The following is a 49767-nucleotide window of genomic DNA, read 5'->3' on the forward strand; positions in this document are numbered from 1 at the left end:
TAAAAGCGAAGATGATAATGATGTAGCTCCCTACTTTAACCCGGTTGAAGTTAAATGGATTAAATTAGAATTAAATAAAGAGCTTAAAGAAATAAAAGAAGCAATTGATGCCACTTTGAAAGTCAGACTTGATACCCTAAAGAGAATGGGAATTATCAAATCCGTTAATATCGGGAAAAGAGAAGTCCTTAAAATTAAAGGTGCCGCCCAAAACAGGATTGCAAGAAGCACCCATCCCCCTAAAAAATGTTATTACGCTGTTTCAGTGCTTACAGCAGTTATAAATATTCAGCATTCCCTGGAGCTCCTGGAAACTCAGGGAATCAGCACCTTGAATAAATACTTTGAAAGGCTCAGGAAAAAGAAAACCAAGGCTGCAAAGAGCCTTCTTGTGGATGAAAACTTTAAAAAAGCGATCAGCCTTACAAAAATAGCCTATGAAAAAGGAATTGAGCACCCTAAACTTGATAAATTAGCTAAAGTATTAAAAAAAGAGCTTAAAGAAAATAAGGATTCTCGAATAATTGTTTTCACCCAGTTTAGAGATACCGTTGACAGAATATATGAAAAATGCGAGGAAGAAGGCATAAACGCGGTTAAATTCTTTGGCCAGGCAGCAAAAGAGGGTGAAAAGGGTTTAACCCAGAAAAAGCAGAAGGAAGTAATTAAAGCGTTTAAAATGGGCATTTATGATGTTTTAATATCTACAAGCGTGGCTGAAGAGGGTATAGACATCCCTGCAGTTGACCTTGTGGTTCTCTATGAGCCCGTACCATCAGAAATAAGAATGATACAACGTCGGGGCAGGACTGGAAGGAAAAATAAAGGTAAAATGTATATATTAATCACTAAAGGAACACGTGATGAAGCTTATTACTGGACGAGCATCAACAAAGAGAAAAGAATGAAATCACAGCTTTCAAAGAGGGTTAAAAGGAACATAGCGCCAAAAGAAATAGTAAAAGTCATTCCAAGGGAAGGCGAAGATGGGGAACTTAGACCAGTAATCTTTGCAGATTCCAGAGAAGGTAATTCAAGGGTTTTAAGGGAACTTGATAAGCTGAATGTTGAAATTAAAACAATGAGTCTCCCTGTGGCTGATTATCAGGTTAGCGACGAAGTAGGGATCGAAAGGAAATCTACAAAGGATTTTATAAGTTCAATAATTGATAAAAGACTTTACAAGCAGGCGCGGGAACTCGTTGAAAACTTCAGAAAGCCAGTAATAATACTGGAAGGAGAAGACCTTTATTCATCCCTTATTCATCCAAATGCTGTTAGAGGAGCGCTTGCATCCCTTGCAGTGGACTTCGGTATCCCTGTAATTCCAACAAGGAGTGAAGAAGATACTGCAGCCATGTTAATACGAATTGCTATAAGAGAGCAGCTAAAAGATAGATCTGAAATTCAGGTTAGAACGGAGAAGAAACCATTGACTTTGTACGAGCAGCAGCTATTTATTGTGGAATCACTGCCTAATGTGGGGCCTGTTACTGCTAAAAAGCTTCTTGAAGAATTTGGTTCAGTTAAAAATGTTATAAATGCTTCAGAAGGCGAACTTAAAAAGGTTGAAGGGATTGGAGATAAAATCGCCAAGAAAATAGTAGACGTTTTAGGTTCAAACTTCAGAAAACTTGGTGATGTGAAAATTAAAAAGCTTACAGAAATGGATGAAAAGGGCAAATAATTAAGAACTCAATTATTTTAAACAATTGATGTAAATAATAATAAATAGAAGAAAAAATTTATTACTAATCAACAGATGAATGAAAATTATAAAAGAAAACGTTGCAAATAAGATTGAAAAGCTAATTTTTTGATAAATTTATTCGGGAAACTCTACAGTATTAAATAAGAAGACCTTTAATAGAATGGGAGACGTGATTGAAATAGTTAGAATCGATTGGGGAGAAATAACCCAAAGAGAACTGAAACTCATTATAAAGGACCTGGAAGATGATTTAGCTCATTGTAGAGAAAAAATAGTAGAGCTTCAGAATGAAGTATTAGAAGAACAGACTCATGAAAAACGGTTATTACAGAGATTAAGAGAATTAAGGAAACATCAGCATGAACAAAATAGAAATCTGTAAAGAAATAGCAAGAAATGGCAGTTTAATTATTTTTAAAGATATTTTAATCAGGAGTGAAGATATTGCGTATTTTAATGGATGAAAGGGGCAAAAAATACATTGCCCGTGATGAAGAGTTTCACACTAACTTCGGTTTTATAAAAAAAGAGGATATGGAAAACTGCAAGCCTGGAGATGTACTGCAAACACATATGGGGCATAATTTCAAGGTTTTAAAGGCCAATATCAATGATTATATTGATTTAATGGAGAGGAAATGCTCAATAATACTACCAAAGGACATTGGAATCATCATCGCAAATACAGGAATCGGTTGTGGTGATCGGGTGGTTGATGCTGGAACAGGGGCTGGGGCCACTGCACTGCACTTTGGAAATGTTGTGGGAGAAAAAGGCGCTGTTTACTCTTATGAGATAAGAGAAGACTTCAGTGAAATTGCAAAGCGAAATATTGAAGGATTTGGCCTTACAAATGTACATATAAAGTGTAAAGACATACTAGATGGAATAGAAGAGGAAGACATTGATCTGGTATTTTTAGATCTTCCCAAACCATGGGATGTTATAGAAAATGCTAAATCTGCCCTTAAAATCAGTGGCTACGTTGCAACTTACACACCGTATATTGAACAGGTCCAGATACTTCATAAGGTCCTTAAAAAATATGAATTCTCTAATTTAACCACAATTGAATGTATTTCACGCGAAATTGAAGTTAAAAATAAGGGTACAAGGCCAAAAACCAGGGCCGTGGGGCATACTGGATATTTAACATTTGCAAGAAATTTATAAAATACCCCTAAATTTAATATAATAAACTCAGATAAAAATAAAATGGAAATTATAACAATTATAATTTAATGGTGTATTTATGGCCTTCAATCAACAAAATATCATTTCAATACGGGATTTCGATAAAAAAGATATAGAATATATCTTAAAAATCGCTACAAAGATGGAACCCATCGCCAGATCAAAACAGAAGTCGGATATTCTGTTTGGAAAACTGTTGGGAATGCTTTTCTATGAGCCATCAACAAGGACGCGCCTCTCTTTTGAAGCCGCCATGAAACGCCTTGGAGGTAGTACCATTGGCTTTGCAGAAGCGGGCACAAGTTCGGCTACCAAAGGAGAGAATTTAACAGATACTGCCAGAATAGTGGGTGAATATTCTGATGCGCTGGTCATAAGACATAATAAGGAAGGTACAGCGCGATTTGTAGCTGATATAGTTGATGTTCCCGTGATTAATGCAGGAGATGGGGCTGGTCAGCACCCAACACAGACCCTTCTGGATCTCTTTACAATGAAACGGATCTTTGGAAAAATCGATGATCTTCATATCTCACTTGTAGGAGACCTTAAATATGGCCGAACTGTCCATTCACTTGCATACGCACTTGCAATGTTTAATGTGGATGTTAGTTTTGTATCTCCAAAAGAACTGAAGATGCCTCATGAAATTCTCCATGATCTTGGAAAGAGTGGAGTGGAAGTATATGAGACTGAAGATATCCATGACATACTGGATAAAACAGACATTCTCTATGTTACCAGGATTCAAAAGGAAAGATTCCCTGATCCGCAAGAATATTCAAAGATAAAGGGAGCTTATACAATCGATTCCAACCTTCTTGAAGGTAGTAATGCTGTTGTAATGCATCCACTTCCAAGGGTTGATGAAATATCCCATGATGTTGATAATACCAGATATGAAAAATATTTTGAGCAGGCATTTTATGGTGTACCTGTTAGAATGGCCCTTCTAAAATCACTGATAAAATAAATACACATAGATAAATCATTGTACTAAATTTTTATTTAAAATAAGCTCAGTACTCAATTACAGGCTCAACTAAGTTTTTAAATACAAAATAAAAGAGGTCAATTTCAAGTGTAAAAACAAGCAAAATTTAAAAATTTTGCAGCCGCGAATCGTAGATGCGCCTGCTCAAACACAAAATGTTTGTAAGCTACGATTTTTGAGTGTAATTAAAAAATTTAAAGATTTTTTTTATGCGCTCCACATTGCATCTTCAAGAAGGCCTATTTCACACTGCAGATCGATAATATTTGTTCTACCTTTTCCACGTCCCCTTGAAATTGTTTTGGTTGAGATTAAACCCAGCATCTCCAGTTCGTTTATAAAGTCAAATATCCTCCTGTAAGAGACTGAATCTCCCTTTGAAAACTCTTTATAAACTTCATAAAGCCTTCCTGATGTTATTTCCTCTTTTCGCTTTGTAAGATAGAGTAAAGACTCTAAAACTTTCTGCTGCTGACTTGGTAATGTCATTATAATGTCTGTAACTTTATTATGTTCAATATAATCCTTAGCTTCTCTTACATATTCCTCATAGACAATATCTGAGCTTTTTTCATCTGCAAGTTCCCCTGAGGTTCTCAGGAGGTCCAGAGCATATCTTGCGTCGCCTTCTTCCTTAGCTGCAAGAGCTGCGCAGAGTGGAATAACATCATCATCCAGGGCATTCTCCCTGAAAGATAACTCAGCACGTTCTTTTAGAATATCTACAAGTTGTTGAGCATTATATGGTGGAAAAACAATTTCTCGATCCCGTAAACTACTTTTTACACGTGGTTTTATGAACTTTTTAAATTCAACATAGTTACTTATTGACGCTATTGCAACGTTATCAGTTCTTGTAAGAGTGTAAAGAAGACCATCACCATCATTTTTTAACAATATATCAATTTCATCAAGAAGAATAATCAAAATAAGGTCTTTTCCAAACACATTCTTTTTAAACAAATTTCTGAATGACTGAATCACTTCAGCCTTGGTCCAACCCCTGTATGGGACATTTTGACCTAACTGCTGGCACAAATGAGCTATAACCTGATATTCAGTCGTATAATCAGTGCATCTAACATATTCAACCCGTACATTAACATTTTTTTCCTTTGCAACCTGTAATAGTTGTTTCTTTGCAAGTTTTGCCACAGCTGTTTTTCCTGTACCGGTCTTACCATAGATGGTAACATCTGGTGGAGTTACATTTCTCAATGCCTCAATCCAGTATTTTGCCACAGATCTGATCTGTTCTTCCCTGTGAGGTAATTTATCAGGTAAGAACCGATGATCCAGATATTTTTTATATTTAAAAACAGTATTTTTCTCACCAAGTTCCTCGAAAATATTCATTTATACCACTCATTAAGTTAAAAAGAAGCTGAAATTAATAATTCATTAAGCTTCAGAATTTTTAGAGTTTAGATTTTTACACTTGAAATCTTTCTCTATTCTATTAAATTGTCTTTCAACAATATAAATGTTCAAACAGAGAGGTGCATTTCCACTGTAAAATAATACCTTTTATTTTTTAATTATTACTTTCAAAGGGAAATAGACATATGTTTCAAGTGTAATCATTTCTGGTTGAACTATCTTTTGCTATTTTTTTAATGAGACATGTATTTCAAGTGTAAAGAAAAAATAAAATATCTAAATTGATATCTCTTATTACGAAACCATTGCCAAATCAGAATTATATGATAAAAAATGAATAAAAGCTCTTTAATATACAAAAATAGACGTTAAAATATATATTATGGTAAATTACTGTTGTATAGGCACTTTATATAAAAAAAATATACTTGTTTTTAAATTATTATAATTTGATAATGTTTTCTGATAAAGATATCGAGACATATGTTTCAAGTGTATTATGAAGACGTTCAATATTAGAAGGTGAATTTCAAGTGTAAATAAATAAAAATAAATGTTTTGTGAGTGTTAACATTCATCCACAGGTAATTAAGATTTTATTTTTGATTTTGACATATGTTTCAAGTGTAAAATTGGAATTATTAAACAATATGTAAAAATAAGTCAGTAATTACTATAAAGATAGATGGTATGACGTCCATTTCAAGTGTAAAATTCAAACATCCCATGAAAAATGAATATATATCCATGATCTCAAAACTTTGGAATATTACTTTAAAGAGCATGTTTTTAATCTAAATCAATAGAAATGGATTAAAAAGTATCATACGAAATTATATAACTTTAATTTACATATAACACAACTATAGTTGAGATCCTTTATCTTATTAGGGCATTTCATAAACTCTGTCTTTCATATCATCCTAGATTCACTTTAACATTATTACGCTTTTCCAGGATTATATTTCTTCTATTTCAAGATTTTATATGAATAATTCGTATCTATAAGATTTGTTTATGTTAAAAATTGAATTGGCGGGTAAATTATTATTTTTTTGTAAAGAGTTATTAGATCCTGATAAAAGTTAAAAATTAGATTTAAAATGTTCAATATGTCATAAATAAAGCTTTTTAAATGTAAATTAAGTGTTGTAAAATACCAATAACAATATTTTTTTTAATTTTTAAGGTAGTTATAAGATTGAACACTTACAAATAGGAGTGAATATCTATTTATTCCAATTTGAAGCAATATTATGGCTTTGATTTGTTATTTAATAATATATTTCTTATATAAAACTTAATACAGTTCCTCTGGCTGAATATTTATTTAATATAGAATATTAAACAGGACCTTTCCCTCTTAAAGTTATAAACTTAAATTATTATTTTAAACAAAACAAATTCCTGAAAAAATATAAAGATCCTGTTAGATTTGTGTTTTTTTAGTCAAAAAAATAATGAAAAGCTTATACTGGTTATATAAATGAATTGTCTATTTTATCTCTCAAATGGGCTTTATTTTTTGTTCTTTATTTTGTTATACATTAAGTATAAGGATAATTTCATTAAATGATTTTTCTAAGAGCGTATTAGCAGTCCTTAAAAGGTTTTAAATATTCATATTTTAATATACTACATACTTTTGCAACTCCTAACGAGAATTATTTCCAGTGTAAAAGAATATTAAAATATTTTTATGATTTAATGGCTACTGATTATTTTTTAAAGTAAATAAGAGCGAATATCAGTTCTAATTGTTTTATACCTGTATTTCATAGAAATAAATAGTATTACTTGCTGAAACACTTATTAACAGTAAATTACAGTAAAATATTTAATCTTATGAACATGGGCTAAAACAAGGTGAATTTAATTGACTAAATTATTTCGGTGATAATATTGAGTTTCTAAAAAGTGTTTAATTAATATCATTAAAATTAGAGATAAAAACAGAATTAAATGTGTTCTATCAAATTTTATCCATCCAATTATTATGTCTATTATTCAGAGAAAAAATAATTTCAATTCTCTTATTCATTCAATACGTTAGATCCATTATCTAGAAAAAAATTGAGTTTTAGACTATTTCTTTAATCCCCTGATCAAAGTCAATTAGATTAACTTTTAATTTATCTACTTGTTTAAATTCTTATTTTCTTGAATAAAGTTTCTAACAAACTTTTTTATGTTTTATGATTCAAGCATAACAATTAGCTTATTTTAATATTGACACATGATTTCCATAAAAAGATTGAAAAGGTTTATTTTATTAAATTCCTATTAGAATCAGGTTAGTTCGTTCATTAATAACTTATAAACATATAAAAATATGAAAAACTAGATTTAGTTGGTTTTAAGTTAAACAAAGTATTTAGAAAGGAAATAGAATATTGGGAAAAAATAAATTCTATAATTCAATTTTATTATTTACACTTGAAATGGATGTCTAAACCTAAAAGACTTGATTTATGAAAATATTTTTTTTACACTTGAAATGCATCTCTCAATTACTAAAAAATGTTTAAAAAACAAGGATTATAATAAATTTAAATGATTAAATAAGAATAAAAATAGATCTAAAATGGAATCACATATAATATAGATTATAATTTAAAATAAAGAGCTTAAACGTACATATTATCTTGTTGAACGTTTTTCTGCTCTTCATCAATTATTCCAAATTTTTTCTGTATTTTCCAGATCCCCTGTAGTTTTGCTCTGAAAATTTTTTTTACAGTTGAAATCAATCTGTCCTTGCTCAGACCATCTTCGTAAATTTCTTCTGTAATCACAAAACTCTGCAAAACGTTATTTGGATGCTCCAGCTGGAAATCAACAAACTGACCGTTTAGCAGGAATCTGAAATCCCAGATAAATTTTTCTTTTTTATCATCAGTTAGTGCATTAATCTTAGAAACATGTTCAGGACTTACATTAGTTGCACAACCTATGACAATTAAATCATCTTTTCCCTTTGGCTGTATAACATCCAGAACATGGCCTTCAGGGTAATTTATTATGAAATGGAAATTTGTGTTATCATCTGGTACTTTCTGCCTGAAAAGACCCTCATCAGAGAGCCATTTTTGAACTTTATTTTCGATTTTTGACATTTTTAACACCCAGTTAAATTTCAAGTGTATAATTTTTGATTTATTGTCATCTACAGTTAATATATTTACTTATATTAGATTAAATAAATTTTATTGGATAAATTTTGAATTAACTAAAATAAAAGTGAATTTCATGGACCCTCGACTGAACATTATAATCATAATTTTTATTGCAGTAATACTGGATCTCATATTAGGCGAACCACCGGCAAAAATACATCCTGTAGTCTGGATGGGAAAATTAATTGACTACTTCAGGAACTATTTAATAAAATATAGGAATAAATTATCTGGGATACTATTAACATTGATTATTGCACTGATTTTTACACTTGCAACTTATGTCTTACTCAATTGGTTGACATTTAATTATATTATTTATATCTTGGTTTCTGCTGTAGTTTTATCCATCACATTTGCCATTAAAGCTTTATATAATGCTGCTGAAGGTATTGAAAATGATTTAAATGTTGATATAGTGAGAGCAAGGAAGTCTATGTCATATCTTGTTAGTAGAAATACAGATGAGCTTTCACAGAGCGAAATAGTATCTGCTGCTATTGAAACCCTCACAGAAAACATCACAGACTCTGTAATTGCTCCCCTTTTCTATGCATTCATATTTTCAGTTCCAGGTGCGGTTGTTTACAGAGCTATTAACACGCTTGATGCTATGGTGGGCTATAAGACTCCTGAAAACATTGAAATAGGCTGGTTTCCGGCAAAGACGGATGATGTTTTGAATTATATTCCTGCAAGAATAACGGGGATACTGGTTGTAATTGCAGCAGCTCTTTTAAGGATGGACTGGAGGAATGCATACAGGATTATGATGCGTGATGCAAGGAATCCTGAAAGCCCTAATTCAGGGTATCCTATGGCCGCTGCAGCAGGTGCACTCGGAATAAAACTAAAGAAAATAGGTTATTATGAAATAGGGGACGAGATAGACGTTTTAAGCCCCGATAAAGTTGCTAAAGCTGTATCACTTTCAAAAATGACCATAACGCTGTTTTTATTATCAGCAGCTATCCTTTATTTGTTAATTTTATTTATCTTTCTTTAAATTTAAATTAGAACAGTTAAACAGCATAATCTATATTATATAAAAAATATATTTACTGATATAATGAAAATAGCCATAATTACAATAACTGATGATGCACAGGTACTTGCATTCAGGCTTGCGGTCCGTTTAGAAGATGATCCTACTGTTATAACTGTAAGTATATTCCATAAAAACGTTAAAAATGCTTTAGAGGTAGCTTTCAGAGAATATGATTGTATAATTTGTATTATGGCTGCAGGAATTGTTGTCAGGAATATATGTGGTTTGATCAAGAATAAAATGGAGGATCCGGCAGTAATTGTAATGGATGATGCTGGAAAACATGTTATAAGTCTTCTTTCAGGTCATTTTGGCGGTGCAAATAGCATTGCATTGAAGACTGCAGAAATTATTGGTGCAAAGCCGGTTATAACAACTGCTACAGATGTCCATGGTAAAATTGGGATAGATACAATTGCAGGTAAATATTTCCTTGATATCGATGATCCTGGAAGGATAAAAGGGATAAACAATGCTCTTTTAGAGGATAAAACCCCTGATCTCTATATTCCAGAACGATTTAATTTTATTTTTGATGATCCTTTAATCACTAGCTCTTATAATGAATATAAATCTGTAGATGATCATTTAAAAGCCGTTTTTGAAGATAATGAAATAATTTTAAAACCAAAAAAGCTTGTTGCTGGGATAGGTGCACGGAAGGGTGTTTCGCAGGCTATGGTTCAGAAAGCCATTGAGGGCATGATATACCAGCTTGATCTATTTGTTGAGAGGATTGATGCAATTTCAACGGCTGAAATTAAGCAGCATGAATCAGGAATCATTGAAACAGCATTGAAACTTGATTTACCTCTGGAAATTGTTTCCATGGATAAAATTAAAAATTTTAATGATCCGCAGTGCTCAAAATCTGATTTTGTGAAGGATAAATTCGGTGTTTATGGAATATCAGAGCCATCAGCACTGATAGCAGCAGGTAAAGGTTCAAAGTTAATATTCCGAAAAACAGCGTTTAATGGGGTTACAGTAGCATTAGCAGTGTCGTCTAATTGATATTCATGATTAAAATTAATAGATAATTATTTATCACATATTCCTAAAAAGAGGATAACATAACTATTAAAACCAAAATGTTTTTTATTTATCAAATATAAAGAATAATAGTTAGACTATTTTATAAATTATTTTATTAGTAGTTATGGAGGCTATATTATGAGTGAAGATGCATTTGATCGTGTTAATCAAATATTACATCATATAATGGAAGATACAAGTGTCCCAAGGAATATTAGAAGGGCAGCGGAAGAATCTAAAGATATTTTGGCTAAGGATGATGAAGATCCTACTGTGCGTGCAAGTACGGTGATTTCAATACTTGATGAAATCAGTAATGACCCTAACATCCCTATTCATGCAAGAACGCTTATTTGGAATATTTTAAGCGAATTAGAGTCTATTTAAGACTAATTTAATTTAAATATTCATTAATTTCACTAATTTTTTGATTATAATATATCGTAAAAAGCTATCATGTCATATTTTATCGTATTTTTTTAAATTTTCCTAAAAGCCAGCTAATCTCATATATGAGATGGATGGAATAAGTCCAAGTTCTAATTTATTTTAACTGATTGAATTTAAGGCATTGGCTATAAACTGAGTTTTAGCTATATCTTCTATAAATTCAGCGAGAATGGCAGCTTCATCCAGATCGACACCTGCTGCAACAAGTCCATGATTTTTTAAAATTACCACATCCTCATTTTTCATTATTTGTGCTGTATCTTTTGCCAGTTCATCGCTTCCAGGCTTAGAGTACTTTACAAAAGGAATAACAGGATTTTTAATTACACCAAAACCCTCTAATCGTTTTAATGGCTTATCAGACATTGAAAAGCCTGTTGCATAAGGTGGATGCCCATGGACAATCCCCATTATGTCATCTCTATTTTTATAAATACCGAGATGTAAAAATGTCTCTGAAGAAGGTTTTTTATCCCCTTCCAACACATTTCCATCCAGATCAATGATTATGATATCGTTCTGGGTTACATTTTTTTTAGCAATACCGCTTCTCGTAATTGCCACTTTTTGAACACCATTTTCATCAAATCTGGCACTTATATTCCCTGATTTACCCGGTACAAGATGTTTTTTGTAAATATAATGAGATACTCTAATAATTTCCTTTATAATTCCATCTTTATCCATTTTAATCCCCTGAATCAGAAAAAAAATTTAGTTTGTAAATTTTAAAAGTTTTAAAACCCCTTTATTAAGAACGGGAACTTCACCGCATGTGGGCATAATGTTGTAGATCTTCTGGAACTCTGTCTGAGACTGGAATGTCCCTGAGTTAATCATGTGAATGCCTTTATGCTTCTTATAAGCGTTAATATGCACATGACCTGTATGGAAAACGTCAGGAATTTCTTCGATGACCAAATGATCTTCATATTCAGATGCAAGAGGGGTTCGTTCACCATAAATTGGGGCTAAATGCCTTTTTTCAAGTAATTCTTTCATAATCAGGTCTGATTCCTGGTGAGAAAGCCCCTTAATTGTCATGGCAAGATCATCAAAGCTTCTTCCATGATATATTAGTGTATTAATTCCATCAAGGCTCACAATCCCTGGATTACTTACAAATTCCACATTTTTAAGCTCACATAAAGATTTAGCATATTCTTCAGATATTGAGGGCTGTGGTTCAGCTAAACGTGTTGCATCGTGGTTTCCTGGGGCTATCACTATTTTTATGTCATTTCTAATTTCTCCAAACAGTCTTGCAGCTTCTTCATACTGTTGATAAATGTCTTTGATAGTGAGTTCTTTTTCCTGATGAGGATAAACTCCAATTCCATCCACCACATCTCCAGCTACAACTAAATATTTGACATTTTCAGCGATTTTAACCTGTTCATTATCTCCAAAGTCTGTATTTATCCATTTAATGAATTTATTGAAAGCATCTCCTAGGAAAGTGGAGCTTCCAATATGTACATCGCTGATAAAAACGGCTGAAAAGTCCATTGGTTTTTCGTCAATCCGGGGAACACCAGGATGAACGAGATCTGATGCTATTACAAAATTTCCCTTTTTACTACCTATAACCCCAATAACTTCGTCCTTTACTATGAGTTCGGACTTTTCAAAGAGCTTATGATTCTCGTTATGAATTAATATGTTAATATTTCCAGTTTCATCTTCCAATTCAATGATTTTATGGTTATTCTTAGTGTTTATAACATCATTTACCATTCCTATTATCTTAACTACATCTTCGGTGTTTCTAATTCTATTTATAGGGCGGTGATCCTTTAATTCTCCTCTTTTATCTAAAAATCCTCTTAATTTTTCGAACCTGCTTTTGAAGTAGGATGAAAAATCTTTAATTTCCCCGCTTGTATAGGATTTTCTGCTTGTATCCTGAATAACGTGGAAATCGAATGGCCTTCCACTGGAAAATTTCTTTTGGGGAGGTTTGGATATGTTTTTAGAGGGGGTTAAATCACCAGCAGTTTCATCATCAGTTATAATATTTTCTGAATCCTTTTCTTTTAGGAATTTATCCAGTATTTCTTCTGTTAAAACAAAAATATCTTCATTAGAATACAGCAACTCTTCGATGAGAGAATCTGTAACGTTATGAGAATTTTCATGGTTTTTTATGCGTTCGTATGCTTTATCGTTTACCAAGATATTTGCATTGGTGAACTTAACAATGATATCGTTGTTCATGGCTACCCCGTGCAAAGCTTTTTGTATGTATATTTATAATCATATTATAATATTAAATCTAGTTTTTAACCAAAAAATTAAAATTAATCAACAGCAAAGATAAATTAAAAATACGAGAAATACTAATAATCAGGTGATAAATTGCCAAGAATCATAAAATTTATACTTTTCCTTTTACTCTTTGGATTATTCTTTGAAGCAGGGCTTTTCAGTTCCTATACAATAGTTACTTCCCAACCTCCGGATGTTGGAAGTCTTATAGACATGCAAACCAGTAAATTAGCCGCTATATGGGAAAGTATCAGCTTCGGTTCTGACGGCAATTCAACCAATACCCTTAAAATATTAAATGGAGATCCAGTGATTCAGACCCTTAAAAATAAAACAGGTCTAAATGGTGTAAATTTAGAGACAATGACTGCAACTTCAGATGATGACATGAGTAAGAAAGAAATATTAGTTACTATAAACGCAGAGGGATATAAAGACACAGTTTCTGGCGGGGCTACTACTGGAAATAAGACAGGTGGGCAAATAGTAATTACTGCTACCGAAAAATATTCACTTACAGCCACAGCCACAGCCAAAAAGAAGACAAGAGGGGTTGAAATTAATGTTAACACCATTAAAATAACCTCTTTAAAGAAGGTATACGCTCAATGAAGTTTAAACCACTACTGGGTTAACAAATTTAAATTTATTTTTTTAAATATTTTATTTTTAAGCAGGTGTAGTAATGATTAAAGTCATAGGCATTGGACCTTCTCGAGAAGATATAAGTATAAGAGCTTTAAATGCTATTAAAGAGTCAGATGTGATAATCGCTTATAGGACATATATTAAGCCCATAGAAGATTTGCTCGAAGGTAAAGAAGTTATTAAAAAGGGTATGGGCGATGAAATAGAAAGAGCAGAGCTAGCTATTCAGAAATCAAGGGAAGGAATGAATGTTTCTATAATAAGTTCAGGAGATCCTGGTGTTTTTGGAATGGGAAATGTGATTTTTCAGTTAATTGGCAAGTATACTGATATTGAGGTGGAATTAATTCCAGGGATCACAGCAGCTACTTTTGCCGCGTCAAAACTTGGAGCACCCCTCCACGATTTTGCGGTTATTAGTTTAAGTGATATTTTAACCCCCATATCTGAAATAAAGCGCAAAATTGAATTTGCATCTAAAGGAGACTTTGTAATAGCTATTTATAATCCCCTGAGCAAGACCAGGAAGAAACCTTTTGAAGAAGCTTATAAAATATTGCTTGAGGAAAAAAAACCTTCAACTCCAGTGGGAATCGTGCGTAGTAATGATGGTGATGTTCATATAACTGTAACTACCCTTGAAGATCTTAAAAATCATGAAATAAACATGTCCACAACCATAATTATAGGAAATTCAATGACTTATGTCCAGGATGGGTTCATGATTACTCCGAGAGGTTATGTAATCAGATCTTCAATACATCCACTTTCCAGGGAGTTTTATGAACGCTTTTTAGAGGGAGAGATTGTTGAAGGGCCTAATCTGGAATGTGATTTCTATCCCTGCCATGAAGCGGGCGAAAACTGCACCTTCTGTTACTGTCCTTTCTATCCCTGTGGAGATAGCTCCACTGGAGGTCGCTGGATAAAAGATAAGGGTGTATGGAGCTGCCAGGACTGCACATGGATACATGAAGATAAAACAGTTCAATGCATAATGCCCAGATTCTGTGAAATTGTTAATGAAGTTAAAGACCTTAAAGATAAGAAAAAAGAGCTCCTGAAATTAAGAAGGGAATGCATTCAGAACACTCAATAAATTAAGTTTAAATTGTTTATTTTGCTTTTATTTTTAATTCTTAATTCTTTAAGATCTTAAAAAATAATAAATATTACTTTTAACTTTATATTTAATATTACAAATCTCTGATCTTCATTACCTGTATTTTAAAGGAGGCTGTAATTTTGAGTAAAATACTTATAACAAATATTAAAAGCAAAGAAAATGTGAAAAAAATTTTACAGGAAATTGAACCAGATAAAATAGTTATTATATCTTCAAAAAAGGTTAAATTCACAGATTTTGATATTGAAATGGAAAATATAAGGGTAAAAGATGACTTTGAAAAAATAATCCATGTATTCAATGGAATTTTAAACACTGAAGATGGCTTTGTAAATGTTTTTAAGCCTGATAAAGCCGGAATGTATCTCTTATGGCTTGTACAGATGAATTTAATGAACCCTACATATATAATGGCCAGTGGAGAGCTTGAACAAATCCCAATAATTGGATCTGGCCAATTAACCAGTACTGAAGGTGAAATACTTAAATTAACTGATTGTCATGGTTTTATAGATCCAAAATCAGTAAATAAAGAGTTTGGAATTAAAGAAGAAGAGGCGAAGGAGTATTTGGAGAAACTTTCCAGTATGGGTGTTTTGAAATTCATAGAAACTAAAAAATTTAAAGTTGGAGATGAAAAAAAGCACCCCTACTATGCTACAGATCTACTGGAAAAAGTAAAGGAACTTGAAGATTTTTATGCAATGACTTCTACTGGAAAAATAATGTTGTATATGGTATTAACTGGTGAATAGAAGCAAATAAATCCATATTTATGGTTTAAATGGTATTTCAACTATATTATCAGATTTAAAGATAATTTAACAGGCCGTTGAAATCCTCAAATTTCTGTCAAAATCTTTGATTTTTCATGCTTTGATTTTTGGGAATTACGATACTTAGCTTACGGAAAACTCCGTTTTCCGTGCTCCAAAACCGCAGGTTTTGAGAGTTCGTAAACTTGAAACTATTCGAAAATTGAAATTTTCGATGCAACGAATCGAAGTTAGCAAAACTTCATTTTGCACTCCAAACACTTTGTGTTTTGATATTCGCATGCTATCGTTTCAAGAGTTAGAAAATATTGTAAAAAATAAAGGTTTTTTACACAGCAAAAAACTTCTTTTTTTTGCATGCTTTGCGTTTTCTAAAATTATATATTAAGTTCAATAACATTGTCCAAATCTTCGATTTGGACGTAAATTGAAATATATATTAATTTCGATTACATTATCAAATTCTTCGAATTTGATAGGCATTGAACTCAAATCTTGAGTTCAATAACACCGTCAAAAACCAGGACAGCATCTCCTTCCATAAATGCCCCAAGGGTTCCATCTTCTTCATAAACTTCAATTCTTAAATCTCCACCTGGAAGATGGACCAGAACGTTATTATCAAGCTTACCAAGCTTAAATCCTGATAAAACACATGAAGTGGCTCCAGTACCGCAAGCATAAGTAAAACCAGCACCTCTTTCCCATGTGGTCATATTTATTTCATTTTTACTTAATATTTTAACAAAATGGACGTTGGTTTTTTGTGGAAAAGATTCATGGGTTTCAATGGCAGGTCCAACTTCATTTAATGGTACTGCATCTATGTCGTCAGTGAAAATTACTGCATGAGGATTTCCAACACTTACAGCTGTCATTCTATAAGATGTTCCTTCTACATTTAATTTTTCATCTAAAAACTCCTCATTTTCACTTATCATTGGAACTTCAGATGCTTTAAATGTGGCTTTACCCATGTCTACTTTAGATGATGCTACTTCGCCATTTTTAACCTGCATGTCAACTATTTTGATGCCACCAAGTGTTTCAACATTGATTTTCTCTTTTTTAATAATTCCTCTATCATATACATATTTGGCGAAGCATCTTATCCCGTTTCCACACATTTCAGCTTCAGAACCATCGGAATTAAAGATTCTAAACCGTATGTCTTCAGTTTTAGATGGACATACAAATATTACTCCATCTGCTCCAATAGAAAAACCACGTCTGCAGAGCTCTGCTGAAACTTCATTCTTCTTTGATTCAGGAATTATTTCTTCTTTTGTCTCATCAATTACAATGTAGTCATTTCCAAGTCCGTGCATCTTTGAAAACTGAATTTCTTTTAAAGTCATCATTTAATCCTCATTATTTTTTAGTAGTCTTACAGGCACATTTTGATTGGCTAGAACATCGGCAAAGGTTTCTCTTTCCCTTACAACTTCGCTTTCACCATTATTTACAAGAACTTCCATTGTTTTTGGGCGTGAATTGTACTGTGAAGACATTGAAAATGCGTAAGCTCCTGCATTAAAGATTGCAAGGATATCTCCTTCTTCAATTTCAGGCATTGGTCTGTCTCTTGCGAATAAATCGCCCGATTCACATACATTTCCTGCAATATCTATATTCTGGGTATTTTCCGCGTTTGGTTTATTAGCAACCACAATATGGTGGTATGATCCGTACATTGAAGGCCTTAGCAATGTATTAAAACCTGCATCAACACCAGCAAATTTCCTGTAACTCTGCTTTATAGTGTTTACTTTGGTAAGAAGGATTGAAGCATCTCCAACTATGTATCTGCCTGGTTCAATACACATTGTCGGCTTTCCAAGATTGTATTCGTTTAATTTATCCTTATACAGGTCAGTTATTTCTTTTGAAAAGGTTTCTATATCCAATTTAGACTCTTCTGGAGTGTATGGTATTCCAAGTCCCCCTCCAAAGTCAATAAATTCAAATTTAACTCCAGACTGCTCTTTCACCCTTCCTGCAACGTCCATGAGAGTTTCAACTGCGAGCATGAATGGTTCAGGATCCAATATTCCAGAACCTATGTGGGTGTGAATACCAATAGGTGTAAATCCAAGGTCTTGGGCTAAGCTGTAGACTTCAGCAGCTTCTTCCTCCATCACACCAAATTTAGATAGGTCTCCGCCAGTTATACAGTGTTCATGGTGCCCAGCGCCGACTTTAGGGTTTACTCTGAAGGATATTTTAACTTTTTCAGGATCAGTGAGTTTTGAAAGCCTATTAAGAGCTGAAATTGAATCAAGATTAATTATAACACCAGAATCTACCGCAAACTTAAGTTCTTCATCGGTTACATTGTTTCCAGTGTAAAGAATTCTTTCAGGATCAAAGCCTGCAAGAAGTGATGTATAAATCTCTCCAGGAGATACTGCATCAATGCCACTACCTTCCTGCTCTAAAATTCGCATTACTGCAAGATTTGTATTTGCTTTACATGCATAGAATATTTTAAAATCATTATATTGACTTGAAAATGCTCCATAAACTCTTCTATAGTTATCTCTAATTCTTTCTTCGTCAATCACGTAAAGGGGAGTGTCATATTTCTGTGAAAGTTCCACTGCATCGGATCCACCAATGCTCAAATTTCCTTTTTCATTAGTTTTAATATCAAAATCCATCAAATTCCTCCAAATATGAAATATTTGGGGGTTCCAAAATCTTCAATTTTGATAACCTCCAAAAAGAAGTAAATATTGAATATTTAATGTTCATTATATAAATTATTTACATTTTCATAATAATTGAAGATTATCTTATTTTAAATTAAGAAAATAAAAAATTAAAGTTTTAGGCAAATCTCCCTATAAGGATTAGTAAAAGCCCTATTATTGCTACAACTGCAGTAATTGGAGAGCTACCCTGTATCATAGCCCATATTGCTCCGGTTAATAGAAGCAAGACTCCTACCCAAAGAGATATTCTTTTCTGCTGTTTAGTTAAAGAAGTCATAATTGATATTTGGTTTATCACTATATCAAGATTTCTAAAAATAAAGAAAGAAGAAAAATATCTTCTTTAAGATAATTTCTGCAGAATACTCTCCAACACACATGTAACAGTATCTATCTGCCCTTTATCTATTACAAACGGCGGTAAGAACCGTAAAACAGTATCAGCAGTACAGTTAATTAGAATCCCTTGTTCACGAGCTTCAGCAGCTATTTCACCACAGTTAATGCTTAGTTCCATTCCAAGCATCATTCCAACACCACGCACTTCTTCAACAATTCCATAGAGCTTTGCCTGTTCTTCAAGCTTATATTTAAGATATCCACCATTCTCTTTAACTTTTAAAAGCATACTTTCATCAATTAGGGCATTGATAGATGCTATTGCAGCGGCACATGCCAGTGGATTTCCTCCAAACGTTGCAGCATGATTTCCGGGCTCAAATGCATTACCTACTTCTTCACTTGCAAGAACAGCACCTATTGGGAATCCTCCACCAAGAGCTTTGGCGACGGTGGTGATATCTGGAGTTACACCGAAAAGCTGGGATGCAAACATCTCACCAGTCCGTCCAAATCCTGTCTGAACCTCATCAAATATTAAAAGAACATCATTTTCCTTACATAACTTTTTTAAATCTTTTAGGTAGCCTTCTGGAGGTACTATAACTCCTCCTTCTCCCTGGATTGGTTCTACCAGCACTGCGGCTGTATTATCAGTTATACTATCTGCAACTGCTTCAACATCTCCATAATTTACGTGCTTGAATCCTTCTGGGAGTGGTTCAAATCCTTTTTTATATTTGTGCTGTCCTGTGGCTGTAATCATGGCAAGGGTTCGACCGTGAAATGAGTTTTCCATGGCAATAATCTCTCCTTTACCTGTGAATTTCCGGGCAAGCTTAATTGCACCTTCATTAGCTTCTGCACCGCTGTTGCAGAAGAAGGATTTGTCATGGACTGAAATATCTGCCAGCAGCTTTGCAAGTTCGACCTGTGGCTCTGTGTAATATAAATTTGATGTATGTATAAGCTTTTTAGCCTGATTGCATATTGCTTCAACAACTTTTGGATGGGAATGACCCACATTATTTACTGCAATACCGGCAAAACAGTCAATATAGGTTTTGCCTTCAAAATCGGTGACTAAAGCTCCTTTTCCTTCTCTTAAAGCTAAAGGATACCGTCCATAAGTCTGCATTACATATTTTTTATCTAAATTTATTATTTCCTCTGTATTCATTTTGATCACCTTAATAAACATTAAAAGTGGGAAGCTTATTAAAACAGGATACTTTGTATCAATAAATGATCTGTTTAATGCACTATTAAAATAATTGGAAAAACATGGATTTAAATGATTTAAAAGACTTAATGTAGTGTTAACAAATAAGTAAAATACCTGATCAAAATATTATTTTAAATTGTTTGATGGTGAAAATATGAAAAAAGCAATAATTGAAACTGATAAAGGAAATATAGAACTTGTATTATTTGATGAAGAAGCCCCAAACACAGTTGCTAACTTTGAAAAGCTTGCAAAAGAAGGTTTTTATGATGGGTTAACTTTTCACAGGGTCATTCCCAATTTTGTAATCCAGGGCGGATGTCCGAGAGGAGATGGAACAGGCGGACCTGGCTATACAATAAAATGTGAAATAAATCCCCATAAGCACGGTACAGGGGCGCTTTCAATGGCACATGCAGGTAAAGATACTGGTGGAAGCCAGTTTTTCATTACACACTCTCCGCAACCACACCTCGATGGTGTTCACACCGTTTTTGGCAAAGTCGTTAAGGGAATGGACGTTGTAAACAAAATACAGCCCAATGACGTAATGAATAAAGTCACTGTTTTTGATGAATAGAATTCAAAAACCCTCTTTTTATTTTAATCTTTTTTAAATTGAATTTTTTAAATACAGACTTATTTTCCATATTTAAAATAATTTTAAGCATTAGAAAACGCTTTGCATTATTTTTATTAATAAATACAAAATATTTATTAATTATCAAGTTAAAAAATAAAAGTTAACATTTCACATCTAAGGTGAATTTTTGAATTTGGAGAAAAAATGGAAAATACTGCTTGCAATTGCCATGGGAACAATAATGGTACCGATAAATGCCAGTATTGTTAATGTTTCCCTTCCTGCAATTACCAGCTTCTTTTCTTCAAGCATTACAAGCTCAGAGTGGGTAATAACTGCTTATCTAATTGATTTACTTGGTTTTGTTTTACTATTCGGCCGTTTAGGTGACTTTTACGGCCATGAAAGAATTTACATGGCCGGGCTAATCGGTTTCGTTGTTACATCAATATTATGCAGTATATCTCCTTCAATAACTCTTCTAATACTTTTCAGAGGTTTACAGGGAATTGCAGCAGCTTTAATGATTTCTGTATCAATGGGCATAGTTAAAGATGCATTTCCAGTGGGCCAGACAGGTAAAGCCCTTGGAATTTATGCTGTGGCAATAGCTGCAGGTCTAGCCATTGGACCTATGATTGGAGGTCTCTTACAGACATTTTCCGGTTGGCAGGCAATATTTCTGGTTAATGTGCCCATGGGTATTATTAGTTTCCTTCTCTGCAGCAAGGTATTGGAGAATAAGGGCTCTAAACCAGCTAAATTAGACATTTCAGGGGCTATTTTACAGTATATATGCATTTTTTCAACTGTATACTCTCTAAATAGCATTCAAACTCTGAGAATTGATTTGATCACAATATTTACGGTATTAACAGCATTAATAACGTTAATACTATTTATATATGTCGAAAAAAGGGTTGAAGATCCTCTGTTAGACATTCGAATCTTTAAAAATAAAACTTTCTCTGCATTTAACCTGAGTCTGTTTTTTAATTATATCAGCATTTATATGATCCTTTTTATCATGCCCTTTTATCTGCAAAAGGTTTTAAAGTTGGATTCAGCATTAACTGGAGCAGTATTAACAATAAGCCCTGTAACAATGATGATATTAGCCCCAGTAAGCGGAATATTTTCGGATAAAATTGGTTCCAGGCCACTGGCAATAATAGGAGCTTTAATAAGCACTGTAGCCATTTATTCAATGACATATCTCACCATATTTTCTAATGCGTTTGATGTGCTCTGGAAGCTTGCACTTCTTGGAATAGGTGCTGCAATCTTTCAAGCGCCTAATAACAGGCTTATTATGAATGTTATTCCTGATAAAGGGTTGGCATCAAGTGTTATTGTGACCATTAGAAACATGGGAATGGTTTTTGGGGTATGTATTGCAGGTTTACTTTTAAGTACAACCATAGATCCAGTTCTTTTAGAACAAAATCAGCTTTATAATCTCAATGCATATAATTTTACCCAGGGGATGTATTTAATCATGGTTTTAGGTGCATTTCTAAGTATTTTAATACTTGTACTGTCCCCGGTAGGCACATACAGAAAAAAAATTACTGAAACTAAAGATAGAATCCAGGATTCAGAGATGGTCCCTTCACCCAATGGGATAATTATGGAATCAAAGGAAATAATAGAGGAATCTGAATTATTAAAATATTTTCAAAATATAATTAATTATTCTGGGTTTTTAAAATATTTAAAAGGAATAATTGATGCATCTGAAAAGCTGCAGAAACCAAAGAAGACTATAAAACAGCATTATGAGGGAATGTTCTCGTTTGGGAAAAACGATGAATGAGATTAATAAAGCAGCTTTTTAAGGACAATAGCATAAAATTCAGCTATTTTATCAGTAATTTCCAGATGCTGATCATTGTAATCTTCCTGTGGATTTGCAAGAACTATCTGACCGATTATTTCTTCGTTATACCTGACAGGAACTGAGAGAAACTGGTTTACAGGTTCATGGCCCGAAGGTATACCGTGAGCGGCCGGATGAGAAGTTACATCGTGAACATAGAAAGATTTTCCTGTGTCCAGAGAATAGCCGAGAAGACCGCCATATGTTCCATCACTTAAAACCTTAAATCGAGCTTCTCCCATCTCTGCATATATATTGCAGGTGTCTGTAAGATGTGAAAAGGATATTCCAACGCTGTCTTTATTTTTGGGGTCTACATAGGCGACATAACAGTACTTGCTCTTTGTCAGCCTTTTTGATTCCTTATATACAAGATCTGAGATTTCTTTAAGCGAAATATCTGAGGTATCCATGAAATGGTTTATAAGCTCATTTTGATCATTATTTTGGGAAGACTGCTTTAGAAATTCAGTCAGAAGATTCTGAATCTCAATATTTTTGGACGGATATTTAGAACGGACATCCATTAAAACAACTCTTTGTTTTATTTAAACTATTATTTACTTCTGTTTATTAGTATTTTTGGAAAATAAAAAAGAGTAATTAGAAGGAATTAGGCATTATAACGCAAATTCACTGTACTGAGAATCGTTTTTATCAATTATTTTAATAATTTTACCGTTTAAGTATTCTAAAGGAATTTTCTGATTTTCTTCAGCTTCTATAAACCTGTTTCTTCCTTTATATACTATTTTTTCAACCTTTAATATTTTAAATGGTATAATACCGGTAATTTTAGTCTTTGAAAACCAGTAAAAAGATACTGGACAGATTTGAGGCCACAGTACCAGATCATCAGCTTTAACTGATCCTGGATTCTCCTTTACTAAAAGAAGATCATCTTTCCTGGCGTAAGGTTCAATATCGTCTTTTAATTTTAATATAACTGTTTTTTCATAGTTTAGAGGTCTTTGATGTTTTTTTAAGAGTTTTGACAGGTATCTACGGGTTGTAACTTCTAAATCATCTGAAGAAATACCCTCAGATATTATGCTGCGTATTCCATTTTCAAAGGCACCTGTAAGCCTTATCCATGCATCAATTTCTCTACAGTTTGTTTTACTGCTTGTAGAGCGCATTGGACATTTCCAGCAGTATTCATCCCTTAAAATTTCCTGTATTTTTTGATAGTATTCACTTGAAATACTCTTAAACTCATTCATGGTTTCTGTAAGTTTTCCCATAAAATCACTTTAGTCAGGTAAACCATTCATATGTTAAAAATACTCTAAAATGGCGATTTGCCCAATCAGGTTTTATATATAAATATTTTATATATGTTTAATTGAATTCTTATCTATAATATAGATGTTAAAAATTAATTATAGTATTAGATGAATGTTCACGAGCTGATAGAATGAATGAACAGTTTGGATTGGGAATAAGAGGTAAAATGGAGAATTTAACTCTTGTATCGAATTTTGTTGGGAATTCAATGGGTAAATATGGATTAAATGATTATGAACAGGCTCAAATCCAAATGGCTGTAGATGAAGCCATAACCAATATAATTAAACATGGAGATCTTGAGGATAAAATCCAGATAAAATGCCAGAAACAGGGCAGCGAAATTAAAATAATAATTGAAAGTAAAGGAAAGCCATTTAACCCTGTAAATGTTGAAATATCTGGTATAAACTCCTTAATTAGGCAAAATCCAGATGAATTAAAGGTATATTTTATTAAAAAAAACATGAATAAATCTGAATATGAATTTAAAGATGGAAAGAACATTCTAACTTTAATAAAATGTTTATAACTTCCTTTTAGATATAAATATTAATTACATCTTATTTTTTAGGTTTTAATTGATTCATAAGGCCTGATTTACGTGCATAATGGAACAAATAAAGTTGGGTATAGCCGGCATAATCTCCAAACTGTTCTATTCCAAATGATCTCATTTTAGGGTTGCTAACGTTCTGCTGATCAAAATATAAATAGGATATTATCCTGCTTATCCAGATATCAACTGGAAATGCTTTTTCGAATCCGTAGCCGTAAAGAAGGATGCAGTCTCCCACTTTTGGACCGACTCCAGGGAGCCTTAAAATTGTTTCAAATGCAGATTCATAATCCATATTTCTAATTTTACCAAGATCTACTTCGTTTTGCACCATCTGGGAAGTTTTTATTATGTATTTTGATCTGTAACCCACCCGACAGCTTCTAAGATCTTTCCATGATGCCCGTGTTTTAAGAAATTCAGGGGTGCATTTAGCTTCGTCAAATTCATCTTCTGGAGCATTAGCAAGTGTTTTAGGAGAAGGAAACGAGTAGAAAGTGCCATCAGAAAATTTATACTCATCTCCCCATTTTTCTTTAACAAGTCTTATTGCCTTGTTCCACTGTCTTATAGAGTTATGGGCAGATGTTATGGAACAAATAACTGATTCAAAAATATTATGGGCCTTGAATAACCTTAATCCTTTGCAAAAATCAATTGTGGGCTCAAGTTTAGGGTCGCTGCTTAAAAAGTCATATAATCGGGGGATATCATCATTTAAGCCAAAAATTTCCATTATTTCTTGTTTAATATACTTCTCTTCTATTTCATGCAGAGATTCAGCTAAAATGTCAATTGGTTTATCTGTATTTGGTTTATGGGCAATTTTCACAAGGCAGGGTTTGTTTTCTACCATAATTAATTCCTGGAAATATTTACCTTTCTTTTCCCATGCCGGCTGGGATGTTTGACCGCTGCCTATGGTCATTTCGATGTCGAATGGACCTTTATATTCTTCATATTCTATTTTAAACCGTTTTTTATAATTCATCTATAATATCTTTGAACTCCAAATTACAATAATTTTTCGAAAGTTAAATTTTGCATCCTAAGATTTTACACATTCTCTTCTTTAAATACAATTTAAGTCTAATATTAGCTTTTTTCAGACATTTTAATGTAAATAAATTAATTAAATATTTTTTAAGATTATTATAAGGTGTATATGCTTGTTTTTTGGGTTTTAATAACATAAAAATTTAAAAATTTCAGTAGTATAAACAATGCATTTAAATAATAATAAAATGAATACTTGTATAAAAAACTGTATTATATTAGGAGGTATTTGTATGTATTGTCCAAAATGTGGAATAAAAAACCAGAAAGATGATAATTTCTGTAGTTACTGTGGTGAAGAAATAAGATATAGAAATTTAATGAACATAACTGATGTCAATCAGAAAACAGAAAATAATGATGAAGGATTTAAAAGGGAAATTAACTCTAATTATTCCGGATTTAGTGAGAACAGCGAATTTGAATTAGCAAGTCTTGGAAGGAGAATAATAGCTTATTTGGTGGATATGTTTGTTTTAGTAATAATAGTTACCGTTGTTCTGATCCCTATTTTTATTATTCAGTATATTTATTTTAGTTATGATGAAATTCTAATGGAATTAGTTTCAAACTTATTATTTGTATTTATTATGTTTGGATATTTTATTGTAATGGAGGGGCCGTTAGGTAAAGGAAGAACTATAGGAAAAATGGCGCTTAAATTAAGGGTAATAAAAGAAAAAGATAATTCAAGGATAAGTTATGGTCAAAGTATTGTAAGAAATCTTTTAAGGATAGTAGATGGGTTCTTCTTCTATATAGTAGGAATGATTCTCATATCAAGCAGTAAAAAAAATCAGAGATTAGGTGATAATGTCGCAAAAACATTGGTTATAACCGAAAAAAGAGAATAACGCCATTTAGCTAATTTCAGCACTTTTATCCATCTAAAGCTTCAATACCGTCGAATTATGTCATTTATAATATATATGGGCATAATTATATATTAATACTTTAAAATCAGCTTCTTCCCGGTATAACTTTGATAAAACGTGACATAGGGGAATATTTTCTTTCCTATACTCTTTGAGACATTTATTTAAATCATCATTTATATACTACTCAAATTCTTCTATTCCGGGGGTTCTAAAGGGATTTAAGTGAGTATATTCTTTTTTTATTTCCAGAATTGTAATTATAAATTGATTTATGATTTTTCATTAAATACAGCCCCTAAAAAATCTATTGCAAGCCTTGCAGCAATCTGAGAGGTCATATCTGCCACATCATAAAGGGGATTAACCTCCACAATATCAAAACCAATGATATTGCCCTTTTTTGGAAGTTCAGTTAATATCTCCTTTACCTGCTGATAATTAAAGCCACCAAATTCAGGAGTGCCTGTTCCGGGAGCTATGGAGGGATCTAAAACGTCAATATCAAAAGTAACATAAATGTTTTCTGCTTCAGGGATTTCATGAAGGATAAATTCAATTCCATTATCAAAAACATCCTTCGCAGTGATAATTCGGGATCCATACTTTTCTGCTTCCATAAAATTGGTTATTTTATCTGTAAATCCACGAATACCAATTTGAGTGATATTTTTGACATTTTTAAGCTCTGAAGCCCGTTTAATAGGGTTTGAATGGGAGAATTTCACCCCTCCAACGTTATCTATAAAATCGAGATGGGTATCGAAATGAATGATATCCAGGGGTATATCGAATGCATCCACAAGCGGGAATGTAATGGCATGATCACCACCAAAAGCTACAGGAAAAACATTGCTTTCTATAATATTTCTAACGGTATCGTGGATCATGCGCATATTTGTCCGGGTATGTGTAGGTAAAATGCCCACATCACCATAATCTATGACATTTACTCCATCAAGAATATGTTTTTTAAGTTCAAGATCATAGGCGCCAGTGGAAGAATTTATGTATATCCCATAGTTCTGGGAGGCAATTCTTATTGAACGAGGCCCGAAACGGGTTCCAGGGCGATTTGTAGTGCCATGATCAAAGGGAACACCCACCATTGCAACATCTACGTTATCCAGAACTTTTGTACTTGGATATTTGTAAAATGTGGGAACACCCGAATATGGAAATTTATTTTCTAAATTATTTTCTCCCATAGGATCTCTCCAGAAAAACAGCATATTAATTAAAATAATAGTAGAAAAAATAAAGCCAAGGCTAAACAAGCTCTTGAAATTTATATTGAAGCTAATATATAGATTTATTTAAGAAGATCTATATAATGAGCCCCTCTATCGTTCAGGGAATATTTTTTATTTCGTTTAACTTCTACATCAATCAAGTCCATGTTTTCCAGTTCATGCAAGTACTGGTTAATGGTTGTTTCAGAGAATTTCCTTCTTCCATGTTTGGTTCTTGGTGTTTGACGGCTTAAATTATCCTGGATATATTTAAAGCTTACGTCTCCCCTTTTACTTAGGATCTCGAGTATTTTTCTCTTTGTAGATACGAACCCATGGGATGAACTTACAGGGACAAGGATCAGCTTGTCATCTTCAACTACGTAGAACGGTGTTTCCTTACTAAACTGCGTTAAGTAATAAGTAAGATAGATATCCAGTTCAGATTCGCCAGCGATAAAAATCGGATCTTCTGCTCCATCGAAGACGTTTTTTATGTCTTTTAAGGTTTGATGAAAGTTACCTTCAAGACGGCGGACTTGATAGTTTTCTTTTCCCGTTTCAATATCTTCTCCTTTTGTCAATATTATTATTTCTCGGGGTTCAATTTCCATATCTTTAAGGAGATTTTGGATATCTTCGGGATTTTTTATTGTTGTTATTATACTCTGCACATGACAGCCCCCTAATTTAATATTATTATATAACTACTTAATAATAAGTTTTTAGTTTTTATTACATATATGGGATGTAAATGAAAAAAACGATCTTTCAATATAAGGTCTTAAAAAGTGTATGAAATGAAAAATGTAAAGTAGAAGAGATATGTAATCATTAATCGTTACCAGTTTGATATATATCAATTTATTTGAACTTTGTTACTGCTTATATACATTATTTCCAGCTTTAAATAAATAAAAGCACGTTATAAATCCATATTAGTACATATAATCTTTTATTAATTTTAATATACAATTTTGAATGTTTTTAATGGTTATTAGTTTCTTAATGGCATTTAAATTCATTATATTTACATAATCAGACCACATGCAGGTTTTAATAATTTAAATAATTCAGGATATAATTTAATGTTGGAAAAAACAATTTTCAATTACTGTAGAAGATTACTGGAAAATTTATTTCAGAATTTCCATGAATCTGGCACCCTTTTCATTGATTGAATATTTGTCACCGTGGCTTTCAATTAAATCGGAGTTTTCTAGCTCATGCAGGTATTGATTAATTGTTAACCTTGAATAACGGCCTTTAATACCTTTTTGACTCTTACTTAAATGATTTACCACATCATCAGGGTTAGAATCATCATTTACACTTAAATATTCCATTATTTTCTTCTTTGTGGGTGTGAAAGCGTGGGCAGTACTCACTGGAACGGATATTAATTTACCCTCATCAATAACGTAGAAAGGAACTGTTTTTTGAACCTGAGTAAGGTAATAGGTCACATAGATGTCCAGTTCATTTTTACCGGCAATAAAACACGGCTCAACAGAAGCATCAAAGGCACATTTAATGTCCTGTAAAATATCAAAAAAATCACCTTCCAGAAATTTGATGCTGTAATTTTCCTTTTCAACATTTACAAGGCCATATATATCTCCTTTAGTTAAAATTATCACATTTTCAGGTTTAACTTCCTTTTTTTCAAGGATATAATGAATATCTTCGGGGTCTTTAATTGTGGTTATAACATCGGGCATGGGGCACCTCCAGTATCATTATATATTCATGAAATGTAATAAATTTGTATGTTAAATTATGATTTACAAATTAAAATTCAAATAATTCAAGAATTTTATGAATAATACTTTATAGGAAGATAGGAAATTAATTCATAAGGATAATTCGGGTGATTTAATGGATATATCTGAGATGTTTTCTGATTCATATATTTCATATCCTTTTTCCAACTTCAATAGAATTGTCATATTGGGAATTTTATTTTGTACTGGTGTATTTTTGATTATACCGGCTATATTTGCAGGCGGATATCTTTTCAGGATTATTGAAAACACAATAAAAGGGGATTATGAGTTACCTCCATTTCAAAACTGGAAAAAAATGTTTTTCGATGGCCTAAAAGTCGCTGTAGTTATTATATTCTACGCTTTGCCTGGATTAGTCACTGAATTTCTATTAATTCTGTTTATAAAAAGTAATTCTCCATCAATTTTTAATATTTGGATCAGTATTGGACTTCTGGCAATATCGCTATTATTCTACATTCTAGCTTACATCTTAAGCATCACAGCAATGCCCCGTATGGCTTGTAAAGGCCAATTAAAAGCTGCTTTAGAAGTTAAAAAAGTAATTGAAGACATTAAAATCATTGGTATAAAAAAATATGCCCTTTCTTTAGCGGGGTTTACAATAATGGCCGTTTATTTAACGTTATTTGCAGGCTACCTTCATGAATTATTTTATTATATAGGTACAATTACTTATCTTAATGTATATATCGCGGATTCTATTGCTAATTTAATGGTTTATCCTTTACTTATTGCATCTCAAGGTAGATTGATGGGACTAATCTATTTAGAAAGAGTTCAATCATCTAATTAACTATTTTTACTTTAAAAAGTAGCCATTTAATAGGCATATTAACTTATTTTAATATAATTTTCACCTTTTTGATTCTTCTAATGGAACTGCCCCAGATAAATAACCACCAAGTGCAATTATACTCAGAATTATTGGATATACTATTAGTCTTTCAGCTCCACCTTCACCTAATACCATAAATGGATTAGCCTCCTGCAGAAAGATCACAAGGAAAATATCCAAAAATGCAACTGTTCCAAGCACTGGGAGGACATATTTAAGCCATGATTCTTTTAAAATGGTGAAAGAGGCCAATATTGCCAGGCTTCCGAAGGTAAATGATGTCAGTGCAAAGATAACATGTGTATTTCCAGTATATCCTGGAAATATTCCAACTCCCATCGCTCCAATTCCAAGAATAGCTAATAATACTGGAAAAATTTTTTTCCCAAAGTGTTTATACACTAAATATGCAGCAATAAAGACTAATAGCCCAGCTATAAATGTGGTTGCATTAAAGATCGTTGCTGAAGGTTCTTGTATTGGTAGATCCGCAAGGGAGCTCAGAGTATATTGCCCTGTATTGTAACCAGGATAAAGAGCTTCAGCTACAGTTACCATTAACATGAATTGAATACCTGAAATAACCATTAATAATCCTGCTATTTTTTGGTGTGAGACATATTTCATGGTTATACCTCTATATTAACTAATTTTTTTATTTAATTAGATGTTAGAATTTACTTTTTCTGCGCCGATTTAATCCTTATTTTAATAGTTTGACATATTAAAGTTTTTTAAATTACTCATTATACATTATAAATCAAATTCAGAATTTAAAAAGTACATGAGCTTATAATCAATATAGAACAAGAGATCCCCTTATAATGAGGAAAATACCAAGAAGAAGCATTACCAGAGATAAAAGATCATTACCATATCTGCTCAGCCAGCTGTTTAAAGAAGATAAGGTTCCACCAGGGACTCTTGGTCTTATTAGATAAACTAAAAATGGAATTTCAATAAAAAGCAAGGCGATAATACCGAAAACAACAATTGTTGCAGTGGCTGTCCAGAATGTAGGGTTTGAAAGGCCAATAATAGTTCCTGCGCTAAAGATCAGCAGAGATGTGGTGAAACTGGCCAGTAGGATGATTATTCCAAAATAAAGGAACTTAATGAAAATGGAGAAGGTGTTATCCTCCCGCAGTCCCTTAATAAAACCAAAAAAACCGTCTTCACGAGGCTCTTCATTCACAAAAAGAATTTTAAAGGCGATAAGGATCAGAATTCCTCCCAGAAATACTTCTAAAAGAGCACCAGTATTGATGGGCCCAAGGATGGTTGCTGAAAGATTACTGCCTAAAAACATACCTGCAATGATTAGAAGTATGAAAAAGAGTATTGAGCCTAAGAAAAAGGATAACAATGGGAAACGGGGATTTCTCATTGGTGGAAAAATATCCAGCATGTTTGTAAAAAGCAAAGGACTTACAGCTGCGCCTAGGGCATATGGTAAAATACTTGCAAGGAGTGATGTAAATTCTGACATGATATCTGTGTTAATTTATGTCAAAAGATAATAATAAATTATTAGGTTTTAATACCATGAAAATATTCAAACCTTATAATAAATTATCCTAAATACTAATCAGACTTATCTTTCAGAAATTTTTAGCTTGAGGGATAGTCATGATTCAAAAAGAATTATATCAAAATTAAGATATTTAATTTAAAAATAGAAAAATCAGCTTTATTTAAAAATTCTTTTATTAACTAATTCCGTATCTCTTAGCCCCTACTCACAAATTCATTTCCCTTCAACAAAAAACGCCAGGGCTTATCCCTGTACTCCTCAGCATAATCAATATGAATCCTTTTTGTAGCTACAATCTCCTTATCATTATCTAAACCATTCTTGAAGGTAATAAATAGCTCATCTCTGCATAAATCAATCCCATTAAGCGAAGTGTCGATACCCATGGCATGGCAGAGTTTTGAAGGATTGTTCGTCTAATTCTTCAACTGCTTTTCTTTGAAAAATCTATTTTTCGGCGCCTGATCATTAAGTCTAAACCCTTAACAGGCTCCACAGCCCTGATAAGCATGGCTTGAGGCATGTTTTCTTTCTGGGTTACCACATTAATGCAGTAATTATAGCCGTGAAGTTGATAAATATAGGCAAATCCTCCGGTTTTATGGGGTGGGTCCATTCGCGGTGTATGACGACCTCCATAGGAATGGGCACCCTTATCTTCCGGGCCCATATAATCCTCTGTTTCAACAATTCTACCTTTAGTTGTTCCTTCTGGAGTTATATGGACTAAAACACAGCCTAAGAGTTCTCTGGCTACAACTAACGTATCTCTCTCGTAAAATAATCTTTCAAGTTTCATGGATATCATTCAACTTAAATTAATATATTCCCGATTTGATTCTAAATATGGAATCATATCTAATTTTAGAATTTTTCCTATTGTGTTTAAAGAAATTAACAAAATAATAAATGCAATGAATAAATAAATATAAAACAATGCAGAACAAATGGAAATTTAGATTTGGAGTTATTTCTTGTTTATTAGGCGTAAGCATACTCGTAACCAGTCTATTAACCAGAAGATTCATACCTGGTGGATTTGCTTTAATGGTTATAGGATTTATCTTAATATCAAATTCAAGAAAAAATAGGGATATTTAATATTTAAAAAGTTTATGTTATCTAATCTTTGAGAATTAAATTTCTTGACTTGTTTTAAATCTCATATAGATTTCTAAATGTAGAAATTCAATCAAGGGAATAAATAAAAAGAAGGCCTCAAAATTGAAAATTTTGAAATAAGTGGGATCTCTAAAAAACCGCGTTTTCTCAGTTTAATTCAATTATTTAGCAATATATCTATAGAAATTTGCTATATGATATTGATATACATAAGTTACGGAAAAATACTTAAATTAATAAACCTAATTTTTGTATTAAATTAAACTGAATAATTGTGCTGTTAACTCTTACAAGGTGGACTCAAAATGAACTTTCTGTATATTATTCTTGGAATGCTGATATTAATTGCTATATACCTTGTTTATGGTTACAACCGCCTTATTGGGATGCGAAATATGGTTGATACAGCCTATTCGAATATTGATACACTCTTACAAAAGCGGTTTGATCTTGTTCCCAACCTGGTCAGTACAGTTAAAGGGTATATGAAACACGAACGTGAACTCCTGGAAGAAATCACCAGGGCTCGGAGTGAATGGATGAATGCTTCAACCATACAGGAAAACGCAGGAGCAGATGATGTGGCATCAAAAACCCTGAAATCTATTTTTGCCATGGCGGAAAATTATCCTGACCTTAAGGCTAATCAGAATTTCTTACTGCTCCAGGAAGAACTGGTGGGTATAGAAAATAAGATAGCCTATGCCAGGCAACGCTATAACCGGACTGTGATGTCTTTAAATACGGCCATAGAACAGTTTCCTACTAATCTGATAGCCCAATTTTTCAGATTCGAAACCAGGGAATTTTTCGAAGTTGAATCAGATAAAGTACGCGAAGTTCCTCAAGTAAAAATGGATGAGGTAGAAGACTGATGGATCCTATTTATGAGAGCATCGCAGCCAATAAAAGATGGACATATTTTTTCTTCCTGCTTTACACCATTCTATTTGGGTTCATAGGTTATTTAATCGGAATATACATTGGTTCCCCTATTCTCGGCCTACTTATAGCTGTTATAATTTTAGTTATTATATTTCTGGTCAGTTACTACGGAGGCCAGAATGTGGTTACAACCATGGCCGGTGCACGGGAGGTGTCTAAACAGGAAGAACCTTATCTTTATAACACTGTAGATGCTTTGAGTATAGCCGCAGGCCTGCCAATGCCTAAGTTATACATAATTGAGACAAATGTGCCTAACGCTTTTGCTACTGGCCGTAATCCTGAAAATTCCAGTATCACCGTTACCAGAGGATTAATGAACCGACTTGATCGTCTGGAACTTGAAGGTGTAATCGCTCATGAGATGGCACATATAAAAAACTATGATGTCCTGCTGGCCACGGTAGCGGTTGTTCTTGCAGGAACCATTGTATTTTTAGCATATGTGGCTCGCTACTCAAGTTATGGGGGTTTATTCCGGGGTCGAGGTCGAGGCCAGGGGCAGATAGTTTTTTTAATCATCTTTCTGGTTTTAATTATATTGGCACCTCTTTTTGCACAGCTACTCAAATTCGCGATTTCAAGGCAACGTGAGTATCTTGCTGATGCTACTGGCGCTGATTTTACAGGATACCCGGAGGGATTGGCAAGCGCCCTTGAGAAAATCAGTTATATGCAGGAACCAAAAAGCAAAATTCAAAACGAAGCCCTAAATGGCCTATATATTATAAACCCGGCGCTTGGAGCTAAAAGATCTAATAGGGGGAGTACATTTTTTTCCACTCACCCTTCAACAGAAGAACGTGTCAGGCGGCTACGTGAAATGTAATCTATAGTTCATTTTTACCATATCCCCACGCCATGCAGCTATTTTTACAGCTAAAGATATTGAAATATGAAAATATCGATTATATTCAGTTAAATCAGAATTTTTCATTAAATCAAATGATAACCATACAGCAGGTTACAATGCGACCTATTAAAATATTAAATTTCCGATAAATAAGTTTATTTTAGTGAATAAAATCTATAAATGCATCAAGAAAATTTCCTTAGAAACTCCTTGAAATTATAAAAATTATTTTTAATTAATAATGAAATGTAATCAAAACAAGTAGCCAATCTTTTTGGCATCACTATATAGAGCAACCTATCAGAATTTAGGATATTTGGTAAGAATCAAGTTTTTCACTTATATGGGTGTAAATTTCCTTTGTTACCCCAACATTCCTAATAAAATCGTTAGAATATCGTATATCCCCTCTTCTGGGATTGTCCTGTCTCATGACGTACATACAGATAGCGGTTATTATCATCAACGGGTCTATTTTTCTACCCTTCCCCCCACGATAGAGTTTTCTGAAATCAACTTTGCTTATTATTTCTTTCGCCCGGTCTTTTTGGCCTCCACCTACAGGCATCAGGACTTCATCTCCTTCCTCTCTTTTAGTTAAAACCAGGGTAGGGCTGTGGCCGGTCATCATAAAATTACTGGCTACTATGCTCAGCTGGGCCAGTTTTTCCTGCAGACGAAAGTCTTCCTCAGAAGTTTTTTCATGGTATGGCCTGTATTTTTCATATTTTTTTATTTTATTGGCCAGTCTCTCTATTTTTGCCTTTTCATCAAGAAAAATATGTTTTCTTTTTTTCATTTAAAGCCCTCTGGTGCTCTGTTTTTGTATACTTTTAGATCATTGATCTTATTAAAGGTTGCTAAGAGGTTAAATTGATAAAATAATCCAATGCATGCATAAATTATTCATTAAATTTTATATTAAAAAATTAAAAAAATAAGTTATTTAGTATCTTACAGGAATTCCTCTTTCCTTTAAATATTTCTTTACAGTACTAATAGGGTACTCTTTATAATGAAAAATACTTGCAGCTAATGCAGCATCAGCTTTACCATTTCTAAATGCTTCATAAATATGTTGAGGATTGCCTCCTCCGCCTGATGCAATTACAGGTATATTCACGGCATCTGTCACGGCTTTATTAAGATAATTGTCGTAGCCGTCCTTGGTTCCGTCACGATCCATTGATGTGAGGAGAATTTCACCAGCCCCACGCTCTTCACATTCTATTGCCCAGGCTATAGCGTCTATTCCAGTAAATTCACGTCCACCGTATATGCTGCAGTCAAACCAGCAGTAACCCTTATCCGTTTCGACTATGAACTTATCATCATTTTCTTTAGGGTTTTCAATATACCGGCGCTTGGCATCAATTCCAATTACACATGCCTGAGAGCCGACGACTTTTGATGCTTGGTTTATAAGGTCTGGATTGTGTATCGCGGCGGTGTTTGTAGAGCATTTATCTGCTCCGGCTTTAAGCATGTTTACATAGTCTTTGGGTTTTCTTATCCCCCCTCCCACACATATTGGAACGAATACATTCTCTGTGGTGGCTTTAATCACATCGGTCATGGTTTCCCGGCGTTCATGAGATGCAGTGATGTCTAAAAACACGATTTCGTCAGCCCCTTCTTCATAGTAACGTGTTGCAAGATCAACAGGCTCTCCAGCGTATCGAATTTGCTTAAATTCAACTCCTTTAACTACTCTGCCGTGGGGCACGTTTAAATCGCAGTCAAGACATGGTATAATCCGTTTTGCAAGCATTTTAGTCCTCTGAGAATTAATAAATAAATTCATGTAAATATCTGATTAAACTAAATTTACATTTGACTATTTATGATTGTTCTATTAATTTATATATTTTAATTAATTCTTAATAAACTGAATTTTTAGTTTTAAGGTATGGGATAATTTTATTTTGGCTTATTTTTTTTAATATTTATTAATTTTCTGTGGATTTTCCCTTGATTTGTAATACTTATTGATTAAATGCTAATATTTATATTGATTAAAATCTAATACAGTTAATAATGCTTTTAGGATGCATAGAATTGATAAAACCGTCAATTTTACTTGGATTTAAAAAAATGAGGTGTTTTTATGGGAAATTTAAACAAAAATGAATTTTTCATTGTTCCTTTTTCAGATGTAACTAATTTTCATGGACATGTATGTCCTGGAACAGCCATAGGATATCGCGCGGCTGAAATTGCTATTAAAGAACTTAGTTCATCCAGAGCTATCGACGAGGAATTCCTAGCAATTGTGGAAAACGATAGCTGTAGTGTAGACGCGATACAGGTCTTAACAGGCTGTACTATGGGTAAAGGTAATTTAATATTCAAGGATCATGGAAAACATGTTTACACTTTTGTAAACAGAAACACAGGGAATTCTTTGCGTATTTCACTAACTAAAAGCATAGATGAAATGGATCCAGAATTTTCAAAAATCAGGAATAACGCGTTTTCTGGATCAGGTAGTAAAGAAGCTAAAATGGAATTTGAAAATCGTAAGGATGAATTATCTCAAAATATTCTTGATGGACCTGCAAATAAGCTTTTCAAGATAGAAAAAGTTGAGATTGAAATTCCTGAAGAAGCTCGTATATTCCAATCGGTTAAATGTGCTAAATGTGGTGAACTGGTTGCAGAACATAGAGCACGGGTAGAAAATAATAACTTTGTATGCATACCCTGTTTTAATGACTATTCAAGAGCATGAACATTATTACAAAAATTTATATAAAGAAGGTTATAGTTAATAATGTAAACTTTTTTCGTTTTAATCAAATATTTTAATGGGCCTGTAGTCTAGTCAGGATATGACGTGGGACTTCGGATCCCAAGGTCGGGGGTTCAAATCCCTCCAGGTCCGCTCAACCTTTTTGGAAAAAGTCCTCAAACACAGGGTGTTTTTGGGCGCCAAAAATCTTGATTTTTGAGCGGTTGATCAAAAACAAAATAAGGTACTCTAAATCTCGCTGTCACTCGAACGGAAGAAATCCAAAAAGAATTCCAGTTCGCTTATAAAAGAGAACTAATAAATTGTTTATTTTAATTCATTAAATGACTTATATTAAGGGTCCTGACAGCTTACTCAACATTTAAAAAATTTTTATTTGATAATCATTAATTACTTCTCCTTTCCATCCAATAAAAATAAACATAAATTACTTTTCAAAAATTATCTGGAGGTTTAGTATGCCAGAAAATGAGCAATCAACCCAAACTATAAGACCTGAAGAAGCTCTTAAAATGATTGAAGAACACAATGATGATTCCAACCTTGTCATTCTAGACGTAAGGCCTAAAGAAGAATTTGAAGAAGAACATGTTCCTGGAGCAATAAATCTGGATTATGAGGGACATGAATTCAAAAAGAAGGTCGAAAATATAGATAAAGAGAAGGATTATATTATTTATTGTAGGAGCGGCATAAGAGGAGAATATTTCATGGGAATAATGAAAGAACTGGGCTTTCCGCATGTTTACAATATTTTGGGTGGATTTGTAGGCTGGAAGGTTAGTAAACTTCCTCTTACAAAATAAAACACCAAAAAGGTAGTATTCGATAATAATTGAAAAATAATTTTCCTGACTAAAACTATATCATAGTTTATTTTTCCTTTGGTTGGATAAGATTTTTGGAAGTACAAGAGTTGCTAAAACTATTAATATTACTCCTACGTGCTACTTAAAGGCAAAACGAACTTTGATATCAAAAGGATTATTAATAGAAGTGGTAAAACACCATATAATAACCATGATTTAAGTTTAAGAGGTTTAGGATGGGTATATTTATCATATTCTAGATTTTCGTCATATGAATCTTCTCCTTGCATAATTTTGTCGTATTTTATGTACATATTTCTTTTTTCAATTTTAGAGCTATTTTTATATTGATAAAATAACATTCCAATTACCAGTAGAACAATAAGAATTAAAAATGGATTAATTTTATGAAAAACTATTTGGAGATATATTGCTCCCAATATTGGAAACGCTGCTGCAATTATAAACAAAATTAATTGATATTTATGTAGCTGTGAGTTTTTCCAGTATTCGTCTCTTCCAGAAATATATGGTACTTTTCGAGGACTATCAGAAATATAGTTAGAATCTTTGGAATATTCGAGTTCTCCACCACATTCACAAGTATCAGAGAAATCTTATGGATGTTCTCCAGGCTGGAGTTCGTAATATCCGCCACATTTTTTTGCGAATAAGATAACCCATGATTCACCAACTATTTTTGAATCTTTAAATTATAAATTTCTATTTTTTGGTGGCCCTAATTTAACTTGTCCGGTTATTATGCCAATTATAAAAACTATAAAAACAAATCCCCCAATAATATATAATTGTGGTATATCAGAAGGAAGATATCTTATAAGTAAATAGGGTACTATAATAAAAAATAAGATAATTAGAGGTAGTCCCTTTAAAAGTCGTTTGTAATCAGGAGCTTTAGGCCCTATTTCTTCTTTATATTGGAGTTTCCCTCCGCATTGGCACTCATCAAAGTCTTCAGGATGTTCCCCAAGGTTGGAGTTCGTAATATCCCCCGCATTTTTCACAGATCAAATAACCCATACTTTCACAGCACTGATATGTTCTTTTGAAGATATATTATTAATTAGTGATTATAAATATTATTATATGGCAAATAAAATGGATCAATTTGAACGCCTTGAGGCCCGAAACCGCAAAGAATGGAGGCAGTGGCTCCATGAGAACCATCAAACTTCTCCGGGGATATGGCTCGTGTATTATAAGAAAAATTCTAAAAAAACAGGAATTTCTTATGATGAAGCTGTTGAAGAGGCTTTAAGCTTTGGATGGATAGATAGTAGGGTCAATGCTCTTGATGAAGAGCGTTACATGCAGATTTTCACTCCAAGAAAGCCAGGGAGCATCTGGTCAAAATTAAACAAACAGAGAGTGGAAAAAATCATTAAAGAAGGAATAATAACACCTGCAGGGCTTGAAAAGATAGAGGTAGCTAAAAAGGATGGTTCATATTATTTTCTGGACGATATAGATAATCTGGTAATTCCATTGGATTTAAAGGATGCGCTGGATTCTAACAAAGCAGCTAAAAAAAATTTTGAAGTTTTCACTGATTCAGTTAAAAAACAGATCCTTTACTGGATAAAAACTGCTAAACGTGATACTACAAGAGAAAATAGAATTAAAAAAGTGGTTTCACTTGCTGCAGAAAATAAAAGCCCTTGGGGCTAAAGTTTAATTTTAGGAACCAAATTGTCTTCAACTAGCCAGTCTTCTTCTACAGCAATAGCTTCTTTGAATTCCCTTGGAAGAAGCGTTTTGTAAAGCGGATTATTAAAGAGCATCTGTACATTCCCATCAAGGATATAGGTTGCGCAGAAATCATCTTCTGCCCTCATGCCCCGTCCATATGCCTGAATTAGAGTCATAATAGTTTTATAAGCATACCATTTAGGATCCATTCCTTTTCTTTTGTTTATCTGCTTGTCGCCCAGGTAAGGGAATGGTATTTTGTAAATTACCTGAAACTGGCATTTTTCGTAGGGCAGATCCACTCCTTCGCTCATTGATGGGCTTACAAGCACCATTGGTTTATCAGTTTTTTCAAACTGCATCAACTTAAATTCTCTGTTAAGTGGAGTATGGCCCATTAAACGATTAGTTTTCAAATTGCCCATGATGTATTTCTGACATTTGTAATTATGTGTGTGGATCAATCCTTTTTCACGTTTATGGTGATCAATTATCTTTTTTAAGATGGGAAGAGTTTTAGGGGCAGTATATTTAATTGAACGCTTAGACATATTCCCTACAGGTTTTATATAGACAGGGCGCCTTGAAGCAGGGAAATTACTCCTTACTTTAAGTGAATATACTTCATTGTAGTCAATCCCAAGCCATTTACAGAATAATCGATGATCAAGGATCGTTGCGCTCATCAAAAGGCAGATATCAGCGTGCTTAAACAGCATGTCCTTGGCATATGAATTAACTTTTAACGGCTTAAAGGATACCCCTCCAGGTGTGGGATCCACAACCCAGTTTTCTGGATTATCTTCTAAATTATTTAAAAGCTCCCCTAATCTGAATCTGGTGCTTAAAATTCTATCTGCTTTGTTTTTAGGCAGATTTTTGGTATTAATTTCTTTGTAGGCATTGTACAGAATCTCCACGAAGATTATCCATTCTTCTGGATCTTCATAACTCAGCATCTGTGGGGGTATGGTTTTTTTAATGTCTTTTTCAAGCCGTTTATTAAGTATATTGACTTCCATTCGATTCATGAGCTTATTTTCAATATTATGGGCTTCATCAAGCACCATGAAAGTCCTTTTTGGAAAATGACGCACATAGTTAAGTTCAAGGAGCGCATAATCATAATTCATGAGGGTTATATCGCTGTTTATGGCGTCAGCTTTCTGTTCCCAGTAATTACATTTATCAAGGGATTTGAAGTAGTAGGGAAACCCTCCACTATCCTCGAATGCAAAATGAGTTTGATCAGCTTCTTTTTTTGTAATTCCAAATTCACAGGAAAATTTTCGTGACTGTGGTGTTGTCTGACATACTCCTGTATCACAGCTCGCCTCTAAATTTGCAGATTTGCATGAGAAATTGCCCCGGCCCTTTACCAGGTTATAACAGAATTCATTGGCGTACTGTGACTGAAGCTGTTTTGTCATTGTAAGGATATATGCAGGCTCATAAATTCTTGCAAGGGTTGTTGCTATTGCTGATTTTCCAGTACCGGTTCCTGCTTCGAGTACTATGTATTTAAACCCATCGTCTACTGCATTTTTAATTTTTGATATTATTTCGAGCTGTCCTTCCCTCGGCTCTTTAAATGGGAAATTTTCAATTATAGAGCTGTCCATACGTGGATTCTCATCTTTAAGCTTTTTAATCAGGTCTTTTGAGATTCCTGTAGCTCTGTTATTATTTTTTCTGTTGTTTGATGAGCATATACATCGCTGTTTGATCATATTGCATTCACTGCAAAAAAAGCCATTATCCATAATCATTTATATTTATGATAATGCTATAAATAGATAAACTTGGAGAAAATTATATTCGTTATGTTGTTATTACTAAATTACTCAATTATAAAGTATTAAAATTAAAATATTTAAAATATTTGAGGTTTAATTTATGAAAAAAGGTAAGTTTACAGGAATTGGTGTGGGTCCGGGAGATCCCGATCTTCTAACAGTTAAGGCGGTTAAAGCTTTAAATAATATTGATGTGATATGTGCACCAAAATCTGCTCAATCAAAGCCAAGCCTGGCGTTATCAATCGTACAGAATGTTATAGATAGGCGAGATGATGATTATAGTATTTTAGAACCGCTTTTTCCAATGATAGAGGATAAAAATGAACTTCAGGAATACTGGAAAGAGGCTGCTGAACTGATAATCGAAAAATTGGATGCTGGATTGGATGTAGCTTTCATAACCCTTGGAGATCCTGCTGTCTACAGTACATTTTCATATGTCTTCAAACGGATAAATAATTTGGGCTATGAAACAGAAATAATACCTGGAATTACGTCGTTTACAGGATGTTCTGCAGCAGCGAAGATTTCTCTTGCTGAAAAAGACGAAATTATTGTTATAGTTCCTAAAGTTGATGAAAGACTGCCTCAGATTCTTGAACATGGGGATACTTTCGTGATAATGAAAACATCAAGGCATTCTGACAGGCTTAAAGAAATTATAAATGCTGATAAAAGGGATAAGGAGATAATATCGGTACAAAACTGTAGTATGGATGATGAAATTGTTAAAGACGGTTTTATTGAGGATAAAAAATATCTTTCTACCACCATTGTTAAATTTAAAAAGTAGAATATCTGATTATAATTTGTTAATGGCAAAACAGCAGTAGTTATCCCCCATTGCATAACATTTTGTCTCTTTTACAGTTTGTTCATCCTTAAAATGTGCTGAAAATAATGATTTTAGTATTCCTGCATCAAATGCACATGCTGGAGCTCCAAGAACGGGTAAACCGCGGCACTCATAACAATCATAAACGTTAATTATCAATGGATCAATGCTTTTTACATCTACACGACCTAAATGATGAGTTTCCCAGAATTCAGCAATGTTTTCGAGGAATTTGTTTATATCACTATTTTTAACTCTTTCATAAAGTGCATCGCCAACTTTAAGTCCTGCTTCATGAAGTATTGGATCAATGTTAATTCCCTGGCTCATTAAAGCTACCCTTATAGTTTTAAACATTAGACGGAAAAATTCAAATGGATCTCCGTCGCTGGAGATGTAGCTGGCAACATAACTTTCTATGTCCTCTTCTAAACGTTTGTCATGGGATAATTCCCCTAAATATTCTGAGTTTATGAAAAATATCTTTTTGCGGGCGTCTTCAGGGTCAGGTTTGGAGTCTATTATTCCTTCGTCAACAAGTTTCTTTAAATGTACGGATACTGTTGATTTGGCTTTGCCAGATAATGCCACTATGTGATCAAAGCTTAATTCATTCTTTCTGAGCATTGATAATATTTTAACTCTTACTGGGCTGTCAATAGCGTATACACCCTTTGATGTGGCGAATAATTCTATTTTTTTATCTTTTTTTGAGCTTTTTTCGCCCGAATTCATGATTTTTGCTCCATTTAAAAGTATTTTTTTGTTCGTATCCTATTGATTAATTATGATCATAGTAACTTATAAATACTATTGTTCGCATATAACAAAACATTCGAGTATACCCGAACAAAAATTTGAAATAAACGAACGAATATAAATAAATTAAGAAAAAAGTGGGTGATAATATGAGTGAAAAATTGGATATGTTCTGCTACCAGTGTTCTCAAACAGCAAGAGGAACTGGCTGTACAGTAAGAGGAGTATGTGGAAAGCAACCAACAGTTGCAAGACTTCAGGACAACCTTCTATTTGCAATTAAAGGTATATCTGCTTACCTTTACCATGCAAGAGAACTTGGATTCACTGATCCTGAAATAGACGGATTTTTGGAGAAGGGATTTTATTCAACACTTACCAATGTAAACCAGGATGCAGGGGAATTCGTTAAACTGGCTCTTGAAGCCGGTGAAATGAACATAAAAACCATGGAGCTTCTTAAAAAAGCCCATATAGAAACTTACGGGGAACCTGAACCGACACCTGTAGAAACTGGAACTAAAAAAGGTCATGGAATTGTTGCAACAGGACACAGCCTAAAAGCATTATATGAATTACTTAAACAAACTGAAGGAACAGGAATAAATGTTTATACCCATTCAGAGCTTCTTCCAGCCCACGGGTATCCTGAATTTAAAAAATTTGACCATCTTGTAGGTCAGCTTGGAGGACCATGGTTTGATCAAAGAACAACATTTTCAAAGTATCCTGTTGCTATTCTTGGAACATCAAATTGTGTTTTAATACCAACAGATGCTTACAAAGATAGGATATTTACTTCAGGAGTTGCGCAGCTACCTGGAGTGCAGCATATCGACAATTATGACTTTACACCAGTAATTGAGAAGGCAAAATCATTACCTGAACTTGAGGAGGAACCGGGAGAAAAAGTATTTACAACAGGATTTGGCGCATCAACAGTTCTATCACTTGCACCAAAAATAAAAGAACTTGTTGAAACTGGAAAAATAAGAAGATTCTTTGTGGTTGGCGGATGTGACTCACCATTACCTAAAACAAGCTATTACACGGAATTTGTTAAGAATTTACCTGAAGATACTGTTGTATTGACCCTTGCATGTGGTAAATACAGGTTCAACGATCTTGTGCTCGGTGACATTGAAGGAATTCCTCGTTTAATAGATTTAGGGCAATGTAACGATGCCATAGTGGGGGTAGACATTGTTTCAGCGTTATCAGAACTTTTTGGTCTTGAAATTAACGATCTTCCCCTAACGTTTGTTTTAAGCTGGATGGAGCAGAAAGCCGCCGCAATTCTCTGGAGTCTCCTTTCGCTTGGAATAAAAGGAATTTATCTTGGCCCTATTCTGCCTGCATGGGTAAATGAAGATATTTTAAATGTTCTGATTGAAAATTACGATATAAAAGTGATCGGAGATCCAGAAGAAGATATTAAAAATATTTTGGGCTAAAATTTAATTTCTTTTTTTCTAATTTATTTTTTTACAGATTTAACCGGATTATTTTTCATGATTTTGTTTAATAATTTATTTTAATCTAAATTACATCTTATATTGATATTTTTTAATTCTAATAGGTATTCTTAGAGTTTTATTAATTTTTTACACTTGAAATGATTGACGGAAATCTTTATATACAATTAGTTCGTATACTATAGTACATTCGTAGGTACACGAACAATAAAGAAATTGGAGGATATTATGAAAGCAGAAGCAGCAAAAATTGCAGACGGTGTTTACTGGGTAGGGGTTTTAGACCATGATATAAGGAAATATCACGGCTACACTTTAAATGGGACAACATACAATGCTTATTTAGTTTTTGGAGAAAAAACAGCTTTAATTGATAACACCTATCCTGGAACATCATCTCAGATGTGGGGAAGAATTGAAGATGCATTTAAAAAAGAGAATAGGGACTTTAAAATTGATTTTATTATCCAGAACCATGTGGAAAAAGACCACAGCGGAGCATTATCAGAAATACATAAAAAGTTCCCTGATGCACCAATTTACTGCACTGAAATAGCAGTTAAAGGGCTTAAAAGGCATTACCCTGCCCTTGAAGGTGTTGAATTTAAAACAGTTAAGACTGGAGATACCCTTAACCTTGGAGGAAAAACACTGGCCTTCCTTGAAGCATTTCTTTTACACTGGCCAGACAGCATGTTCACATTGCTGATAGAGGATGGTATTCTATTCCCAAATGATGCATTTGGTCAGCACTTGTGCTTTACAGGACGATATGATACAGATATTTCAGAAGTTGCATTAATGGAGGGTGCGAAGAAGTTTTATGCCAATCTAATAACTCCTTTATCTAAATTAGTGCTTAAAAAGTTCCAGGAAGTGGAAAACCTTGGATTACTGGATAAAATTAAGATGATAGCTCCTTCACACGGGCAAATATGGACAGATCCCATGAGAATAATAAGTGCATATTCCAATTGGGCAACAGGACATTGTGAGGATAAAGTAACAGTGATATATGATACTATGCACGGTTCAACTCAAAAACTTGCCCATGCACTTGCAGAAGGCATAATGAGTGAAGGAATGAATGTTAAAATATACTATTTACATGAGGACGAGCGTAGCGAAATCGTTAAGGACATTTTAGACAGTAAGGCAATAGCACTCGGCGTTCCAACCATAAATGATGAGCCATATCCAAGTGTGGGTGATTTAATATTTTATCTGCGCGGACTAAGATTTGATAGAACTGGATTCAAGCGTCCGGCAGTAACTTTTGGCTCAATGGGTGGAAGGGGAGGATCACCTAAAAAACTCGCTGAAGAACTTAATAAATGTGGATTTGAAGTTATAGACGATTATGAAATTGTTTTCCTACCAGACGCAGATGAATTAAATCAGTGTTATGAAATGGGTAGAAAATTAGCCCAGAAGGTAAAATAAATCAAATTAATGGAGGAAATAATATGGATTTAATAAATGAACATGAAATAGGAGTTTGTAAAGGAACAGACCTGGAAGAACTGGTTCAGGCTAACTTCAATGGCGAATGCCAGGAAGTAGGAATGTATCTGGCAATGGCCAGACTTGCACAAAGAGAAGGATTGCCAGAGGTTGCAGAAGTCTTAAAAACAATTGCCTGGGAAGAAGCAGAACATGCATCCCAATTTGCAGAAATGAATGAGGTCATAAAGCCAACCTTAAAAGAAAACCTTGAAATGATGCTTGAAGGCGAAACAATGGCTAATAACGAGAAAAAAGCTGCAGCCAAAAAAGCAAAAGAATGTGATATTGACCCTGCCCATGATTTCTTTGATGAAAGTTCAAGGGATGAAGCAAGACACGCCAGGATGTTAAAAGGAATTTTAGAAAGATACTTTTAAGATGTATAAAACCTACCGCCTCCAATATACATCTTAATTTTATTTTTTAAAACATTTGGCTTTGAATTATTGAAAATATGATATTTTTAAGGAAAAGCCGTTTTTTTCCTTTCAAAAAAAAACCTATGCCCTCTAGGAGGATATTTTTATCCTCCTTTATTATTTTTATTTAAATTGCTCAACTTATCGCAGGCATCTTCTGCAGCCAGAATAATAGGATCTATCACCATGGAAACTGGTGGAGCATAAGAAAACTCCATATTTGCCAGTTCTGAGCATGTCATTCCTTTTGCAATGACCAGTGACATGGTATCTATTCTTTCAGCCACCCTTTCTTCTGCAATTATCTGACAGCCGATAATTACTCCTTTAAGATTGCATATCATTTTTACGTCAATTCTTTTTGCCCCCGGATAATATCTGGCTTTGGTAAGGGCCCTGCTCTTCCCGGCTATTACGTCTATTCCATTGTTTAATGCCACTGCATTTGTTAGACCCACTGCTCCAAATTCAAGATCCCCCACTTTGGATACCATGGAGTTTAAAACGGGCTTAAATTCTGCTTTAATACCTGCAATATTTTTTGCAGCAATTTTACCCTGCCTTACAGCTGCAGTTCCCAGCGGAGATTGAGTATTATGCCCGGTTATGGCGTCATACACTTCTACACAGTCTCCAACAGCATAGATGTTTGGTATTGAGGTTTGCATTTTTTCATTGACCTGTATAGCCCACCTACCAAGGTTACATCCGGCCATTTTTGCCAGCTTTGTTTCTGGCCTTACTCCTGTGGCCATTATAACCATATCGGCGCCTATAGTTTTATCTTCCAGGACAACTCCGTTTACATGGGTTTCGCCGACAATTTTATCCATAGATTTCCCAAGAATAACGTTTATTCCTTTTTTTTCAATGTATTTTTGGACCAGGGCGGCCATATCAGGATCAAGAGATCTGGGGACAACTTGAGGAATCATTTCTATTATGGTGACATCCAGACCCATATTCAGAAGTCCATAAGCAATTTCCAGTCCAATTAACCCGGCACCTATGATTACTGCTTTTTTGCTTTTTTCAGCGTATTCTTTGATTTTTAAGCCATCTTTAATGGTTCTGATCTTAAAGACACCTTCAAGATCGGATCCTTCCACTGGGGGAATAAATGGAGCTCCTCCAGTTGCTATCACCAGATAATCATAGGATAACTCTTCTTCTGGTTCATCTATTTTGTCTATCAAGCTATATTTAATTTTGTTAGCAATGCTTGATACTTCCAGAACTTCTGCACGGGTTATAACTTTTATATCTTTTTCCAGATAATCTTCTGGCTCGTGCATTATAATATCTTCAAAACAATCCACTTCACCACACAAAACATAGGGTATTGCGCAGGGAGAGTATGCAATATGTTCATCTCGAGTTATAACTGTAATTTCCGCGTCTTTATCGTATTTTCTTATATTAGAGGCTGTGGTAAGCCCACCGGCACCTCCTCCTATTATAACAACTCTCATTTTATATTTTTCTCCATTGGATAAACCTATAGTTTTTATTTTTTAAAATTATGAATCATCAAATCATTTATATATTACTTCCAACTTCAATAATATATCGATATATTTGGATGTATAGAATTATACTTAAACTTTAAAGGTGCAGATAATGAACGAAAAAGAAATTAAAAAGTTTGTAAAGGGAAGATACTCAAAAATAGCATCTAAAAATGAAGAATCATGTTGTTCATGCTCTTGTGGCCCGAATCTAGTGATTGAACAGGCTAAATCAGCGGGTTATACAATGGAAGATCTAAGAAGTATACCAGAGGATGCAGTTTTTGGATTGGGCTGCGGAAATCCTACTGCGCTTGCAGAACTTAAAGAAGGAGAAATAGTATTGGATCTTGGATCAGGTGGGGGGATAGATGTTTTTCTGGCGGCAAATAAAGTTGGAAAAACTGGGAAAGTTATTGGAGTAGATATGACTGATGAAATGGTTGAAACCGCCACAAAGAATGCTAAAGAGGGTAAATATGAAAATGTAGAGTTTAAACTGGGTGAAATAGAGAATTTACCAATTGATGATAATTCAATTGATGTCATAATAAGCAACTGCGTCATCAATTTAACGCCTGATAAGTTATCCGCATATAAAGAAGCCTTCAGAGTTTTAAAGCCTGGGGGACGAATTTTAGTATCTGATATTGTAACTGAAGGAGAACTTCCAGAAGAGATTAGGCGCAGCTTTCAGGCATGGTCAGAATGTGTTGCAGGGGCACTTGAAAAACAGGAATATTTAGATACAATTAAAAAAGCAGGATTTGATGATGTAAAAATTGTTGAACAACATTATTTTACTGAACCAGGTATGGACGAGCGATTAATAGGTAAAATAACCAGTGTTCAAGTTAAAGCCAGTAAATAAGGAGGTAAATCTTATGGAAAATAATAAAAAAGGATGCTGTGAAGAAACAAAATACAGAGAAGAACCAGTTAAAGATAATTCAAACATTAAGGAAGATGAATGTGGATGTGAAGAAGAAGCACTTGCTAAGCCAGAAAATGAACCTTGTTGTGGATCTGATGATACAAGAGATAACGTAGAAGAAGAAGCTACTGGATGTGGTTGTGGTTGCGGAGCTTCAGAGTACGTGGATGTGGATCAATCGACTATAGCTAATCCAGATAGGCCGAAATTCATAGTTGATGATGATTTCCTCGAGGAATTTGAGAAATATGCTCATTCAATAGGTATTAAAGCTATAGGATACACGCAGGTCACTCCCGATGTACTGATTGCGGACAAATTTATTCAATATCCAAATACCATCGTACTTACCATGGAAATGGGTAAAGAACTCATTGAAGCTGCTCCTGGTCAAGAAACATTAGAAATGAATAATGCAGCCTATAAACAGTTAGGTAATTTGACTTACAAACTCTCTGATTATCTTAGAGAAAAGGGTTATGCAACAGAGGTAGCTCATCCATTTGGAAGTTTGGTAAACTTCACTCCACTCGCACAAAAAGCAGGAATGGGTTATATCGGGAAAAATGGTCTTCTAATAACACCAGAATCTGGTCCAGGACAGAAAATTTCAGCAATATTTGTCAG

At 33.6% G+C, this 49767-nt stretch carries 50 protein-coding genes, 1 tRNA gene and 1 pseudogene; 27 read left to right on the forward strand and 25 right to left on the reverse strand.

Translation table 11 applies throughout. The features are described 5' to 3' along the window. From QMD61_07590 to pyrB, 4 genes are all read left to right on the forward strand, one after another. Positions 1-1687 (forward strand): ERCC4 domain-containing protein (locus QMD61_07590; GenBank protein ID MDI6724494.1); only part of this gene is annotated, 1687 nt, incomplete at its 5' end. 193 nt (positions 1688-1880) lie between these two features. After that, positions 1881-2093, forward strand: a complete 213-nt coding sequence (locus tag QMD61_07595) for a hypothetical protein (protein ID MDI6724495.1) — start codon at positions 1881-1883, stop codon at positions 2091-2093. A 62-nt stretch (positions 2094-2155) separates the two neighbouring features. Beyond that, positions 2156-2884, forward strand: a complete 729-nt coding sequence (locus QMD61_07600) for a tRNA (adenine-N1)-methyltransferase (protein MDI6724496.1) — start codon at positions 2156-2158, stop codon at positions 2882-2884. A gap of 79 nt (positions 2885-2963) precedes the next feature. Then, a complete protein-coding gene (pyrB, locus tag QMD61_07605; protein MDI6724497.1) occupies positions 2964-3878 on the forward strand; it encodes an aspartate carbamoyltransferase in 915 nt (304 codons plus the stop codon). A gap of 228 nt (positions 3879-4106) precedes the next feature. On the opposite strand, the gene QMD61_07610 is transcribed toward pyrB, so the two are convergent. Together QMD61_07610 and QMD61_07615 are read right to left on the reverse strand one after the other, a co-directional pair. Beyond that, entirely contained in the window at positions 4107-5255 is a 1149-nt protein-coding gene (locus QMD61_07610) for an orc1/cdc6 family replication initiation protein (GenBank protein ID MDI6724498.1), read from the reverse strand. 2651 nt (positions 5256-7906) lie between these two features. Continuing rightward, positions 7907-8395, reverse strand: a complete 489-nt coding sequence (locus tag QMD61_07615; protein MDI6724499.1) for a DUF2299 family protein — start codon at positions 8393-8395, stop codon at positions 7907-7909. 133 nt (positions 8396-8528) lie between these two features. Between QMD61_07615 and QMD61_07620 the strand changes: the two genes are divergently transcribed. The 3 genes from QMD61_07620 (at position 8529) to QMD61_07630 (ending at position 10925) form a co-directional block, all read left to right on the forward strand. Next, positions 8529-9461 (forward strand): cobalamin biosynthesis protein, encoded by a 933-nt coding sequence (locus QMD61_07620; protein MDI6724500.1) that lies wholly within the window; start codon positions 8529-8531, stop codon positions 9459-9461. A gap of 63 nt (positions 9462-9524) precedes the next feature. Then, positions 9525-10517 carry a cobalt-precorrin 5A hydrolase gene (locus QMD61_07625; GenBank protein ID MDI6724501.1) on the forward strand — a complete coding sequence of 331 codons (993 nt, stop codon included), beginning with the start codon at positions 9525-9527 and terminating at the stop codon, positions 10515-10517. A 159-nt stretch (positions 10518-10676) separates the two neighbouring features. Further along, the gene (locus QMD61_07630) at positions 10677-10925 is read left to right on the forward strand and encodes a UPF0147 family protein (GenBank protein ID MDI6724502.1); all 249 of its coding nucleotides are present in this window, start codon (positions 10677-10679) and stop codon (positions 10923-10925) included. A 162-nt stretch (positions 10926-11087) separates the two neighbouring features. On the opposite strand, the gene QMD61_07635 is transcribed toward QMD61_07630, so the two are convergent. Together QMD61_07635 and QMD61_07640 are read right to left on the reverse strand one after the other, a co-directional pair. After that, positions 11088-11675 carry a class II aldolase/adducin family protein gene (locus QMD61_07635; GenBank protein MDI6724503.1) on the reverse strand — a complete coding sequence of 196 codons (588 nt, stop codon included), beginning with the start codon at positions 11673-11675 and terminating at the stop codon, positions 11088-11090. Between the two features lie 27 nt (positions 11676-11702). Further along, complete coding sequence (locus QMD61_07640) at positions 11703-13205, reverse strand: DNA-directed DNA polymerase II small subunit (protein MDI6724504.1); 1503 nt, start codon at positions 13203-13205, stop codon at positions 11703-11705. Between the two features lie 141 nt (positions 13206-13346). Between QMD61_07640 and QMD61_07645 the strand changes: the two genes are divergently transcribed. From QMD61_07645 to QMD61_07655, 3 genes are all read left to right on the forward strand, one after another. Further along, positions 13347-13868, forward strand: coding sequence for a hypothetical protein (locus QMD61_07645; GenBank protein ID MDI6724505.1), 522 nt, complete (start codon positions 13347-13349; stop codon positions 13866-13868). Positions 13869-13941: 73 nt separating this feature from the next. Continuing rightward, complete coding sequence (gene cobJ / locus QMD61_07650; protein ID MDI6724506.1) at positions 13942-15003, forward strand: precorrin-3B C(17)-methyltransferase; 1062 nt, start codon at positions 13942-13944, stop codon at positions 15001-15003. Between the two features lie 146 nt (positions 15004-15149). Further along, positions 15150-15785, forward strand: coding sequence for a hypothetical protein (locus QMD61_07655; protein MDI6724507.1), 636 nt, complete (start codon positions 15150-15152; stop codon positions 15783-15785). A gap of 509 nt (positions 15786-16294) precedes the next feature. Here the strand turns inward: QMD61_07655 and dapF are convergent. The 4 genes from dapF to QMD61_07675 all read right to left on the reverse strand — a co-directional run bounded on the left by dapF (position 16295) and on the right by QMD61_07675 (position 20039). Then, complete coding sequence (gene dapF, locus QMD61_07660) at positions 16295-17164, reverse strand: diaminopimelate epimerase (GenBank protein ID MDI6724508.1); 870 nt, start codon at positions 17162-17164, stop codon at positions 16295-16297. 3 nt (positions 17165-17167) lie between these two features. Then, positions 17168-18466 carry a diaminopimelate decarboxylase gene (gene lysA, locus QMD61_07665; protein ID MDI6724509.1) on the reverse strand — a complete coding sequence of 433 codons (1299 nt, stop codon included), beginning with the start codon at positions 18464-18466 and terminating at the stop codon, positions 17168-17170. Between the two features lie 169 nt (positions 18467-18635). After that, positions 18636-18818 carry a hypothetical protein gene (locus tag QMD61_07670; GenBank protein ID MDI6724510.1) on the reverse strand — a complete coding sequence of 61 codons (183 nt, stop codon included), beginning with the start codon at positions 18816-18818 and terminating at the stop codon, positions 18636-18638. 45 nt (positions 18819-18863) lie between these two features. Continuing rightward, positions 18864-20039 carry an acetylornithine transaminase gene (locus QMD61_07675; GenBank protein ID MDI6724511.1) on the reverse strand — a complete coding sequence of 392 codons (1176 nt, stop codon included), beginning with the start codon at positions 20037-20039 and terminating at the stop codon, positions 18864-18866. A 199-nt stretch (positions 20040-20238) separates the two neighbouring features. Between QMD61_07675 and QMD61_07680 the strand changes: the two genes are divergently transcribed. Together QMD61_07680 and QMD61_07685 are read left to right on the forward strand one after the other, a co-directional pair. Further along, entirely contained in the window at positions 20239-20664 is a 426-nt protein-coding gene (locus QMD61_07680; GenBank protein MDI6724512.1) for a peptidylprolyl isomerase, read from the forward strand. A gap of 190 nt (positions 20665-20854) precedes the next feature. Continuing rightward, complete coding sequence (locus tag QMD61_07685; GenBank protein ID MDI6724513.1) at positions 20855-22483, forward strand: MFS transporter; 1629 nt, start codon at positions 20855-20857, stop codon at positions 22481-22483. 2 nt (positions 22484-22485) lie between these two features. On the opposite strand, the gene QMD61_07690 is transcribed toward QMD61_07685, so the two are convergent. Continuing rightward, positions 22486-23073, reverse strand: a complete 588-nt coding sequence (locus QMD61_07690; protein ID MDI6724514.1) for a GAF domain-containing protein — start codon at positions 23071-23073, stop codon at positions 22486-22488. A 93-nt stretch (positions 23074-23166) separates the two neighbouring features. Continuing rightward, positions 23167-23790 carry a hypothetical protein gene (locus tag QMD61_07695; GenBank protein MDI6724515.1) on the reverse strand — a complete coding sequence of 208 codons (624 nt, stop codon included), beginning with the start codon at positions 23788-23790 and terminating at the stop codon, positions 23167-23169. A gap of 173 nt (positions 23791-23963) precedes the next feature. Between QMD61_07695 and QMD61_07700 the strand changes: the two genes are divergently transcribed. After that, entirely contained in the window at positions 23964-24365 is a 402-nt protein-coding gene (locus QMD61_07700; GenBank protein ID MDI6724516.1) for an ATP-binding protein, read from the forward strand. A gap of 31 nt (positions 24366-24396) precedes the next feature. Here the strand turns inward: QMD61_07700 and QMD61_07705 are convergent, their stop codons facing one another. Then, the gene (locus tag QMD61_07705) at positions 24397-25383 is read right to left on the reverse strand and encodes a DNA lyase (protein ID MDI6724517.1); all 987 of its coding nucleotides are present in this window, start codon (positions 25381-25383) and stop codon (positions 24397-24399) included. A gap of 298 nt (positions 25384-25681) precedes the next feature. Here QMD61_07705 and QMD61_07710 point away from each other — a divergent pair, with 298 nt between their 5' ends. After that, positions 25682-26302, forward strand: a complete 621-nt coding sequence (locus QMD61_07710; protein ID MDI6724518.1) for an RDD family protein — start codon at positions 25682-25684, stop codon at positions 26300-26302. Between the two features lie 293 nt (positions 26303-26595). On the opposite strand, the gene speB is transcribed toward QMD61_07710, so the two are convergent. The 3 genes from speB to QMD61_07725 all read right to left on the reverse strand — a co-directional run bounded on the left by speB (position 26596) and on the right by QMD61_07725 (position 29276). After that, entirely contained in the window at positions 26596-27531 is a 936-nt protein-coding gene (gene speB / locus QMD61_07715) for an agmatinase (GenBank protein ID MDI6724519.1), read from the reverse strand. Between the two features lie 104 nt (positions 27532-27635). Continuing rightward, positions 27636-28229, reverse strand: coding sequence for a hypothetical protein (locus QMD61_07720; GenBank protein MDI6724520.1), 594 nt, complete (start codon positions 28227-28229; stop codon positions 27636-27638). Between the two features lie 462 nt (positions 28230-28691). Beyond that, positions 28692-29276, reverse strand: a complete 585-nt coding sequence (locus QMD61_07725) for a hypothetical protein (GenBank protein ID MDI6724521.1) — start codon at positions 29274-29276, stop codon at positions 28692-28694. Between the two features lie 157 nt (positions 29277-29433). Between QMD61_07725 and QMD61_07730 the strand changes: the two genes are divergently transcribed. Beyond that, positions 29434-30138: a DUF4013 domain-containing protein gene (locus QMD61_07730; GenBank protein ID MDI6724522.1), complete on the forward strand. Its 705-nt coding sequence runs from the start codon at positions 29434-29436 to the stop codon at positions 30136-30138. A 60-nt stretch (positions 30139-30198) separates the two neighbouring features. Here the strand turns inward: QMD61_07730 and QMD61_07735 are convergent, their stop codons facing one another. The 4 genes and pseudogenes from QMD61_07735 to QMD61_07750 all read right to left on the reverse strand — a co-directional run bounded on the left by QMD61_07735 (position 30199) and on the right by QMD61_07750 (position 32513). Continuing rightward, the gene (locus tag QMD61_07735; protein ID MDI6724523.1) at positions 30199-30807 is read right to left on the reverse strand and encodes a DUF998 domain-containing protein; all 609 of its coding nucleotides are present in this window, start codon (positions 30805-30807) and stop codon (positions 30199-30201) included. Positions 30808-30976: 169 nt separating this feature from the next. Continuing rightward, the gene (locus tag QMD61_07740) at positions 30977-31669 is read right to left on the reverse strand and encodes a GAP family protein (GenBank protein ID MDI6724524.1); all 693 of its coding nucleotides are present in this window, start codon (positions 31667-31669) and stop codon (positions 30977-30979) included. 239 nt (positions 31670-31908) lie between these two features. Then, positions 31909-32109 (reverse strand): annotated as a pseudogene (locus QMD61_07745) (DNA-3-methyladenine glycosylase). Between the two features lie 29 nt (positions 32110-32138). Next, on the reverse strand, positions 32139-32513 hold the full coding sequence (locus tag QMD61_07750) for a DNA-3-methyladenine glycosylase (protein ID MDI6724525.1): 375 nt from the start codon (positions 32511-32513) through the stop codon (positions 32139-32141). A 628-nt stretch (positions 32514-33141) separates the two neighbouring features. Here QMD61_07750 and QMD61_07755 point away from each other — a divergent pair. Continuing rightward, complete coding sequence (locus QMD61_07755; protein MDI6724526.1) at positions 33142-33711, forward strand: LemA family protein; 570 nt, start codon at positions 33142-33144, stop codon at positions 33709-33711. Further along, positions 33711-34610: a M48 family metallopeptidase gene (locus QMD61_07760; protein MDI6724527.1), complete on the forward strand. Its 900-nt coding sequence runs from the start codon at positions 33711-33713 to the stop codon at positions 34608-34610. Before QMD61_07755 ends, QMD61_07760 begins: the two co-directional genes overlap by 1 nt. A 331-nt stretch (positions 34611-34941) precedes the next feature. On the opposite strand, the gene QMD61_07765 is transcribed toward QMD61_07760, so the two are convergent. After that, a complete protein-coding gene (locus tag QMD61_07765; GenBank protein ID MDI6724528.1) occupies positions 34942-35433 on the reverse strand; it encodes a hypothetical protein in 492 nt (163 codons plus the stop codon). A gap of 147 nt (positions 35434-35580) precedes the next feature. Continuing rightward, positions 35581-36405, reverse strand: coding sequence for an imidazole glycerol phosphate synthase subunit HisF (gene hisF / locus QMD61_07770; GenBank protein MDI6724529.1), 825 nt, complete (start codon positions 36403-36405; stop codon positions 35581-35583). A 336-nt stretch (positions 36406-36741) separates the two neighbouring features. Between hisF and QMD61_07775 the strand changes: the two genes are divergently transcribed. From QMD61_07775 to QMD61_07785, 3 genes are all read left to right on the forward strand, one after another. Then, positions 36742-37365 (forward strand): FmdE family protein, encoded by a 624-nt coding sequence (locus QMD61_07775; protein MDI6724530.1) that lies wholly within the window; start codon positions 36742-36744, stop codon positions 37363-37365. A 78-nt stretch (positions 37366-37443) separates the two neighbouring features. Beyond that, positions 37444-37518: transfer RNA gene (locus tag QMD61_07780), tRNA-Arg, on the forward strand. 326 nt (positions 37519-37844) lie between these two features. Further along, positions 37845-38192, forward strand: a complete 348-nt coding sequence (locus QMD61_07785; GenBank protein ID MDI6724531.1) for a rhodanese-like domain-containing protein — start codon at positions 37845-37847, stop codon at positions 38190-38192. 134 nt (positions 38193-38326) lie between these two features. Here QMD61_07785 and QMD61_07790 read toward each other — a convergent pair whose 3' ends face one another. Beyond that, positions 38327-38557, reverse strand: coding sequence for a hypothetical protein (locus tag QMD61_07790; GenBank protein MDI6724532.1), 231 nt, complete (start codon positions 38555-38557; stop codon positions 38327-38329). A 351-nt stretch (positions 38558-38908) separates the two neighbouring features. Next, the gene (locus QMD61_07795) at positions 38909-39220 is read right to left on the reverse strand and encodes a hypothetical protein (GenBank protein ID MDI6724533.1); all 312 of its coding nucleotides are present in this window, start codon (positions 39218-39220) and stop codon (positions 38909-38911) included. A 94-nt stretch (positions 39221-39314) separates the two neighbouring features. Here QMD61_07795 and QMD61_07800 point away from each other — a divergent pair, with 94 nt between their 5' ends. Further along, the gene (locus tag QMD61_07800; GenBank protein MDI6724534.1) at positions 39315-39884 is read left to right on the forward strand and encodes a YdeI/OmpD-associated family protein; all 570 of its coding nucleotides are present in this window, start codon (positions 39315-39317) and stop codon (positions 39882-39884) included. Here QMD61_07800 and QMD61_07805 read toward each other — a convergent pair. Further along, a complete protein-coding gene (locus tag QMD61_07805) occupies positions 39881-41668 on the reverse strand; it encodes an ATP-dependent DNA helicase (protein ID MDI6724535.1) in 1788 nt (595 codons plus the stop codon). The genes QMD61_07800 and QMD61_07805 overlap by 4 nt on opposite strands. A gap of 133 nt (positions 41669-41801) precedes the next feature. On the opposite strand from QMD61_07805, the gene cobI reads away from it, so the two are divergent. Then, entirely contained in the window at positions 41802-42497 is a 696-nt protein-coding gene (gene cobI / locus QMD61_07810; protein ID MDI6724536.1) for a precorrin-2 C(20)-methyltransferase, read from the forward strand. Between the two features lie 9 nt (positions 42498-42506). Here cobI and QMD61_07815 read toward each other — a convergent pair whose 3' ends face one another. Beyond that, the gene (locus QMD61_07815; GenBank protein ID MDI6724537.1) at positions 42507-43274 is read right to left on the reverse strand and encodes an ArsR family transcriptional regulator; all 768 of its coding nucleotides are present in this window, start codon (positions 43272-43274) and stop codon (positions 42507-42509) included. 173 nt (positions 43275-43447) lie between these two features. Between QMD61_07815 and hcp the strand changes: the two genes are divergently transcribed. The 3 genes from hcp to QMD61_07830 all read left to right on the forward strand — a co-directional run bounded on the left by hcp (position 43448) and on the right by QMD61_07830 (position 46656). Further along, positions 43448-44752: a hydroxylamine reductase gene (hcp, locus tag QMD61_07820; GenBank protein ID MDI6724538.1), complete on the forward strand. Its 1305-nt coding sequence runs from the start codon at positions 43448-43450 to the stop codon at positions 44750-44752. A 249-nt stretch (positions 44753-45001) separates the two neighbouring features. Beyond that, complete coding sequence (locus tag QMD61_07825) at positions 45002-46216, forward strand: FprA family A-type flavoprotein (protein ID MDI6724539.1); 1215 nt, start codon at positions 45002-45004, stop codon at positions 46214-46216. Positions 46217-46239: 23 nt separating this feature from the next. Then, the gene (locus tag QMD61_07830; GenBank protein MDI6724540.1) at positions 46240-46656 is read left to right on the forward strand and encodes a ferritin family protein; all 417 of its coding nucleotides are present in this window, start codon (positions 46240-46242) and stop codon (positions 46654-46656) included. Between the two features lie 146 nt (positions 46657-46802). Here QMD61_07830 and QMD61_07835 read toward each other — a convergent pair whose 3' ends face one another. After that, positions 46803-48170, reverse strand: a complete 1368-nt coding sequence (locus QMD61_07835) for an FAD-dependent oxidoreductase (protein MDI6724541.1) — start codon at positions 48168-48170, stop codon at positions 46803-46805. A gap of 148 nt (positions 48171-48318) precedes the next feature. Here QMD61_07835 and arsM point away from each other — a divergent pair, with 148 nt between their 5' ends. Next, complete coding sequence (arsM, locus tag QMD61_07840; protein MDI6724542.1) at positions 48319-49077, forward strand: arsenite methyltransferase; 759 nt, start codon at positions 48319-48321, stop codon at positions 49075-49077. Between the two features lie 13 nt (positions 49078-49090). Then, the coding region (locus QMD61_07845) for a hypothetical protein (protein ID MDI6724543.1) at positions 49091-49767 on the forward strand (677 nt) is incomplete at its 3' end.

The organism is Methanobacterium sp. (genome assembly GCA_030017655.1).
In the GTDB taxonomy this organism is placed as follows: domain Archaea; phylum Methanobacteriota; class Methanobacteria; order Methanobacteriales; family Methanobacteriaceae; genus Methanobacterium_D.

What these genes read in the sequence shown, in the direction of transcription:
- hcp (MDI6724538.1), top strand. Translation starts at nt 43,448, where the DNA reads ATGAGTGAAAAATTGGATATGTTCTGCTACCAGTGTTCTCAAACAGCA.
- QMD61_07750 (MDI6724525.1), bottom strand. Translation starts at nt 32,513, where the DNA reads ATGAAACTTGAAAGATTATTTTACGAGAGAGATACGTTAGTTGTAGCC.
- QMD61_07785 (MDI6724531.1), top strand. Translation starts at nt 37,845, where the DNA reads ATGCCAGAAAATGAGCAATCAACCCAAACTATAAGACCTGAAGAAGCT.
- QMD61_07710 (MDI6724518.1), top strand. Translation starts at nt 25,682, where the DNA reads ATGTATTGTCCAAAATGTGGAATAAAAAACCAGAAAGATGATAATTTC.
- arsM (MDI6724542.1), top strand. Translation starts at nt 48,319, where the DNA reads ATGAACGAAAAAGAAATTAAAAAGTTTGTAAAGGGAAGATACTCAAAA.
- cobJ (MDI6724506.1), top strand. Translation starts at nt 13,942, where the DNA reads ATGATTAAAGTCATAGGCATTGGACCTTCTCGAGAAGATATAAGTATA.
- QMD61_07755 (MDI6724526.1), top strand. Translation starts at nt 33,142, where the DNA reads ATGAACTTTCTGTATATTATTCTTGGAATGCTGATATTAATTGCTATA.
- QMD61_07610 (MDI6724498.1), bottom strand. Translation starts at nt 5,255, where the DNA reads ATGAATATTTTCGAGGAACTTGGTGAGAAAAATACTGTTTTTAAATAT.
- QMD61_07680 (MDI6724512.1), top strand. Translation starts at nt 20,239, where the DNA reads ATGAAAAAAGCAATAATTGAAACTGATAAAGGAAATATAGAACTTGTA.
- QMD61_07815 (MDI6724537.1), bottom strand. Translation starts at nt 43,274, where the DNA reads ATGAATTCGGGCGAAAAAAGCTCAAAAAAAGATAAAAAAATAGAATTA.
- QMD61_07725 (MDI6724521.1), bottom strand. Translation starts at nt 29,276, where the DNA reads ATGCCCGATGTTATAACCACAATTAAAGACCCCGAAGATATTCATTAT.
- dapF (MDI6724508.1), bottom strand. Translation starts at nt 17,164, where the DNA reads ATGACTTTAAAAGAAATTCAGTTTTCAAAGATGCACGGACTTGGAAAT.
- QMD61_07765 (MDI6724528.1), bottom strand. Translation starts at nt 35,433, where the DNA reads ATGAAAAAAAGAAAACATATTTTTCTTGATGAAAAGGCAAAAATAGAG.
- QMD61_07635 (MDI6724503.1), bottom strand. Translation starts at nt 11,675, where the DNA reads ATGGATAAAGATGGAATTATAAAGGAAATTATTAGAGTATCTCATTAT.
- QMD61_07830 (MDI6724540.1), top strand. Translation starts at nt 46,240, where the DNA reads ATGGATTTAATAAATGAACATGAAATAGGAGTTTGTAAAGGAACAGAC.
- lysA (MDI6724509.1), bottom strand. Translation starts at nt 18,466, where the DNA reads ATGGATTTTGATATTAAAACTAATGAAAAAGGAAATTTGAGCATTGGT.
- QMD61_07775 (MDI6724530.1), top strand. Translation starts at nt 36,742, where the DNA reads ATGGGAAATTTAAACAAAAATGAATTTTTCATTGTTCCTTTTTCAGAT.
- QMD61_07625 (MDI6724501.1), top strand. Translation starts at nt 9,525, where the DNA reads ATGAAAATAGCCATAATTACAATAACTGATGATGCACAGGTACTTGCA.
- QMD61_07620 (MDI6724500.1), top strand. Translation starts at nt 8,529, where the DNA reads ATGGACCCTCGACTGAACATTATAATCATAATTTTTATTGCAGTAATA.
- QMD61_07730 (MDI6724522.1), top strand. Translation starts at nt 29,434, where the DNA reads ATGGATATATCTGAGATGTTTTCTGATTCATATATTTCATATCCTTTT.
- QMD61_07615 (MDI6724499.1), bottom strand. Translation starts at nt 8,395, where the DNA reads ATGTCAAAAATCGAAAATAAAGTTCAAAAATGGCTCTCTGATGAGGGT.
- pyrB (MDI6724497.1), top strand. Translation starts at nt 2,964, where the DNA reads ATGGCCTTCAATCAACAAAATATCATTTCAATACGGGATTTCGATAAA.
- QMD61_07800 (MDI6724534.1), top strand. Translation starts at nt 39,315, where the DNA reads ATGGATCAATTTGAACGCCTTGAGGCCCGAAACCGCAAAGAATGGAGG.
- QMD61_07790 (MDI6724532.1), bottom strand. Translation starts at nt 38,557, where the DNA reads ATGTTATTTTATCAATATAAAAATAGCTCTAAAATTGAAAAAAGAAAT.
- QMD61_07740 (MDI6724524.1), bottom strand. Translation starts at nt 31,669, where the DNA reads ATGTCAGAATTTACATCACTCCTTGCAAGTATTTTACCATATGCCCTA.
- cobI (MDI6724536.1), top strand. Translation starts at nt 41,802, where the DNA reads ATGAAAAAAGGTAAGTTTACAGGAATTGGTGTGGGTCCGGGAGATCCC.
- QMD61_07675 (MDI6724511.1), bottom strand. Translation starts at nt 20,039, where the DNA reads ATGAATACAGAGGAAATAATAAATTTAGATAAAAAATATGTAATGCAG.
- QMD61_07805 (MDI6724535.1), bottom strand. Translation starts at nt 41,668, where the DNA reads ATGGATAATGGCTTTTTTTGCAGTGAATGCAATATGATCAAACAGCGA.
- QMD61_07705 (MDI6724517.1), bottom strand. Translation starts at nt 25,383, where the DNA reads ATGAATTATAAAAAACGGTTTAAAATAGAATATGAAGAATATAAAGGT.
- QMD61_07640 (MDI6724504.1), bottom strand. Translation starts at nt 13,205, where the DNA reads ATGAACAACGATATCATTGTTAAGTTCACCAATGCAAATATCTTGGTA.
- QMD61_07690 (MDI6724514.1), bottom strand. Translation starts at nt 23,073, where the DNA reads ATGGATGTCCGTTCTAAATATCCGTCCAAAAATATTGAGATTCAGAAT.
- QMD61_07825 (MDI6724539.1), top strand. Translation starts at nt 45,002, where the DNA reads ATGAAAGCAGAAGCAGCAAAAATTGCAGACGGTGTTTACTGGGTAGGG.
- QMD61_07735 (MDI6724523.1), bottom strand. Translation starts at nt 30,807, where the DNA reads ATGAAATATGTCTCACACCAAAAAATAGCAGGATTATTAATGGTTATT.
- QMD61_07630 (MDI6724502.1), top strand. Translation starts at nt 10,677, where the DNA reads ATGAGTGAAGATGCATTTGATCGTGTTAATCAAATATTACATCATATA.
- QMD61_07700 (MDI6724516.1), top strand. Translation starts at nt 23,964, where the DNA reads ATGAATGAACAGTTTGGATTGGGAATAAGAGGTAAAATGGAGAATTTA.
- QMD61_07835 (MDI6724541.1), bottom strand. Translation starts at nt 48,170, where the DNA reads ATGAGAGTTGTTATAATAGGAGGAGGTGCCGGTGGGCTTACCACAGCC.
- speB (MDI6724519.1), bottom strand. Translation starts at nt 27,531, where the DNA reads ATGGGAGAAAATAATTTAGAAAATAAATTTCCATATTCGGGTGTTCCC.
- hisF (MDI6724529.1), bottom strand. Translation starts at nt 36,405, where the DNA reads ATGCTTGCAAAACGGATTATACCATGTCTTGACTGCGATTTAAACGTG.
- QMD61_07695 (MDI6724515.1), bottom strand. Translation starts at nt 23,790, where the DNA reads ATGGGAAAACTTACAGAAACCATGAATGAGTTTAAGAGTATTTCAAGT.
- QMD61_07760 (MDI6724527.1), top strand. Translation starts at nt 33,711, where the DNA reads ATGGATCCTATTTATGAGAGCATCGCAGCCAATAAAAGATGGACATAT.